Below are 43876 nucleotides of genomic sequence, written 5' to 3'. Positions count from 1 at the left end.
CCCTCATGACCAAAATGCTCGCCGGCAAGCGTCGTGGTGTGGGTCTTGCGCGCCGAGCGCTGCATCACGCCGATGGGCGGTCGGAGAATCCGGGCGAGTCGTGGAGTCGGGCGCAGATGATCGAGGCGGGTCTGCCCGCGCCGCGCCTGCAGCACACGTTCCGCGACGTCGACGGCGAGCACGTGGCGCGTACCGATTTCGATTGGGGCGGGAGGCTCGTCGGAGAGTTCGACGGCAAGGTGAAGTACGCGAAGCTACTCAAACCAGGGGAAGACGCCACTGAGGTCGTGGTGCGCGAGAAGCGTCGGGAAGACGAACTCCGCGCGATGGGCATCATGGTCGTGCGCTGGACCTGGGACGACCTTCGCGCAGGGAGAGTGACAGCGCTGATTCGACGCTGGCTGGTGACGTTGGCGCTGATCGTCGAACCTGCCAGCGCATGAATGTGTGTCGTATCGAAGGATGTGGGCGCTGCAGCACACACATCCTTCAAGACGACACACATTTACGACGCCGCGCACCGGCCCCGGTGGCCCGTGCAGCGTGACGTTCGGCGCCGGCGCCGGACCGCGGCGTCGCCAGGCGCGCTCAGCGCAGGGAGTCGTAGACCGCCTTCTCGAACTGTTGCGACGCGGCGACGGCGGCAGGGTCGAAGAATGGTAGGAGCTGGGTGGCCCAGAGTCCGCCGATGCCTCTTTGGGCATCGACCCAGAAGTAGAGGTTGGCCAGCCCGGCCCAGCCCATCGAGCCCGCGCTGCGTCCGGTCGGTGCCTGGGAATTGTTTGTCATCGCGATGAGATTCCACCCCTTGTCGACGCCGGGAAAGAAGTCGACGTCGTTGGTCTTGCGTGGGTTGACGCCGGGGAGCGGCGTGATCCCGAGCGCCCCGAGGTGGTTGCGTGTCGCGGCGTCGACCGTTTCCCGGCGGAGGAGCTGTTGCCCCGAGTCGGATCGGCCGCCGCGCAACCAGAAGCGGATGAATGTGAGGAAGTCATCGGCTGTGGAGTAGAGGCCCTGGCCGCCCATATCGAGTTCGGGGTCGTCGGGCGAGGTCGGTGGCCGCAATGCCTTGAGGTGACCGTCGCCGATGCGCACGTGCAGGGTCGCGCTCCGCTCGAGCATCTGTGGTCCGCGTCGAAAAGTGGTGTCGCGCATACCTAGTGGTGTGAGTAGCCGTTCGGTCATGACGTCGCCGAGTCGGCGTCCGGTCGCGCCCTCTATGACCCTGCCCGCCCAGTCGAGGTTCGTCCCGTACTCCCATCGGGTTCCGGGATCGAACATCAGTGGTGCTTGCAGCGATGCCTTGGTCGCGGTCGCGACGTCGGGCAGGCCGAGGTCCGCGACCGCTCGCGCGCAGTCGGCGTCGAAGAAGTCGTAGGCGAATCCTGCTGTGTGAGTGAGTAATTGGCGGGTGGTCACAGGAGTCCGTGGCGCGCGTATCACCGGTGTGTCTCCATCGAACCCGGTGAGGACGCCGATCCCGGAGAGGTCGGGGGCGTACTCGGACGCGGGGGCGTCGAGGTCGAGGAGGGCGTCGAGGTCGAGGAGGGCGTCGTCGACGAGTTGCAGTGCCAACGTTGCGGTCAGCGGTTTGGTCATCGAGAACAGTGCGAGAACGGCATCCGCGGCCAGCGCCTCGTCGGTGCCCGCGGTCCGTGGACCTGCAGCTTTGAGGTAGATCGTGTCGTCGGCGGTGGTCACACCTGCGACGACGCCGGGTAGCGCGCCATCCGCGGGCGCGGCGTCGACTATGTGGTCGAGTGCGGCGGTGTCGAGGTCTGCGTCGTCGGGGGCAGTGCCGTCGAGGTTCATGACGCCAGACCTTCGACGAACGATGCGAGACGTCGGAGTCCTTCGGTGAGATCGGCCGTCGATGCCGCGTATGACAGTCGGACGTGATCATCGGCCGTTGCGACGCCGAAATCCTTTCCGGGAGTGAGTGCTACGTGCGCTTCGGTGAGTGCGCGCTCGCAGAATTCCCACGAGCCCAGTCCGGTGTCGGAGACGTCGATGTACACGTAGAACGCGCCGTCGGGGATGACCGGCACACGCAAGCCCATCGCAGTGAGTGCGTCCAGTACGAGTTGTCGGCGCGAGACGAACTCGCGGCGTCGATCTTCGCATACCGCAAGGGATTCCGGAGTGAAGCAGCTCAGCGCAGCGTACTGTGCCGGCGTGGGTGGGCACACGTAGAAGTTCTGCGCGAGACGCTCGACGACGTCGACCATATCGGGTGGCAGGATGCACCAGCCGAGCCGCCAGCCAGTCATGCCGAAGTACTTCGAAAAGCTGTTCACCACAACAACATCGGGGCCGACGGTGGGGTCGGCGAGGACGCTGCGAGGCGGCCGTCCGTCGGGGCCGGGGTCGGAGAGTCCGAGGTAGATCTCGTCGACGATGCTCCACCCGCCGCGCGCGGCAACGCGGTGGCACAGCTCGACGAGGTCGTCGTAGGGGAGCGACGTGCCGGTCGGGTTCGACGGCGATGCGACGATCACACCGCGTGTGCTCTCCGACCACGCGGCGTCGACGGCGTCCGGGGTGAGCTGGAAGCGCTCGGAGACGCCGGTCGGCACCAAGCTGACCCGCGCGCCGAATGCCTGCGCGAACTGTCGATTGCAGGGATACGACGGATCGCCGAGCAGCACACCGTCGTCCGGATCGATCAGCGCGGCGCATGCGAGAAGCAGCGCCGCCGACGCTCCCGAGGTGACTGCGACCTGCTCCGCCGTGACGCCGTCGGCGCGGAAGTGGTGGCGATAGAAGTCGGCGATGGCCTCACGTAGTTCGGGAAGGCCAAGTGCTCCCGTGTACGTCAGCGGGCGGCCGTCGGAGACTTCTCGGGCTGCCGCGAGAAACGCAGGCGGAGCACCGAAATCGGGTTCGCCGATGCTCAGCCGAATCACCGGGCTGCCCTGCGCTTCGACGGCGGCCGCTCTGCTCGCGAAGTCCATCGCGTAGAACGGTGCGACCTCCTGGGCGCGCTGCGAGATCTTCATTCATCTCATTGTGCGCGACGGCGCTCCGGGGATGTTTCGGGGTGGGGGAGTGATCTCGACTCGGGTGCTCGCTGCGCTCGCGCCCGCTCGATCAGCGAGTGGAGCTGGCTCGATCGGCGGAAGGGCGGTGATCTCGACAAGCTCGATCAGCGAGTGGAGCTAGCTCGATCGGCGGGAGGGTGGCTCGATCAGCGGAACAGGGCCGCTCCCGCTCGGCTGGTTGCCGAGCGGGAGCGAAATGGGTGTGCGCGCCGCGGGTCAGGGGACGTAGTTGAAGGTGTCCGGGTCGGGGCCGCGGCGCTTGTTCTTGTTGAGGCCGTCGATGGCTGCGACGTCGTCGCCGGACAGCTCGAAGTCGAAGATGTCGAAGTTCTCCTCGACGCGCGAGCGGGTGACCGACTTGGGGAAGATGATGTCGCCACGCTGGATGTGCCACCGCAGGGTGACCTGGGCAGTCGACTTACCCTTCTCCTCGGCGATCTTCTGCAGAACCGGGTCGTCGAGGACGTCGCCCTGCGCGATCGGCGACCATGCCTCGGTCGCGATGCCGTGGTCGGCGTTGAATGCCCGCAGATCGTCCTGCGTCAGATAGGGGTGCACCTCGATCTGGTTGACCGCGGGCACGATCTCGGTCTCGGCGAACAGCCGCTCGAGGTGGTGCTTCTGGAAATTCGACACTCCGATAGCTCGCGCCTTGCCGTCGGCGTAGATCTTCTCCAGCGCCTTCCACGTCTCGACGAAATCCCCGACCTCCGGCAGCGGCCAGTGGATCAAGAACAGGTCGACGGCGTCGACGCCGAGGTCGGCGAGCGTCTGGTCGGTGGCCTTGAGCGCGTCGTCGTACGCGTGGAATCCGTTGTTGAGCTTGCTGGTGATGAACACCTGGTCGCGCGGGATGTCGGACCCGTTGACGCCCTCACCGACCTGCTTTTCGTTGCCGTACATCTCGGCGGTGTCGATGTGGCGGTAGCCGACGTCGAGCGCGGTCCGCACGGCGTCGACCGTCTTCTCCGGCTCGATCTGGAACACGCCGAAACCGAGCTGCGGGATCTCGACGCCGTTGTTGAGGGTGATGATTGGGACTGTCATGGAACACCTTTCGCGTCTATGGAACTAGCAGATACATCGCGATTGCCGGGGGACTCCGTGCACGCTCGGTCTGCATGCGCGGCGCCGTGGCCGAGGCCTATCTGGCGAGATAATTCGCTCTAAAGGCGTCAGGGCAGCAATACGAACTTGCCGCGCGGATGCGACGACAAGATGTCGTCGAGTGCCTTGGCGGCCTGGTCCAACGGATACGTCCGGGCGACATCTGTCACCAGAGCGCCCGATGCCGCGTCGGTGATGAGGTCGTCGATTGCGTTGCTGCGGTTCTCTTTGCTCTGCGAAGTGGAACCGTTGATCAGCACGATGCCGTCGTCGCCACGTCCGAACGCCGCGATGCTGACGATGCGGTCGCGGTCGTCGACGAGCGCGAGGGACACGTCGATTGCCTCGTCGGTGCCCACCGTGTCGATCGCCGCCGTGACCGGGTTTTCCGCAGCAGCTTGTACACGCTCGAGAAGGCCGTCGCCGTATGCGACAGGGATGGCCCCGAGTTCGCGCAGATGGTCGTGATTGGCGGGCGCGGCGGTGGCGATGACGGTAGCTCCGATCTTGCGTGCCAACTGCACCGCGACCACGCCGACGGCTCCGGCGCCGCCGTGGATGAGCACGGTGTCGTCGGCGTGCACGCCGGCGGTGGCGATCGCGTCGGCCGCGGTGACACCTGCCAGCAGGAGACTCGCCGCATGTTCGTCATCGAGTCCCGCCGGTTTGCGGTGAACCGACTTCTCATCGACGACGACGTGGTCGGCGTAGGCGCCTGAGATCGGGTAGGCGATGACCTCGTCGCCGACCGCGAAGCCAGGTGTCTGGCCGTCGAGTGGATCGCCGACGGCACGGACGACGCCTGCGAGTTCGTTGCCGATAGGAATGGGAAGTTTCGATTCGTCGGTGCCCATCACTCCGCGCACGGTCTTGGCGTCGGCGGGATTGACGCCGATCGCCGTGACATCGATGACGACTTGTCCTGGGTCGGGGAGTGGCAATTCGGCTTTCACGATCTCGACGACCGTCGAAGGTTCGCCGTATTCGTTGGCCACAGCCTGCCGCGCGGTGACGGCGGCCGACTCGATGTCGAGAGTGTTCTCGTTGGTCGGTGTCTTCGCTGAGTCAGTAGTCGAGGAGTCTGAGTTCGTTGAATCGGCCATAACTGTTTCAAGGCGTAGGCACCGTCGCGCTATTCCGATCCGAAGGTCACCGTCCGGTGTCGATCGCTGTACTCGGACAGCAGCGGATGAGAGAAAGTCTTCTTAAATTGGTAACTGATTAGTTACCATTTGCTGTGTGCAGGACATCTTCGACGCATTGGCAGACCCGGTCCGACGACGCATTCTCGACCACATCGCGACGGCGCCGATGCGCGTGATCGACCTCACGCGTGAATTGTCTACCGAGGCGACGATTTCGCGACCCGCCGTGAGTAGGCACCTGCGGGTGCTCGACGACGCGGGACTTGTCTGCGTCGAGGACAGGGGACGCGAGCGGCTGCATCGATTGCGTCCGGCGGCGCTCGACGAGGTGACGAAGTACGTCGCCTCCCTGACATCGCTCGATCGGCCACAGAGCGAGGTGTTGCCACCGATCAGTCAGCATGCCCTCGATGCGCTCGCCACCGAGGTGTACAGAACCCGCAAAGACTGCGCGAAAGGCGAGCGGTCACTGCGGCGATCCCATGGGAAAGAGGAGGCGGGATGATCCCCGAACCGACGGGACGATACCGAAAACTGAGTGAGCGCAACGTTATCGAGTTCGAACGCGAGTTCCGTGCGTCGATAGAGGACGTGTGGGCTGCGGTCACCGAATCCGACAGGTTGGGGCGATGGTTCGGCACCTATACCGGCGACCCTGAATCCGGTCGGGTCGAACTCGTGATGACCGCCGAAGGCGACGACGTGGCGTCGACTCCATGGAACATCGTCGAGTGCACACCGCCCCGGATTCTGCAGGTGGTGTCGGAAGATGAAGGGCTCGTATGGGATCTGCGCGTCGAATTGAGCGAGGTCGACGGACTCACCACGCTGGTTATGCGGCAGATCTTCGACGACACGGGCAGCGTCGAGACCGTTGGTCCCGGCTGGGAGTACTACCTTGATCGGCTGGTCGCGGTCGTGGTCGGAGCCGGCGTCGAGGACATCGATTTCGACGACTACTATCCGGCGCAAGCCGAGCACTACCGGCGTATCGCCGAGCAGATGACCGACGCTGATTGACTCAGCGCTGAAACCACGCCTCCGAGGTGTCGGCCAGTGCCTTCTCGATGCGCAGCTTCGACGTCTCGGAAAGGCTCGAGGGCAACGCATCTGGTGCGAACCACGCGACATCGGTGTTCTCGTCGTCGGCTGCGCGTGGCGTACCTGCGACGTGGCGGACCAGGAAACACACGTCGAGGTATTGCGTCTGATCGCCGTTGGGATAGGTGACCATCGGAGTGACGTCGACGCTGGTCAATCGAACCACCTCCGCGTCGACGGCGGTCTCCTCGGCGATCTCCCGGATGATCGCTCGTGCCGGCTGTTCTCCCGGTTCGAGCACGCCGGAGACGACTGCCCATTCGGCCGTGTCGGCGCGCTGCGTGAGCAGGATGTGTCCGCGGTCGTCACGGACCACTCCGCTCACACCGGAGAGCCATAGCGGCATATGCCCTACGTGGGAGCGCAGTTCGGTGATGAATCCGGGAATCGGCATGAGGCCATCTTGCCGTGGTCGGTTCGTTTTGTGTCGTAGGTCCTCGGGTCGTGCGGTGGAGTGGCAGGATCGGCTACGAGCCATCCGGGTCGAGCGTGCGGCGGGAACATGCAGGCGAAAGGTGTAATCGATGCGCGGTAAAGGTGTCTTCGTGGTGCTGGTCTGCGTCGGACTGGTCGGGGTTGTGTGGGCGATTGTCGACGTTGTCGATCGCGGTTGGTCGAGTGTTCCGGGTAGCACGTGGGTGTGCGCGGTGCTCGGGCTGGTGCTCGTCGTCTTTGCGCTGTATCGGGAGTTCGGCGGGTCTCCGCTGATCACTGTCGACCACGAGAACATCGCCGAGGAGTACGAGGCGCAGAAGCGCGCCGACGGCCTGGAGGCCAACTGGATCACCAAGCCCGGGTATGCGGACGCACAGACCGACGCTGCACTCGGCCGCGATGAACCGGAGAAGAAGTAGCTGCGACACGGACCTTGTCGAGTATGTGTTCGACGAATCTGTCGGTGGTGGGTGCTTCACTGTGGTGTGCGCGTGTAAGAGCGCATCCGATCGCCGAGATGAGGCATGGCAAAATGAACACCCCTACTACGCACAATGTGTCGCGCGGGCCGTCCGCATCGCCCGGTTGGGCGGAGATGCGGACGTGGCTGATCCGGGAGCTGGGCGCGATGCCGAACGCGGCTGTACTCGATCTCGGACCCGCGGGACTCGACACCACAGTTGCCCCTGACGCCGACGTCGAGTGCGCCCAGTTGCACGTCCTGCACGGCGATGTCTACCTGGTGAGATTGTCGACTGCCCTGATGGAGCGTCCTCGACTTTCCGGCTATTCGGTACCGCGATCGGTGCGCAATCGGTGGCGCCTCGACGACCGCTTCGACGACTGCACCCACGGTTATCTCGTGAGCGCCTCTGCAGAACTCATCGCCGACATCTGCATCGGCTGGTTCCGGGACCGGTGTGCGTGGGGCAATCCGGCATCCCTCGGGTGGAGTTACACCGCGCCGCAGCCGGCTCGGGGATGCCCCTGATCTTTCCCCCAGATCGGTTCCGAACAGGTGATTTCCCTGCAGATCTCGCGCATCGTGGAGTCATGACCACTTCATATGACAGCACCAGCACATCGTCGAACAGCAATAACAACAACGGCTCGGGAATGGGCTTCTGGAAGATCCTGGGGATCGTTGTCGTGGCGCTGATTGCGCTCGCGATCATCGGCCCGGTACTCAAGGGACTCTTCTGGGTCGGGCTCATCGCCCTCGCGATCTACGGCGGCTACATGCTCTTCCGGTCGTCGCGGTCCTCGAGGTCGAGTGGTGGTTCATCGGGCTTCTGAGGACGGCAAACGATCACCAGCGAATTCGCTAGCGCGACAGCATGATTCAGTTCAGCGGATTCGGTGAGGTGTGGGACGTCCAACTCCGGCGCGAGATGGTCACCAGGTTTGTTACGTGCGTACCATTGTCCGGTGTCCGTTGACAGCGATGCCGTACCGGTGACCCGGCTCCTCGTGCAGACCGGCCCGGATGCGCCCGACCCAGCCGTGATGAGCGAGTCGACCACGCTCGCCGAACCGATCCACCCACCAGGGGCCGCACAGGACTCCGAAACGACCGGGTCCGCGGACCCCGCCGAGTGCCCAGACGACTCGGCGGGGATCGCCGACTCGACTGGGATTGCTGCCGGCTTTGCCGACCAGTCCGATTTCGGTGCCGTCACAGGCGAAATCGATACGCGAACGGGCGAGTTCTTCACCCGGATGAATCGTCGTGATCGGCCCGGAGCCACGTCGACCCGCCTGGGTGGACACAGCGCGCACAGTCCGCGCAGCGCCGGCGCGGCACGGCGTCGACGATCAAGCGAAGCTGCGCGGGCGGTGGATGCCCCGGTGCCGATTCTCGACCGACTCACCCGCATGGCGGTCTCCGCGCATCGGGTCACCGATCCGATGTCGGTGCCCGGCGAGATCACCATCGACCTCGACGACGCCTGGCAGGCCGCACAGTCGCCGGGATGTCTGCGCCTATTCGTCGCGGGAAACGGTTGTGAAGGCACCATCGCGATCGTGCTCACCCGGTTCATCGTCGACCATCACACCGACCTCGGTGCACTTCTCGACCATGCGCCCGTCGAGGCCCGCGCCCTGCCGGGCTGGGACGAAGACGACGTCGTCACCACTGCTCGGGGATTCCGGACGGAGGGTGCGTCGCTGCAGACGGGGACGTACCTCGATCTCGGCGAGCGCAGGTTCTGCGCACTGCGATACGAGGTCTTTGCGCGCGGGAACGTCGCGTACCTGGTCCACACGACCGGCATTGTGCCGCTGCGCGAAGGGCGCGAGCTGTGTCGTGAGGTCGTGGCCGCGGTCAGCAGCGTGGGGCTCGACGACTGAGCTTGGGGTAGTTGAGGTTTCGAGGTGACGCCCGGGGTGGACCAACGAGGGGGAGAGCAATGGTGAGTCGTGCCGATCGCGTCGTCGACTTGGAGTCGGTACTCGCTGCGGAAGCCGAGTTCGTCGACGATCCGACCGACCAGGGGTGGCTGACCGCGACAGCTGCGGGTGAACGGGTCTACGTGCGGATGGGCGATTTTCCCGACGAGGATCTCTGGTCACTCTGGCTCGGTGACGGTCGGTGGATGGAGTTCACCGTGCCTCCTGCTCGCTGGAACCTGCGTGTCCGCGCCGCCCGCTGGTCGGCCGACGCCCGAGAACGGCTCCCGAAGAACGAGTTCCACGACTGAGGGTGGTCTCGACAAGCTGGACCAGCGGGGGAAGCTCGAGGAGCGGCCCCCACTCCGGCCTAAATGTGTGTCGAACGTAAAGATGTGGGTGCTGCAGCACCCACATCCTCACAAACGACACACATCTACCGAGCCAGGGGCGTGGTCTCGACAAGCTCGACCAGCGGATCGGGCTCGACCAGCGGGCGTGAGCTCGATCCCTCCGGATGTGGCTCGACCAGCGGTGGTCTCGACAAGCTCGACCAGCGGACCAGCGGCGGCGCCGTCAGGAACGGCGCGACGAGTCGGGAGTCACCAGCTCGCCGGGCATCTCGCTCGCGTCGGCGGCGACGGCGGCGAGTTCTTCACCGAGTGATTCGGCAGGCAGATGCGACTCTGCGGCGGCACCGTCGACCGTCTCGACCTTCATCTTCTTGCTGCCGGTGAACAGCGATGCGATCGCGCCGATCACGCAGCAGATCATGGCGAAGGTGAACGCGGCGGTGAGGCCGTCGGAGAACGGATCGCTGATCAGGTGCGGGAAGAAGTTGAGCCCGGTGAGGTGATCGGCGCTGGCCTGCGGCAAGCCCTCCAATGCCTTTCCGCCCACCTCCTTGATCGGGTTGTAGCCGAGGAATGCCGCGAACAGGATGCCGACCGTCGGCAGGTGCGCGATCCCGTTGGCAGCCTCCGAAGGCATGCCGTTGGACGTGAGTCCGCTGTACATGGCCGTCGGCAGGTGCTGGCTCAGACCCGCGATCATCAGCGAGAAGAACAGGCCGATCGACAACACCATCGCGGCATTCTGGAACGTCGTCATCATGCCCGCGCCGGAACCACGAGACGTGATCGGAAGACTGTTCATGACCTCCGCTCGGTTCGGCGAGGCGAACAAGCCCATGCCGACGCCGTTGATCAGCAGAATCAACGCGAACACCCAGTAGTCGAAGTCGACCGGGATCGCGATCAGTGCCGCGAAGGTGCCTGCGGTGATGAGCATTCCGAGCGTGGTGAACCACTTGGTACCCAGCTTGTCGCTGAGCGCGCCCGAAACCGGTGCGCTGAGGAGGAAGCCGATGGTCATCGGAACCATGTAGATACCCGCCCACAGCGGGGTGCGGCTGTAGTCGTAGCCGTGCTGCGGTAGCCAGATTCCCTGCAGCCAGATGATGAGCAGGAACTGCAGACCACCACGACCAATCGACGCCATCAGATTGGCGAGGTTGCCGAACGCGAAGGAGCGGTTCTTGAACAGCGAGTGTTCAAAGAGCGGGCTCGCGACCTTGGTCTCGATCAGCACGAAGATCGCCAGGACGAGCGCGCCGCCGATGAGTCCGGTGAGCACCCAGGGGTTGCCCCATCCCATGTTCGAGCCGTTGTAGGGCTGGATGCCGTAGGTGATGGCGATGAGGATCGCGACCAGACCGACGGCGAAGGTCACGTTGCCCCACCAGTCCATCTTCGAGTGCTTGCGGACACCCGTGTCGCGCAGCTTCAGGTACGCCCAGATGGTTCCGACGACGCCGAAGGGCACTGAGACCAGGAAGATGTAATGCCACTGGATCGGCGCGAGCAGACCACCGACGAGCAGGCCGAGGAACGAGCCGGCGATAGCGGCGACACCGTTGATGCCCATTGCCAGACCACGCTGGTTCGGCGGGAAGGCGTCGGTGAGGATGGCCGACGAGTTGGCCATCAGGAATGCTCCTCCGACGCCCTGGATGATGCGCCAGAAGATCAGCCAGATAGCTGCCTCGCTGCCGTCGAACCAGGTGATCGCCAACAGGATCGACGAGACGGTGAAGATGGCGAAGCCCATGTTGTACATCCGCGCACGGCCGAACATGTCGCCGAGCCGGCCGAAGCTCACCACCAGCACTGCGGTGACGACGAGGAATCCCATCATCATCCACAGCAGGTAGCTGGTGTTCTCGGGGAGAAGCGGATTGAGGTTGATGCCCTTGAAGATGTCAGGGAGTGCGATGAGCACGATCGACGAGTTGATCGTCGCGATGAGCATGCCGAGCGTCGTGTTCGACAGCGCGATCCACTTGTAGTGGGGATCGTGAGCGGGAGCCTGTGCCGGTTGGGTGGACCCGGCGCCGTTAACCGCAGTGGTCATGTGAATCCTTTTGCAAAGTCAGTGAATAAAGAAAGTCGTCAGTGGAGGTGTCTGGTGGTGGAGATGGTGGGGGCACTCCGCGGAGCAGGTGATCCCGTCAGGTCGAGATCTCCTCTGCCAGCGCGTCGGCGAGGTCTTCGATGGCCGCATGGACGCGCTCTCGCTGCTGTGAATCGAGCCGCTCCATCGCGGCTCCGAGTAACTGGGCTTTTTTGGTACGTGCGTGCGTGATCACATCCGCCCCTTCGGGGGTTGCCACCAGGAGGCGCGCGCGACCGTCCTCGGGATCGGGTGTCCTGGTCACGTACCCGAGTTGCTCGAGGCTCGCGACGAGGCGTGAGATCGTCGGCAACGCCACCGACTCGCGCTCGGCAAGTGCCGACATGCGCAGCGGGCCGTGCGCGTTGATCGTCCACAGCGCCGATGCTGTTCCGACGCTGAGGTTGCCGGTTCCACTGGTGCGAAGTGCGCGGGTGACGCGAACCAGATGATGGTGCAGCACCGCGACGTCGTTGGTGCCTGTCCCGTCGAGCGACGTGGAGACGAGCGAAGTGGAGTCGGACAGGGTGATCACCTTCTCTATTGGTCGTGCTCGATTGGTCGAACTTGTCGATAACTGTGTTGTTTTCCGGGCTACGAATGCCCTGATGACGAGAAGTCGGTCAAGGGACCCAGACACCATCAATATAGTTGCTTGTTGCTAAGTAATCGAATCGTAAACTCGGCGAAGGGTGTTCGCCCGAGGGCGTCTGTTCTTCGGGAGGGATGAGCCGTCAGCGTCGGTACGTTGGATGTGGCGACCCATTCACCGACGAATCGAGGACTCTCATGACCCAGGTGATCATCATCGGCGGACACGGCAAGATCGCACTGCGACTGGCCAAGATCTTGAGCGACAGGGGAGACAAGGTCACCTCCGTCATTCGTAACGACGCCCAGTCCGACGACGTCTCGGCGACCGGCGCGGAGCCGCTGCTCGCAGATGTGGAGAAGCTCGACACAGCCGGCCTCGCCTCGGTCCTGGCGGGACAGGACGTCGTGGTGTGGTCGGCAGGTGCTGGTGGTGGAAGTCCAGAACGCACCTACGCCGTCGACCGCGATGCGGCCATCCGGTCGATGGATGCGGCGAAAGCGGCAGGCGTCGACCGATACATCATGGTTTCGTACTTCGGCGCCGGACCCGATCACGGTGTGCCGGAAGGTGATTCGTTCTACGCGTACGCGGAATCGAAGGCCGAGGCCGACGAGTATCTGAAGAAGACCGACCTGGAGTGGACGATTCTCGGACCGAGTGGACTCACGGACGACCCGGGCACCGGCCGCATCGACGTCACGCACAAGGGAGACTGGACGAAGGGGCACACCAGCCGCGACAACGTCGCGCAGGTCGCGGCGGCCGTGATCGTCGAGCCGTCGACCATCGGCACGTTCATCGAGTTCAACGACGGCTCCACGCCGATCGCGGAGGCCATCAAGCCCGCATAATCGAGTGGTGACCCCCGGCCTCGGTGACCCAGTGAGTGGCAGACTCAACGCCCTCGGCAGACTCGGCGACATCGTCGGGTCGTCGCACGTCCTCACCGACGCCGATGCGATGGCCGGTTACCTCACCGACTGGACCGGTCGCTGGACCGGCAGCGCCGTCGCGGTTGTCAGACCCCGCACCACCGAGGAGGTGGCCGCGGTCGTCGGGCTGTGCGCCGACGAAGGTATCGCGATCTGTCCACAGGGCGGCAATACCGGGCTTGTCGGCGGGTCGATCCCTCCCGCCGACACGTCGACTCCGGCGATAGTGCTGTCGACCGCACGTATGACCGACATCGACGAGATCGACACGGTCGGTCGCAGCGTCGGCGTGCAGGCAGGGGTGACGCTTGCGGCACTCGATGCGCGGGCGTCGAGTGTGGGTCTCCGGTTCGGCGTCGACCTCGCGTCGCGCGAGTCGGCAACGCTCGGCGGAATGGTGGCGACCAATGCGGGCGGCACCCGAATGATCCGGCATGGCAACACCCGCAGTCAGCTACTCGGGATCGAGGCCGTGCGCGCAGATGGACAGATCCTGCGCCGCTGGCGCAGTCTCGTGAAAGACAATGTGGGATACGACATTCCGGGCCTGCTCGCGGGGAGCGAGGGAACCCTGGCCGTCATCACGCGCGTGCTCGTCCGCCTGGTTCCGACGACCGGAGCGACCGTCGTATTCGTCGCCGCCATCGACGACGTATCGGTTGCACTCGCGCTGATCGACGCCGTCTCCGATGCCGGCCTGACCACAGAGGCCGCGGAAATCATGACCCAGGCGGGTGTCGACCTGGTGCACGAGCACGGAGTCCGACGGCCCGTGTCGAACCCTGCGCAGTTCTATGTCCTCCTGGAGGTCTCGGGTCCGCACGACGCGGAAGACGTTGTGCTGCAGGTGCTCGACGATCCGGCGGGCGTCGTCGACGCGGTCGTGGAACCGGGGCCTGCGCGCGATCTGTGGCTCGTGCGTGAGAGTCATACCGAATCCATTGCGCGGTCGACGACGACGCCGGTGGTCAAGCTCGACGTCTCGGTTCCGCTGCGGGAATTGCCGGTGGCCTTCGATGAGCTCGCCGCCATCGCTGATGACGATTGTTGGCCAATACTTTTCGGGCACGTGGGCGACGGGAACATCCACGTGAACCTGCTCGACGTCGCTGAGGAATCGGTGGAGTCGTTGAGTGACAAGGTGTTTCGAATTGTCTCCGCCCACGGCGGCAGCATCAGCGCGGAACACGGAATCGGCCGCGCGAAAGTCGCCTGGACCGGACTCGGCCGATCGGCAGTCGACCTCGACACGATGAGGGCGATCAAGGCTGCGCTCGATCCGTCGGGGCTTCTCAACCCGGGAGTTCTCTTCGGGTAGCGACCGCAACGCGCGGAACGCCCGCATTAGCGCCGACCACCTCGAACCCGCGATGCGAGCGTCGACACACTCGGTTATCCAACTTCTGACCGACCACATGACCGGTCCTGCGCCCACCCTTGACCCTTATGCTCAATCTCGAATTTCAGATCAAATTGAGTCAATTCACGGGAGAAGCAGTGCGCAACAGACTTCGTAGTCGTCTGATTCGTTCACGTCGCATCGGGTCGACGGTCGTCACGGCAGTGTCTGCGGCGCTCCTGGCCGCAGCGCTTCTCGCGCCGACGGCGGATGCGGCGACAAGCGTCGGTGCAGACCCCGTGGATAGCGGTCCCGTACAGTCCAACTTCCGTGCGGCGGCACGATTCTCGAATCCCGAAGCGAATCCACCGGGCGCGAACAACTGGGCCTGTCGACCATCTGCTGCCCATCCGCGTCCCGTCGTTCTGGTGCATGGGACCTGGGAATCGGCGTATCAGACCTGGGCAGGTTTTGCGCCGGTGCTTGCGAGGCACGGATTCTGCGTCTTCGCACCGAACCTCGGAATCCTGTCGGCAAGCGATGGTGGCGGAATACCCGCACGGCAGCACGGCGGCGAGTACGGCGCGGGCCACGTCGACGAGTCGTCGGCACAGCTTGGTGCGTTCGTTGATCGGGTGCTGCGGGCGACCGGTGCGCGCCAGGTCGATCTCGTCGGACACTCTCAGGGCGGTGTCATCGCGCGCGGCTACCTGAAGTTCCACGGTGGTGCGGATGTGTCGAATCCTCAGCGCAACAAGGTGTCTCACGTGGTGACGATGGTCGCGACGAATCATGGTACGACGATGAACGGATTGGTCGGTCTCGAGAACGATCTACAGGCAGTGGGCATCGACGTAAGCTCCGAGGTCGGCGCAGCGTCGGGCCCCGCCGGTGCGGATCAGCAGGTGGGGTCGGCGTTCATCACTCGACTCAACCGCGGCGGTGACACTCTGCCGGGAATCGGCTACACGGTGCTCACCACGATCTACGACGAGGTCTCCACGCCGTACACGGCGACATTTCTGACGGCTGGTCCCGGTGCCCGCGTCGAGAACACCGTGATCCAGAACGGCTGCGCAGGCGACCATACCGAGCACACCGACTTCACCTACTCGCCGCGAGCACAGTCGCTGACGCTGCGCGGCCTCGGCGCCGATGTCCCCGTGGTGTGCGTCGCACGGTGACGGCCGGGGGGATCATGCCCAGTTGAGATCATCGTGATTCTTGGTCTGGGCTCATCGGCGTGGTGGTGCGTAGCGTCGAACAACCGTGACTGCGACTCCCACGACCTCATCTGATCCGCTCGCCGGATCGGCGAACGCCGCGAGCACGCCGAACGCTGCGAGCGCAGAGCCGCGGACAGACGAGACCGATGGCGAGCGGCGTCGGCGGCTGCGCACTGTCGCGGTGGCGAGTCTGCTCGGGACGACCGTCGAGTGGTACGACTTCTTTCTGTACGCGACCGCGGCGAGTCTGGTCTTCAACACGGTGTTCTTCCCGCACCAGAGCGGATTCGTCGGCACTCTGCTCACGTTCGCGACCTTCGCCGTGGGGTTCGTGGTGCGTCCGATCGGCGGCGTCGTGTTCGGTCACATCGGTGACCGGATCGGCCGGAAGAAGACGCTGGCGTTGACGATGGTGATGATGGGCCTCGCGACCGCACTGATGGGCGTGCTGCCCACGGCCGCGCAGGTCGGGATCGTCGCGCCGATCCTGCTCCTGGTGCTCCGCGTCGTACAGGGGTTCGCGCTCGGCGGGGAGTGGGCGGGTGCGGTGCTGCTCGCCGTCGAGCACAGTCCGCGGGGGCGTCGAGGCTTCTTCGGTTCGATTCCGCAGATCGGTCTGGCGCTCGGCCTCGCACTGGGCACGGCGATGTTCGCGCTGTTGCAGGTGGTTTTCGACGACGACGCGTTCCTCGCCTATGGATGGCGCATCGCCTTCCTCGGCAGCATCGTGTTGGTGGTCATCGGGTTCGTGGTGCGCCTGAAGGTCGACGAGACGCCCGCCTTCCGGGAGGTCGACGAACTCTCCCAGAAGTCGTCCGCGCCACTCAAGGAGGTGGTGCGCCGACCGTATACGCGCAACACCGTGCTCGGGCTGCTCGCTCGCTGGGGTGAGGGGTCGGCATTCAACACCTGGGGTGTGTTCGCGATCGCCTATGCGACAACACAACTCGATCTGCCCAAGGTCTCGGTGCTGATCTCGGTGACAATCGCCTCTCTGGTGATGGCCGTGCTGCTACCGGTATCGGGTGTACTGACCGACCGGTTCGGTCCCAAGCGCGTGTACCTGGCGGGCATGATCGCCTACTCGCTCGCGGTGTACCCGGTGTTCGCGCTCTTCGGCACCGCCGACCTCATCTGGTTCACCGTGGGACTCGTGGCGGTGTTCGGCGTCGTGCACGCCCTGTTCTATGGCGCGCAGGGCACGCTGTTCGCGAGCCTGTATCCGACGCCGGTCCGCTACACCGGGCTGTCGGTGGTGTATCAGTTCTCCGGCATCTACGCGTCGGGTCTCACGCCGCTCATCCTGACCGCGCTGCTCGGCGCGGCGGGTGGCACGCCGTGGCTGGCCGCGGGCTACCTGGTGCTGACCGGACTGATCAGCGTCGTCGCCACCTCGCTGATCCGCCGCAGCGATCAGTTCTTCTGATCGCCTTCTTCTGATAGCTGCGGCGGTGCCGCGACTGATCACCGCGGCGGTGCCGCGACTGATCACAGCGGCGGTGCCGCGACTGATCACAGCGCCGCGAGAACCTCCGAGGATTCGACGGGCAGCGAGAACATCGGATAGTCGAACGAGATGGCGTTCTCGTGTTCGGCCGGCGACGTCGCGGCGGTGCAGTCGGTCAGCGTGATGACGCGGTAGCCGTTCTCGTAGCCCGATCGCATCGTCGACTCGACGCAGCAGTTGGTGAGGAATCCGGCGAGGATGATCGTCTCGATTCCCTTGCTGCGCAGGATGAAATCGATGTTGGTGCTCGCGAAGGTGTCGAGGCCGCGCTTGCCCTCGATGAGGATGTCACCTTCTGTCGGGGTGAGATCGTCGACGATCGCGGCACCCCACGTGCCCTTCACGAAGGCGTTGCCGTCGACGACGCCCTTGAGGATTCCGTACGGGTGCCGTGTCAGTTCGCCGTAGCCCGGCGCGAAGGTGATGGGTGCGTGCATGATCGTCACGCCTGCGGCACGGGCCTTGTCGACGAGTGTGACGGTGTTGGACAGCATCCCCGTCGAGTCCATGACCTCGGCGACGGCGTCGTGCAGAACGCCTCCGTCGCTGGTGAACTCGTTCTGGTACTCGATGAGCACCAGTGCGGTGGTTGCGGGGTCGAGGGTGAGCGTGTCGTCGGCCATGAGTACTCCCAGTGTGCAGTGATCGGGGTCACAAGAATTCAACTGCGTGCTGGGTCATCGCGCAAGGTTGTCGGTGAGCGCGCGTCCTCGCCGAATCGGTGAGACGATGCAGACGTGACGACCGATCAGGTGAGTGACCGGCTGGCCGAGCTCGCACAGCGCTGCGGAGTGAGCATCGGCTACACCGGTTGGGATCAGGAGTATCACGAGGTATCGCGGGACACGCTGGTTGCGGTGCTCGCATCGCTCGACGTCGCGGCAGGCACCGACACCGAAATCGAGCAGTCCCTGGCAGAACTCGACGTCGCTCCATGGCGGTCGTTCCTGCCCCCGGTCACCGTTGTCACCGAGGGGGATGACACGACATTCGCTGTGCACGTTCCGCACGGCGATCCGGTGGCGGTCTGCATCCGAACGGAATCGGGGGACACGCTCACCCCGACACAGCTCGACGTGTGGATTCAACCGCGGGACGTCGACGGTGTGCTCACCGGGCGGGCGACGTTCGCGTTGCCGTCGGATCTGCCGCAGGGCTATCACGAGATCGTCGCGGCCAATCCGGCACGCGACGTCGAAACGACCGCACCCTTGATCGTCACGCCACGTCGGCTCTCGACCGCAGACGACCTGCTCGGCGCGCAGCGGTGGGGGTTGGCACTGCAGCTGTACTCGGTGCGTTCGGCGTCGTCGTGGGGGGTCGGCGACTTTGCCGATCTCGCCCAGGTGTGCGAGGTCGCAGGCAGTGTCTACGGCGCCGACTTCGTGCAGGTCAATCCGATGCATGCTGCCGCACCGCGCCCACCCGTCGAGGCATCGCCCTACCTGCCTGCGACGCGTCGTTTCGTCAATCCGCTCTACATCAGGATCGAGGAGATCCCCGAGACCGACGATCTGCCGAAGGCGCAACGCAAGTGGATCAAGGGACTGCAGAAAGCGTTCTTCACCGACGACCTCGATCCGTCGAGAATCAAGCGCAACAAGTCATACCGGGCAAAGCTCGACGTGCTCGAACTCGTCCACGACGTTCCGCGAAGTAAGCGTCGCGATCACGCTTTTCTGCGGTTCCGAAAGCGAGAGGGCAAGGGGCTCAAGGGTTTCGCTACGTGGTGTGTTCTCGTGGAACGGTTCGGGAGTGATGAGACCACCTGGCCGGACAAGGCGTCTGATCCGCGATACCTCAAGCGAATTCGCCGTCGGTACAGCGATCGCATCGACTTCTACATGTGGTTGCAATGGATCTGCGACGAGCAGTTGGCTGCGGCCCAGCACGCGGCGACGTCGTCGGGTATGAGTATCGGGATCATCACCGACCTGGCCGTCGGAGTCGATCGACACGGGGCCGATGCCTGGATGCTCGGTGATGTGCTGGCGTCCGGCGCGACCGTCGGCGCTCCGCCCGACGGGTTCAATCAGCAGGGACAGGGCTGGAATCAGCCGCCCTGGCATCCCGGCCGACTCGCGGCGGCAGGCTATGAGCCGTATCGCGACATGTTGCGGACAGTTCTGCGGCACGCCGGTGGCCTCCGCGTCGACCACATTCTCGGGCTCTTCCGACTGTGGTGGATTCCCGACGGTATGGGGCCCGCCGGCGGCACGTATGTCCGCTACGACCACGACGCACTGCTCGGCATCCTCGCACTCGAGGCGCAGCGGGCCGGTGCGGTGGTGATCGGTGAGGATCTCGGAGTCTTCGAGCCGACGGTGCAGACCGCGCTGGCGCAACGCGGAATCCTCGGGACGTCGATCCTGTGGTTCGAGCACGGCCCATACGCACCCATCCCACCGGAGGAGTACCGCGAACTCTGCCTCACCTCGGTGACCACGCATGACCTGCCGCCGACGCTGGGCTACCTCGCAGGCGAGCACATCGATCTACGCGCGGAGCTCGGATTGCTCGAGACGTCGGAGTCGGAGGAACGCGCCCGTGACGCGCGCGACCGCGACGCCATCCTCGACCTCGCTCGTGCACGCGGGCTGCTCGATCCGGACACCGCGCTGACGAGCGCGGAGACCGTGGAAGCGCTGTATCGGCTCATCGCGGCAAGCCCGTCCGTGCTGCTCGGAGTGGCGCTCGTCGACGCAGTCGGGGAGCGTCGGATTCAGAACCAACCGGGCACCGACAGCGAGCAATACCCCAACTGGTGCATCCCCCTCGCCGACGAGGACGGGACCGTCGTGCTGGTCGAGGATCTCGCCAGCAGTCGTCGGTTCGCCGACCTCGTCGCGGCCCTGGTGGGAGAGGGCGTCGGCACGCATCGAGGCTCGCTGCCCGAGGACTGACCGGCCGACGTCTGACGGCATCGGTCGGGCAGAGGCGCAATCATGCGAAAGCGCGGGTGTTCTCGCGTCGCACGGCGACGGCGGTCAACACCAGCGCGATGAGCGCGAGCACACCGACGGCCACATTGAACACGACCCCAGACGTCTTGAGGCCCCAGTGCGATGCCGCGATACCCTCGCCGACGATGGGGATCGAGATGGCGACGTAGGCGACGACGAAGAACGTCGACATCACCTCGGCACGACGATCAGCGGGACTTGCGGCGACGACCGACGCGAGTCCCTTGCTGAACGAAAGGCCTTGTCCCGCACCGGCAATCAATGCTCCGATGACGAGCAGTGTGAACGAGGCGGCGAGTAGTCCGCCCACCAGAACGGCCATGCCGACGACCAGGAGCGCACAGCCTGCGATCAGTGCGCGTTCGGTGGGGATGGTGCGACCTGCGATCTGCGCTGCGGCGGACGCGCCGAACAGGAGGAACACCAGACCGCCTGCGAGTGCGGGCGAGTGGATGCCGAGCACGTGCGAGACGAACGACGGGGTGACGCCGGTGAATGTGCCCATCACCGCGAATCCCGCGAAGGCTGCGATCGCGGCACGCGTGAAGACCGCGCGTGTCTCCGGCGGCACCGACAGCTTCTGAACCGACAGTCGGGTCCCTGCCTTGCGCGTCACGGGCTCGGTCATGAACCAGATGCCGACGAACACGATCGCCAGCAGCACGAGGTCGACGATGAACGCGGTGCGCAGCGGCGCCGGGGCGAACTGCGCGAGCAGTCCGGCGATCAGCGGACCGAGGCCGAGTCCGCCGATGTTGGCCGCGGTCGCGAGTGCGGGCGCACGGTGACGCCAGCTCGGAGGCGCGAGTTCGATGACCGCTGCGGTCGCCGCACCTGCGTAGATACCCGCCGACAGGCCGGAGAGCACACGTCCGATCATCAGCTGCCACACCGGGCCCGCGGTCAGGAAGACGACGGCGCTGATCGCCGAGAGGATCGCGCCGGCGATCAGCAGGGGACGCCTGCCGAGGATGTCCGACCAGCGTCCGAAGCAGATCAGGGCAACGATCACCCCAGCCGCGTACACGGCGAAGATGATCGTCGTCGTGGTGACGCCGAATCCGAGGTCCTTCGCGTAGATCGAGTACAGCGGAGTCGGCAACGTGGTGCCGAGCATCACGACCGCGAACGCTGCGATGGCCGCGACGAACGACCGTGCCCCACCGGAGTGTGTTTCGAGGGAATCAGACCGTGCGGGAGCTGATCCTTCAGAGTGTGTGGGGCCGGGCGTCTTCGTCATAGGAGGCCTAGCGTCGAAGTGCCCCAGGGTATTCCGCAGCGGCATGTGGGTGCGCGACGGACCTGGTGCGCGCGACGAGGCCCCGGACCGGTGAGCTGGGGAAATGGTGAATGCGTGTCTGGTGAATGTGTGACGTACGTAAGGATGTGGGTGCTGCAGCACCCACATCCTTCGATTCGACACACATCTGGCGATCGATCGGAGCAGGCCGCTGCCGCAGCGTCGAATTCATGCCGTGAATGTCTCTATCGCCGCACACGGTGCACCGGCCCGTTACGGTGGATTCGTGCCAGCCATCGATCCCACGATTCTTGCCACCACGTCGCGCATGCCGTTCGCAGTCGACGAGATTCACAAGCTCGGCGTCACCGGACGTCGGGTGATCGCTGCCGATACGTTCAGTTCTGCGCCGGGAAGCCATTCGCGGGGAGCTGCCAAGCATTACACGGTGCCTGCACCGACCCAGGAGACCGAGGCGTTCATCGCCGCGGTCGTCGACATCATCGACACCGAGAACGTCACCTGGTTGTTGCCGATGTTCGAGGAGGTGTTCTACCTCGCCTACCATCGCGACCGGCTGCTGGCGGGGCACCCTGACCTGGAGCTCTTCTTTCCGGACTTCCCGACGCTGCATCGCGTACACGACAAGGTGAGCTTCGCCGAACTGTGTCGCTCACTGAATCTTCCTGTGGCCGAATCGATCACGGCGACAAACGACGATGAGCTCCGCGCGGCGACGACTCACTGGGAGCACTGGTTCGCGCGCGCCGCCTACGGCCGCGGTGGGCTCGACGTCGTCACGAATACCGGTCCGCTCGCCGCGGAGACGAGTCTCGACGGCGTACATCCCACCGCGGAGGATCCGTGGTTGGTGCAGGAGTACCTGAAGGGTGTCGACCGGTGTAGCTGGAGCGTGGTGCACCACGGCGAGGTGGTGCTGCACTCCTGTTACGAGCACCCGTTGGCCATCGACAATCGCGGCGGAATCGTGTTCGAGTCCGTCGATTCTCCCGAGTCGCTTCACGCGGCACAGACCATCGCGCGCGAATTGAACTGGCACGGCCAGATTAGTTTCGACTTCTTGGTGACCGACGACGGCGTGCACCACATGGTGGAGTGCAACCCGCGCCCCACCGCCGGATGCACTATCGCCACACCGGAGGAATTCGACGCCGCGCTGTTCGATCCGGGTGAGCTGGTCGTGGTGCCCCCAGGACGCAAGAAGATGATCAAGGCGGCCGTGATCCGCGACGTCCTGATGCACCCGTCGCATTGGAAGGCCAATCGCGCAGCGGCCAAGGGCGCGGCGGGTGTCTACGACCAACGCAAGGATCACCTGCCACTGCTGTACTCGGCGCTGTCGTTGCAGCACGTCGCCAAGTACCGCAGGCAGCTCGGTGTCAATCGCCAGAAAGGCGAGCAACTCGTCGCCACGCAATTCTTCGACGTCCTCTACGACGGCTCATCCATCGGCTGAGGTCCCGCCGACCGGAAGCCGCCACTCTTTGCCTCCGAAGTGACCTGGGTTACTGTGTTCGTAGGTCACAGATACTTCGGGGAGTGAGGTCGGATCGTGGTGCAGCCAGATCATGAGGTCGTCATCGTCGGCGCAGGTTTCGGTGGAATGGGCGGAGCCATCGAACTCAAGCGGCAGGGCGTCGAATCGATAGCGATTCTCGAACGCGAAGACGACCTCGGTGGCACGTGGCACGTCAATCACTATCCCGGTCTCGCCGTCGACATCGCGTCGGTGACGTACTCGTACTCGTTCGAGCCGAATCCGTTCTGGTCGCGGCTGTTTGCTCCCGGCGCAGAACTCAAGCGCTATGCCGAGCACATCGCCGACAAGTACGACCTCAAGCGTCACATGGAGTTCGGCACGAGCGTCGAGAAGGCCGAGTGGGATGAGCAGGCGCGGTTGTGGACCGTGTACACCGCCGACGGTTCGAGTCGTACCTGTCGGTACTACGTCACCGCCACGGGGTTCCTGTCGCAACCGCACGTCCCCGACTTTCCCGGTCTCGACTCGTTCGAAGGGAAGGTGCTGCACACCGCCGACTGGGAGGACGGATTCGACTTCACCGGGCGTCGGGTCGCAATCATCGGCACCGGGGCGACGGCGGTGCAGTTGATTCCCGAAGCCGCCCGCGACGCAGCGCATCTGACGGTCTTCCAACGCACACCGATCTGGGTGGTGCCCAAGGTCGATTTCGCCATTCCCGCTGCGCTGCAGAATCTGTTCGCCACTGTGCCGCTCACGCAACGCGCCGCTCGTCTGGTGAACACCTCGCTACTGGAGATGCTGATGGTGTTCGGCGTCCTGCACTTCAAGCAATTCAAACCGGGAAACAAGGCCGCGGCACTGCTGGCCCGGGCGCATCTGCGCGCTCAGGTTCCCGACGGCGCGACCAGGAGGGCGCTGACACCCGACTACGACTTCGGGTGTAAGCGACCGACATTCTCCAACAAGTACTTTCGGGCCTACGCCCGCCCGAACGTGACGTTGGAGACCGGCGGCATCGGGCACTTCGAACCCGACGCCATCGTGAGCGCCGACGGGACGCGGCACGAGATCGACACGCTCGTACTCGCCACCGGATTCGACCTGTGGGACACCAACTTTCCCGCGATGACCGTGATCGGATGGGAGGGCCGGGACCTCGGAAAGTGGTGGCGCGACAACCGTTTCCAGGCCTTCGAGGGTATTACCATTCCGCGTTTCCCGAACTTCTTGTCGCTCAACAGTCCGTACTCCTACAGTGGCCTCTCGTACTTCACGACGATCGAGGCGCAGATGAAACACATCGCCCGGTTGTTCGGCGAGATGCGTCGACGCAAGACGGAGGTCTTCGAGGTGACCGACGCCGCCAACGACGCGTTCCTCGACGAGGTCACCGAGCATCTGCAGTCGTCGGTGTTCTATCGCGGAAACTGTGCGACGTCGCGCAGCTATTACTTCGACCCGCACGGCGAGGCGACGCTCCTGCGTCCGAATTCGACGCTGACCACGCTGCGTGAGATGGACAGCTACCCGCTGGACTCCTACTCCTATCGCTGAGTGTTGCTGGGGGAGAGGAGGATTCGGTGCTGCGTCACGATCCGACGTTCGCGGTGAGGTTGATCAGCAGCGCGACGATCACGGTGCCGAAGAAGTAGCTCAGCAGGGCGTGGAAGACCAGTGTCCGACGAAGCCGTGACGAGCCGACGTCGGTGTCGGAGATCGCGTAGCTCATCCCGACCGTGATCGCGACGTACACGAAATCGCTGTAGCGCGGTGACTCCGACTGATGGAAATCGATGAGCGGCGCGTCGCCCTTGTCTTCACTGACGCCGTCGCCGCCGAAGTACATGCGTGCGTAGTGGGTTGCGTACATCGTGTGGATGGCGGCCCACGATGCCACCACCGACAGCAGTGCGATGAACAGGAGTACCGGGTCTTTTCGGGTCAGCACCTCGACGATCCCGATGAGGCTCACGAATGCTGCCAGCAGCACGATGACAAACGCGCCCAGGCGCGTCGGCTCCTCGCGACTGGCGTGCGTCTCGGTTGCCTCGTTGTCCATCGGCCACAACGCCAACCACGTCCACAGCACGAACAGGCCTGCGCCGATTGCCCAGCCGGCCAGCGGCGCAGCGGTGGGACGTTCCGACCAGATCCCTACCGCGACGGCCCAGCCCACCACGATGCTCACGAGGAGCCGAACCAGCACCGGTGCGTCGCCGCGGTGGATGCGCCACTTCGGATGTTGAGAGTTCATGGAGCAAGTACACACCGCGCGGCCCGCAATAGAGTGGGGACATGCGCGCGTGGTCAGTCACCCAGCCTGCACCGATCGACGAACACCCACTCGATCTGGTCGACAAACCGGTCCCGACGCCCGGTTCTGGCGAACTCTTGGTCAAGGTGCGCGCGTGCGGTGTCTGCCGTACCGATCTCCACGTCACCGAGGGCGACCTGCCGGTACGTCGGCCAGGCGTCACGCCAGGACACGAGGTGGTGGGTGAAGTCGTCGAGGTGGGGGAGGGTGCGCGAGGCTTCGAACGGGGCACGCGGGTCGGGGTCGCATGGCTCCACCAAACGGACGGCACGTGCACCTACTGTCGGCGCGGGAGCGAAAACCTCTGTCCCGCTTCGACATACACCGGGTGGGACGTCGACGGTGGATATGCCGAATACGCAACGGTGCCCGCCGATTTCGCTTATCGCCTTCCGGAGAACGTCGACGACGTCACCCTTGCGCCCCTGCTGTGTGCGGGGATCATCGGGTACCGCGCACTCAAGCGCGCCTCGCTACCGGAGGGTGGTCGCCTTGGCCTGTACGGCTTCGGCGGCAGCGCGCACCTCTGCGCGCAGCTCGCGATCGCGCAGGGCGCCGAGGTTCACGTCATGACCCGCGGCGCACAGGCGCAGGCTCTTGCCCGATCGTTGGGGGCGGCCTCGGTCAACGGTGCCTACGACGCCCCGCCGGTCCCTCTCGACGCAGCGATCACCTTCGCGCCTGTCGGCGACCTGGTCCCGGTGGCGATGCGCGCACTCGACCGGGGAGGGGTGCTGTCGATCGCCGGGATACACCTGTCCGACATTCCCGCACTGAACTATGAGCGAGAACTGTTCTACGAGAAGGAGATCCGCTCGGTTACCGCCAACACCCGCGACGACGGACGCGAATTCCTCGAGCTCGCCGCCCGCTACGGTGTCGCGGCGACGACACACACCTACCCGCTGTCGAAGGCCGACCAAGCGCTGTCCGACCTCAAAGCGGGCCGATTCGACGGCGCCGCCGTACTCGTTCCCGACTGACGAGTGCCACCAGTTTCAGACCGGTGCCAGCAGCTCCGGTCCGTTGTTGGCCACGCGGTTCACCAGTGGCGAGACCTCGCGGATCGCGATCGCGTCGGCGATGGCCTCACTCGGCGGCGCGAAGAGCTCCGACGGTGCGGGGTGGTCGGGATCGAGCCAGGCATCCCAACTGTCGTAGGGCATGATCCGCGGCATGCGGTCGTGTACCTCGCGCAGGTCGCCGACGGCGTCGGTGGTCAGGATGGTGCAGCTCAGCAGGGGTGGCGCGTCGGGATCTGTGCGGTCGTGCCAGGCCGACCACAAACCCGCCATGAACAGCCGTGTCCCGTCCTTGGGTGACATGAAGAACGGGATCTTGGTCGGCTTTCCCTTACTGTTTTCCGGGCCGGGCTTCCACTCGTACCAACCGTCCATGGGCACGAGGCAGCGCTTGGACTTCACCGAACTGCGAAACGAACTCTTCTCCGCAGCGGTCTCGGCACGGGCGTTGAACAGCAACGGTCCCTTGCCGACCTCTTTGGCCCACGTCGGTACCAGCCCCCATCGCATCGCTCGCACGCGCAGCCGCGGATCGTCGTGCGGGTCGCCGTGAGAATGACGTTCGACGACGGTCAGGATCGTCGACGTCGGTGCCACGTTGTAGTTGGTGCCCAGGGTCCGCGGTGCCTGATCGGTGTTCGGCTGATCGGGGCTCGGCTGGTTGGCGCTGGTCTGGTCGTCGGGTGTGGGTGGCGCAGCGGGCACCTCGTTGACCGCGTCGATCTCGGCCGCGAGCTTGGCAGGGTCGGTCGTCACCGCGAAACGTCCACACATGCAGTCCATGCTGTCACGAGGGGCTGACACGAGGGGCTGACAGGGACAGGGAAACGCTCAGGCGGCGATGTCGGCGGTGATGGCCGAGGTCGCGGCGACCAGGTCGGTGGGCGACAGCTCCACTTCCAGGCCGCGTTTACCTGCACTGCACAGGACGCGATCCCACTCGAGAGCAGAAGAGTCGACGACCGTCGGCAGCGCGGTTCGCTGGCCGAGTGGTGACACACCGCCGAGGACGTAACCGGTGGATCGGGTGACTGCTTTCGCCTCGGCCATCACCGCCTTCGACGCTCCGAGTGCTGCTGCCGCGGCCTTGAGCGACAGCTTGTGCGGCACCGGTACCACGGCGACGGCAAGGCCGCCGGGGCCGCCGGTCAATGCCACGACGAGCGTCTTGAAGATCTGCTCGGGTGCAACCCCGAGTGTCGACGAGAGCGCATCCACCGCTTCCGCTCCATACGCCTCGGACTTCCGATCGTGGGTGTAGCTGTGTACCTCGTGCGGCACATCAGCCCTGCTGAGCGCCGCGAGCGCGGGGGTGGCTGCCATCGGAACCTCCAGATGTGTCAGCGGGGCCGCAGACGCGGGCACCGGAAGAAATCGGACATGCGCGGAACAATTGTCGGCGCAGCCCTGTTGACCAACAATGTCAGGACGCTCGCAACCCCTGTTCAGCGGGCGATCACCACAGATCAATACCGCGACATCACATGCCGCGACATCAACAGCACGAGCGTATTCAACAGATCGAGGAGGTGGATTGCCGTGGGAGCGACGTTGCTCGAACGACCGAGGCAACCACGACCTGGTGAGCTGCGAGAAGGAGCCGGGTCGGTAAGCTTGATCGACATCACCGGTGCACCTGCGCAGACCCTCACCGGGTTGGGCGGCATCGGAGTCATCAGCGAAGGGAATTACGTGGCTTCTCCCGAGTCCCCCGACTCTGACGGCGGTGCTGACAGGACAAGCGACACCGCCTCACAAGCGTCGAAAACCGAAGCACCGGAAACCGAAGCGTCGGCAATCGACGATTTGACCGCAGCAGCGGGTTCGGCGGCACCTCGTCGCGCTGATCCGTCGGAGACCGACGCCGATCTGACAGAACGGTTCGAGCGCGACGCGCTCCCGTTGCTCGATCAGATGTACGGCGCGGCGCTGCGTATGACGCGCAATCCCGCCGACGCAGAGGATCTGGTTCAGGAAACGTACGTCAAGGCTTTCTCGGCATTCGCGTCGTTCCGTGAGGGGACCAACCTCAAGGCCTGGCTGTATCGCATCCTGACCAACACCTACATCAACGGGTACCGCAAGAAGCAGCGTCAGCCTGCCCAGTACCCGACCGACGAGATCACCGACTGGCAGCTCGCAGCCAATGCCGAGCACACGTCGACCGGTCTGCGTTCTGCTGAGATCGAGGCGCTCGATGCCCTGCCCGACGACGAGATCAAGGCTGCGCTGCAGGCACTTCCGGAGGATTTCCGGATGGCCGTCTACTACGCCGACGTCGAGGGTCTTCCGTACAAGGAGATCGCCGAGATCATGGACACTCCCATCGGAACGGTCATGTCACGACTGCATCGTGGTCGACGTCAACTGCGTGAACTGCTGACAGACGTCGCACGCGATCGTGGCTTCCTCCGTCAGCCTGCCTCCGAGAGCGGAGTGGCACGATGAGCGACTCGACTCCCGATGTGGCGCCGATACCGCCTGCCGACGATCCCGAATTCACCTCACTCGATTGCTCCGCGGTCATCGCCGATGTGTGGCTTGTGCTCGACAACGAGTGCGACGCCGCCGCTCGCGCCCGACTTCAACAGCATCTCGACGAGTGCCCGTCGTGCCTGGCGCACTACGGCATCGAGAGCCAGCTCAAGGCGCTGATCAACCGCAAGTGCGGGGGAGATCGTGCGCCCGACAGCCTGCGTGACCGGCTGCGCGTCGAGATTCGCAAGACTGTCGTCGTTCGCGAAACGCGGTATTCCGCGGGCGAGTGACCCGGCTTTCGACGAAGCGACGCAGGTCCAACCGGTACCGATTCCAGGATTCCGGGTGCGACGTGGGATAATCACTGAGCACATCGGAGACGAAGGAGGCCCGTCATGGGTAAGCGCGGACGCAAGAAGCGCGCACGCAAGAAGAGCGCAGCCAACCACGGCAAGCGCCCCAACGCCTGAGCTGCGTGCCAGACGAAAGCCCGGAGCGTGATCGACGGTCATACCGACCGCGTCCGCCCGGGCTTTTTCGTGTCGTGATCGCTTGCCGGCAGCCCGCCGCCGCGGTGCGCGCTCTGCCTGTCACAGCGGTGGACTAGGTTGTTCACATGGCAGAAGACGTTGTCGCCGAGATCGTGGCGAGTGTTCTGGAAGTCCGCGCAACCCCTGGTCAGCGCATCGAGATCGGCGACACGCTGGTGCTGCTCGAATCGATGAAGATGGAGATCCCGGTCCTCGCCGAGGAGTCGGGAACGCTCGCAGATGTCAGGGTCAAGGTGGGCGACGTGATTCAGGCAGGCGACATCATCGCCACCTACGAGTAGCCGCGCACCGTCACCGATGTCGACGCTGGCCGATCTCCTCGCCGAATACACAACACTCTCCGACCGTGCAGCGGCATATCTGCAGCGCGTCGTCGCCGAATGGCAACTGCTCGCCGACCTTTCCTTCGCTGATTTCCTGCTAGCAGTACGCGCCGAGAACGGCGAGGTGGTGACGGTCGCGCAGTGCCGACCCAACACGGCGTCGACGGTGTTCCCGAGCGATCAGGTCGGCATGGTCGTCGGTGCGGACGCCAACCCGCAGGCGCTGCGCGCATTCGACGAAGGGCACATTCTCCGCGAGGAGGACCCCACCTGGATCGGTCCGATCGCCATTCGGCGCGAGGCGGTTCCCGTCGGATTCTCCGGTGAGGTCATCGGTGTTCTCACCCGAGCTGTCGACCTCACCCATCCGCGATTGCCGTCGCCGCTCGAACTGGCCTATCAGGACTCGGCGAACGACCTGTGCCAGATGGTCGCCGACGGCACGTTCGCGCGGCTCGAGGTCAACCCGCGAGGCCTGTCGACCCCACGCGCGGGCGACGGTTTCGTGCGGATCGACGAGCGCGGCGTCGTCCTTTATGCGAGTCCCAACGCGCTGTCGGCGTTCCATCGCATGGGGTGGACGTCGGAGCTCTCGGGAAGACGACTGTCAGAGGTCACGACGTCGCTGCTGACCGACCCGTTCGAGTCTCACGACGCCGCCACGATGATCGACGTCGCCGCGGGCGTCGTCGCGCCGCCGGAGGGGCCGTACCCCGACATCGGGATGCGTATGGAAGCCGACGCGCGCCGGGCGACCGTGCTGCTGCGGGCGGTGCCGTTGCGTCCGCGCGGTGTGAGTTCCGGTGCCGTGGTGCTGATCCGCGACGTCACCGAGGTCAAGCGTCGAGACCTCGCACTGATCAGCAAGGACGCCACGATCCGGGAAATTCATCACCGGGTCAAGAACAACCTGCAGTCGGTGTCTGCACTGTTGCGTCTGCAGGCACGTCGCACGTCCAACGAGGAAGCGAGATCGGCACTCGTCGAGGCTGTCCGACGAGTGGCAGCCATCGCGACCGTGCACGAGTTGCTCTCGGGCAGCGTCGACGAAGAGGTCGACATGGACGAGGCCGTCTCCCGGTTGCTTCCCACGATGGTCGACGTCGCCGCCGGGGAGACGCCGGTGTCGGTGAGCCACCGTGACCGGCTCGGGGTGCTCCCGGCAGAGCTGGCGATGCCGCTCGTGATGGTGCTGACAGAGCTGATCCAGAACGCCGTCGAGCATGGGTTCGCCCGCCCGCGCGGGGATGACCGTGTGGATGACAGTAGAGACGGCACACCTCAAGTACATGACGACGCCAGGATCGAGATCTCTGCCGACCGCGACGTGCGGCGCATGGTCGTGACCGTGCGCGACAACGGTTCGGGGCTGCCGGCCGATTTCTCCATCAACGACTCGGAGCGCTTGGGGCTTCAGATCGTGCAGACACTTGTCGCGATCGAGCTCGGAGGTGAGTTGGAACTCGGGCCGAACCCGGAAGGTCGGGGAGCGCAGGCGCGCATCGCTGTTCCACTGCACGCCCGCACGCCGACGTGAGGGCAATACAAAAAGACCCGGCGCGATGGCCGGGTCTTTTTGTTGGTCCCCCACGGGATCGTGGTCGATCAGACTGTTTGTGAGTCGATCAGACGCTGCTGCGGGTCCGCGTGCGTGCCGTACGACGCTTCAGTGCTCGGCGCTCGTCCTCGCTCATGCCGCCCCACACACCGGCGTCCTGACCGGACTCGAGAGCCCAGGACAGACATTCGGCGGTGACGGGACACCGCGCGCAGACGAGCTTCGCATCGGCGATCTGTGCGATAGCCGGACCGCTGGTTCCCACCGGGAAGAACAGCTCGGGGTCCTCGTCGCGACAGATTGCCTTGTGACGCCAGTCCATTCCTTCTCCTTCAGGTGCGTGTGTTGCGCGCACCACTCGTCATCGAAATCTTGCTTCTTGTGGCTGTAACCATCAGTTCACGTAGACACACCAAATGTTTCCGTGCTGTTGCTTGTGAATACTTTCACGAATCCAGCTGAAGTCAATGGTGTTCCGCTGACACGTGTGCAATATCACTCTCCGTGGCCCTTGGCGGGAGGGGGGTGGTGCACTCGCGTCCGTGCCAATGTTCTATGCTACGCCGGTTGTTCGATTATTGCCGATATGTTTCCGCAGCTAGTGGCGTAGATCGCATTCTGACACCCAGGGGCGTGATCGTGGTCACCCGACGATTGCCGTCTGCCCGGGCGTAACCCGAAATTCATCTGACCCGAGAGTCAGGTGAGGCCGGTTGAGACGGTCGAGTTTGCGCTGCTAGGGGGCGATGTGCATGGCAGTGAAGCGCTCAGGGAGCGACGACGCCGAGTACGGACTCGCGGTGCGAGAAGTGGATCGACGTGAACGCCCCGACGTAGTCGCCGTCCATCTGGACGTCGATCGGCTCCTCGGCGTCGAATTGGACCCACTCGACGTCGTCGTCGCGAATGAGGTGTGGCGCTTTGGGGTCGCGCTGGGTGAGCAGTCGCGTGGCGAGTCCGACGTTGCGCAGTACGCCTGTCGACGTCGCCGCGAACAGGCCCAGGCGTGCGGTGAGGTCGGTGCCGGGGTTCGTGCGGATCTCGTGGTTGCCCAAGAACGTCCAGGGCGTGGTGTTGGAGACGAACGCGAATCGCACACCGTCGATCGGCTCGTTGCCGTCGAACTGCACGCGAAAAGGGGGCTGGCTCGACGATCCGCGTATGAAGCAACTGACCGTCGTCCACAGGTATCGGCCGGGTGTTGCCGCTTTGCCCGCGTGGCGTTTGTCCTCCATCGCGTGCACCACCACGGCGTCCATACCCATTCCCGCGTTGAACAGGAACCATCGAGTATCCGTGTGCCCCAAGCCGATTCGATGAATCGACGAGGCGTCGACGAGGTCGATCAGCTGGCGCGTCGCGCGCAGCGGGTCGGAATCGATGCCGAGGGTCCGTGCGAAGACATTGGCGCTGCCTCCGGGGATGATCGCGAGCGCCGGGCGGGCGAGTGTCGGATCGAACTCGGCCGGCGATCCGAGAATGCCGTTGGCCACCTCGTTGACCGAGCCATCGCCGCCGTGCACGACGACGATGTCGTATCCCTGTTCTCGGGCACGCGCGCCGAGTTCGCCCGCATGACCACGGTGCGTGGTGTGCTCGACGTCGACCGGGACATGGGCGCTGAGGGTATTGACGAGCGCATCACGACCCGCGGCGGTGGTCGCGGTCGCGAAGGGGTTGACGATGAGCATGACGCGCACGACTCCCGAGGATATGGGGTCGCAGCGAACGCCGACCCTGCGCCCCCGTACTCCGAGCACCCAATACTCTGGACGGGTGAGCAAAGAGCAGGACCCCGCCGGTCGTGGTGCCCGTAGGTCGGCACCGCGAGACGGGCGTGAGAAGGCCGAGACGACCTCGGACACGGACGAGCTATGTCCGGTTCAGCTACGCGTGGCGGGGGCCATCACGGCGCTCGAGGGCGCGATTGCGGTCATCTTCGCCGTCGTCCTGGTGATCCGTGCGGCTGCGGGCCACCATGAGGCCGCGATCAGCGGATATGGCACCGCGGCCTGGTTCGGAATCATCTTCGGTGGCGTTCTCGTCGGCGGGATCGCGCTGATGCGCGGTCGTCGGTGGGGTCGGGCCATCTCGTTGGTCGCTCAGATCCTGCTCCTCCCGGTTGCCTACTACCTGTTCACCAGCCACCAGGTGGGATTCGCGATCCCCTTGGCAATCGCGGCGGTGGTGACACTTGTCCTGCTGTTCCATCCGGCGTCGGTGCGCTGGATCTCCGGCGACCTCGACGCTTCCGAGTGAGTGACATGCCTCGGAGTAGGCGCTGGACGGGGCGTCGAAGCGAACTGGGGTATTGATTTCGATCACACGATGGAAATTGTGTGTGACAACCCGGTGCGCTCGAGACGTTGTGATCTGACGGGTCGTAGAGTGAGCGCATGACGCGGATGCTGGCGGTAGCGAATCAGAAGGGTGGCGTCGCCAAGACGACCACTGTCGAATCCCTGGGCGCCGCGCTCGCCGATCTCGACGCGTCGGTGCTCGTCGTCGACCTCGATCCACAAGGGTGCCTTACGTTTTCATTGGGGCACGATCCCGATCAACTCCAGGCGTCGGTCCACGACGTGCTGCTGGGTGATGAGGAAATCGCCGACGTTCTCCTCGACACGGCCGACAACGTCACGCTGCTCCCCGCGACGATCGACCTCGCGGGCGCCGAAGCGCTCCTGTTGATGCGGCCGGGGCGCGAGTACGCGCTCAAGCGGGCGCTCGCGGAGGTGGCCGAGGATTTCGACGTCATCCTGATCGACTGCCCGCCCTCGCTGGGAGTCCTCACGCTCAACGGGCTCACCGCGGCCGATGAGGTGATCGTGCCGCTGCAGTGCGAGACGCTGGCGCATCGCGGCGTCGGACAACTTCTGCGCACGGTCAACGAGGTTCAGCAGATCACCAACCCCAACCTGACGATGCTGGGTGCCGTCGCCACATTGTTCGACGCACGGACGACCCACAGTCGTGACGTCCTCTCCGACGTCTCGGATCGGTACGACCTCCCCGTGATCGAGCCGCCGATCCCGCGGACGGTGCGGTTCGCGGAGGCGTCGGCATCTGGCGCGTCGGTGATGCGTGGTCGAAAGAACAAGGGCGCCACGGCATATCGCGATCTCGCCGAGAACCTCTGGAAGCACTGGGAGGCAGGCGAGGACGTGCGGACCTTCGATCCGAGCTGAGCTTTCGATCCGAGCGTCAGCCCGCGTCGGTGGGAACCAACGCGCGGACCGTCGAGCCGGTTTGTTCGACGACGTTGCTGCCGATGACCCGAAGGCTCGTCGTGGCGGTGACTGAATCGCGAGGGAATGCGATGGAGCCGGTTTCGCGGCCGTTCGCAGGGTCGCGCACGCTGATGCCCGCCCTCGTGGGGAGCAGGAGTGAACCGGCCATGGTCTCGCCGGGCCCCAGCGTCTGCGGGACCTGATAGGTGGGTCGCATGGTCTGGCCGTCGAGCACGACGGTCGCGGCTCCGGTGAAGTAGGTGACGAGTCCCTCGCTGGTCAACGCGACGCTGTCGGCGGGCGGTGACTCCGGCCCCTGCACGGTGCTCACCGGTCCTTCGACCCCGTCGGAGTCGAAGACGCGAATCCTGGCCTCGCCGGGCGGCGTGGCGACCTGACCCGAGGCCCCCGTTCGGTCGGCTCTGCCGTCGTACACGGCGATCCCCGAACTGCTCATGGCGATCAGCACCGGCGGTGGCCCCGAGGTGGTGTCGGTGATCAACGTCGACCCGTATTGCTTGACCTTCTCGTCGCTGTCGAGCACAGCGCCGAGCACCGTGAGCCGATAGCCGGGGTCGTTCTTGCAGCGTTCGATGACTGCGACGCGATCGCCGCTGATGGTGCCGGAGTAGAACCTGCAGTCGACGCGGCCGGGTTGCGTGCCCGGCTTGACCGGGGCGGTGACCCGACCGTACTCGATTCCGCGCACCAGATTCGATCCCCACGTCTCCAGCCGATGGCTGCCGAGCGCGAGTACGTACCCCGAATCGGTGACGAGTCTCAGTTCGTCGTCGGCATCGGAGGTGCGCGCGCCCTTACGCTGCCCAGTCGAGGAGGCCAGGGCCGTCACCTCCGAGCATCCACGCGAGTTTCGGTACACCCCCAGCACCTCGTCGGCGCTCGTCGGCCAGGCGGCCGCGGCGGAACACAGCGGGATATCTCGTGTGTATCGCCACAGTTCGCGGCCCGTTGTCGGGTCATGTCCGACGACGGTGCCGTGGGAGTCGGTGCCGTTGTCCGCGGTGACCACGACAGAGCGGGACATCGCGGGCACGCTTGTCGCGTCCGACGATGCGGTCCACGCGACCCGCAATCCCTGCGGGACCGCCGTCGCGGGCGCGACTTCGGGTGCGGGCGCTGACGCCTGCGCACTGTCGGTGTGGCGGACGGGACTCACCGACCACACGACGATGCCGACCACGACGACGATCACCACGATGACAGCAGAAACCGCCAGGTCGACGCGTGTGCGTCGTTCGGGGGCGATGCGTGTCACGGGCGCCCCGGGCGCGGTTGGATCACCTCGGTGCAGTCCTAGTCGGCCGTGGCGGTCGCCGGTGCCGAGTCTGCGGCGTGAGTGGTGTTCGCGTCGGAGCCGCGGCCCGCGCCTCCGCGTCGACGACGACGCCTGCGCGGCTTGCTCTCGCCGCCTTCGGTCGACGCCGCGTTGTCAGTGGTGGACGCCGTCGCCTTGTCTGCACCGGACGCGTTGTCCGCGTCGGTCGAGGAGTTCTTGTCGCCGTTCGATGCGGCGGCGTTGGAGCCGGACTTGCCGCCTCGTGTGCGACGACGCGTCCGCGAACTCGCGGTGCGCTCGGCGCGGGGCGTGCGCTCGACGCGTTCGCCTTCGGGGCGCTCGCGCTTGGGTGCGGCGACGCGGCCGGTTGCCGACTCGGGGATACCGAGCTCTTCGCGGAGGTGTTCCGACGTCGAGTAGGTCTCGGCGGGCTCGGGCACGCCGAGCTTGAGTGCCGAATCGATGAGCTCCCAGCGATGCAGCTCGTCCCAGTCGACGAGTGTGATGGCGATGCCGGTGCGACCGGCGCGACCCGTGCGACCGATGCGGTGCACGTAGGTCTTGTCGTCGTCGGGGCACTGGTAGTTGATGACGTGCGTGACGTCGTCGATGTCGATGCCGCGTGCTGCGACGTCGGTGGCGACGAGCACGTCGATCTCTCCGGTGCGGAACTTCTTGAGTGCCTTCTCGCGTGCCACCTGACCGAGGTCGCCGTGGACGGCGCCGACGGAGAAACCGCGCTCGGCGAGGTCGTCTGCGACCTTCTGGGCGGTGCGCTTGGTGCGCGTGAAGATCATCGTCGCGCCGCGGCCGTCGGCCTGCAGGATGCGTGCGACGAGTTCGGCCTTGTCCATCGCGTGTGCGCGGTACACGTACTGCGTGGTGCGCTCGTGCACCGCGGAGTCGTTGGCGTGCTCTGCGCGGATGTGTGTCGGACGCTGCAGGAACGTGCGGGCGAGGGTGACAATGGGGCCGGGCATGGTCGCGGAGAAGAGCATCGTCTGCTTCTGCTCGGGCAGTGCCGCCATGATGCGTTCGATGTCGGGGAGGAAGCCGAGGTCGAGCATTTCGTCGGCCTCGTCGAGAACGAGAACGGCTACCTTGCCGAGGATCAGGTGGCCCTGCTGCGCGAGGTCGAGGAGACGGCCGGGGGTGCCGACGACGACGTCGACGCCCTTGTTGAGCTCGGCGATCTGCGACTCGTACGGGCGACCACCGTAGATGGAGGCGATGGTGAGGGGGCGCTGCTCGCCGGAGGGGAGCGTGACGGTGAGGTCCTTCGCCGCGACCTCGAGGTCGCCGGTGACCTGCACGCAGAGTTCGCGCGTCGGCACGATCACGAGCGCGCGGGGAGTGTTGTCGAGCGGGCGCAGGCCGCTCTCCTCTGCGTGCATCAGGCGGTGCAGCAGCGGAACGCCGAATCCGAAGGTCTTGCCCATACCCGTGCGCGCCTGGCCGATCAGGTCGCTGCCTGCCAGGGCGAGGGGGAGAGTGAGCTCCTGGATCGCGAACGTGTGGGTCTTGCCGTCAGCGATCAACGCATCGACGATGTGCTGGTCGACGCCGAGCTCGGCGAAGGTGGGAGGAGTGTGGGTGTCGTCGACGATGGTCGTCTGCACGCCGGGTTCTGTCATGTTTTCTTGTGTGCCTTTCGCATCTGTTCCAGCACGCACGAAAAGGCTCCACTGAGAAGGTCACCGCGATCTGTCGGCGATGACGTGCAGGTCTCCGCTTCCGGAGCAATCCGAACTGCGAAGGCGTGGGCTCGATGAGTGCGCGCGCAATGTCTGGTGCCCCGCGGTCGGTGTGGATCGTTGCCTACAGGTCGCGCGGTGTCGCGGCGACGATCTCGATCCCGCCCGGATGATCCCATTCAGTGTGTCCATGGGAGTCCTCGGCGTACCAAGATGTCACGGTCGCGTCAGTGCACCGTTGTCAAGTGTACTTGGTGAAGCGATCGCAGCCGACCTACCATCGCCTCATGTCGTCTGCCGCGCCTTCTGCTGAGTCATCTTCTGGGTCGTCCTCGTCTTCCGAGCCGGCCTCCGCCACGTCGGTCGATCAGGAGGATCCGGCGATCGGCAAGCTCTACTCGGTTCTCCTCGCGGGCGAGTTCGCCGCATTCCACCGGCTGATCGACGAGTCGGCGATGGCGCCCGACGTGCAGGGGCGTATCAACATCGCGCGCATGGTTGCTTCGGAGATCGCGCACTTCGAGAACCTGTCCGAACAGGTGAGCCGATACGGCATCGACCCGGCCGAGGCCGTGGTGCGCTACAGCGGGGTGTTCGACGAGTACCACCGCGTCACCAATCCCAAGACCTGGTACGAGGCGCTGGTGAAGGCATACATCGCCGACGGCCTGGCAGCCGACTTCTACGCGGAGGTCTCCGGTGCTCTGCCCGCGGGACCTCGCGCGGTGGTCGCCGAGGTGATGTCGGCGACGGGCAGTTCGGCATTCGCCCGCGACGAGGTGCGCAAAGCCATCGACGCGAACCCGGCTCTGCGGTCGCCGCTGACGCTGTGGGGACGCCGCCTGCTCGGCGAGGCCATCACACACGCGCAGTGGGTGCTCGCGGCTGAGGAGGAGGTCACCGACCTGCTCTTCGCGGGCGCGGCGTCGTTGCAGGGCATGGCGGGATTCTTCGACGTCGTCGCCGACCGACACAGCGCACGCATGGCCGACCTCGGGCTCGGCTGAAACACTCCGATCCGCCGGTTGTTCGGGTTCGTTCGCTGTCAGCGGAGCGGGTGTCCGTGTGGCGTGACCCTGCACTAGCCTTGTGCCGAAGGCATTTAATTACTACTGTGCCGAAGGCATTGCATCAGCGCTGTGCCGAAGGCATTGCATCGGTCGCGCGAGTTCCGCGCGACATCGCCAACGGAAGGGTGGCCATGTCCGTCGAAGTGAAGATCGGCATCACAGACAGCCCGCGAGAACTGTCCATCCAGTCGACGCTCAGCGGCGACAAGGCATTGGCCGCTGTGGAGTCCGCCCTCTCGGGCAAGGAGTCGTTGCTGTCGCTGACCGACGACAAGGGTTCACGGTTCCTGATCCCGGTCACCAAGATCGCCTACGTCGAGGTCGGCAGCTCGGAGACGCGGCGCGTCGGATTCGGGAGCTGATCGCTCGAGAAAGCCAGTCCCGGCCCCCGACGGTCCTATCGACCGGAGGGGGGCCGGTCGGCATTTCGCGCTACTCGGTCCCGCCGGATTCGCCATGTTTCGGCACGTGCGACAACCCGCCCCAGAGCAGCGCGACCGTGGTGTCGACCGCTTCGCTCTTGGCAATGGGGCGCTTGGCCTCGAGCCAGTATCTGGCGTTGACCTGACTCGCGCCGACCAGTCCGGCCGCGAGCATCCGTGAACGGTACGGGTCGAGTCCTGAATCGTGCATGACAAGCCCGTAGACGGCGTCGACACAGGCCTCGGTCGCGCCCTCGACCCGACGGATCACCGCGGGATCCAGGGCGTCGGACGAGAAGATCAGCCGATAGCCGGAATTGTCCTCATCGATGAAATTGAAGAATGCAGCCACCGCAGCCCGGACGCGCTGGCGGTTGTCGGTGGTGGTGAGCAACGCGTTGTTCACGTCGGTCACGAGCTTCTCGGCGTGCGAGTCGACGACCGCGATGTAGAGGTCGAGTTTCGACGGAAAGTGTTGGTACAGAACGGGTTTGCTGACCCCTGCGTGGACTGCGATCTCGTCCATGCCCGCCGAGTGGTAGCCGCGTTCGACGAAGATCTCGCTGGCGGCGTCGAGGAGTTGTCGCCGCCGTGCGCTGCGGGGCATCCGGGTCCCGTTTCTGGTACCCGATGACGATGCGTTGGCGCTAGGTGGCATGGATATAGGGTACTCGGGCCTCCCCACAACGTGACCGGGGTCGCACCCTTTGTCGACTGTCCGGTGTCGCGCAGGTGGCTCACGGGTGGATGGGTGCCGTTGGCCTCCCCGGATTGAGTGGGTACCTGTGAGAAAGTTGTCCGTGTGAGCCACACAGACAGTGGGCCCGAACAGTCGGGGGACGACGTCGACCCATCCCGTCGGGGCGGCGCATCGACACGTCGGGTCAGGGCAGGGGACGCGGTGCCGCGTGCTGCGCGTGAGTCGCGTTCGCAGCAGCGGGCGGCGCGATCATCGGTCGAGGACACCACCCGGATCGAGACGATCCGGACCGGCGCGGCGTCGAACTCGGGCGCACGTCCGCGGTCGCGTCCGCTGCCGGATCAGCCGCTGCGTGCGCGCTGGGATCCGACCGACGACAACGGCAGGGCCAGGGTCGACCGCGACGCTCAACCGGAGCGGAAGAAGCAGAGCGCACTCGGTCGCTTCGTGTCCACCTATGGGTGGCGCGCCTATGCCATTCCGGTCCTGATCATCCTCACCATCGTGCTGATCGTGGTGACCGTGCGAGACGACGATTCGAGCTCGGATGCGTCGAGTTCCGACGTCACGCCCGCGGCTCAGCGGAACACCAACGTCACCAAGGAGACCAAGCCGGTCGGCGCCCCGACGTCGTCGATCAAAGACGTCTCGCTGCCTGCCGGAACGTTGCCCGACGGGGGTCCGTACACGCAGCAGGGTAAGAAGACCTTCCACGTCGTCCCCGGTTCCGGAAAGCAGATCGGTACCGGACCGCAGGTGTACACCTACACAGTCGAGGTGGAGGACGGCGTCGCGCCGTCGGATTACGGCAGCGATCGCACGTTCGGCAAGATGGTCGACGCCACGCTCGCCAACAGTCGGAGTTGGATCGGCGACGGCAAGGTCGCGTTTCGACGCATCGCCGACGGCGAGCCGGATCTGCGGATCTCGCTCAGTTCACCGGGTACCGCGCGGGAACTGTGTGGATACCAGATCAAACTCGAGACGTCGTGCTTCTATCCGCCCGACAAGCGGGTGACCATCAACGAGGCCCGCTGGGTGCGTGGTGCGCTCTCCTACGAGGGCGACGACGTCGCGTATCGGCAGTACCTCATCAATCACGAGGTCGGCCACGGCATCGGCTACGAACACCACGAACCCTGTAAACACAACGGTGCGCTGGCGCCGGTGATGATGCAGCAGTCCTTCGGGGTCGCGAACTCCCAGATCATGGCGCTCGACCCCGACATGGAGGCCGACAAGACCTTCGTGTGCAAGCCGAACCCCTGGCCGTTCCCCGACAGGTGAGCCACTCCTCGTCGTGCTGTCCCGTCGAGCCGTCGGGAATGCCCGTGTGAGGCGAGTCGTTGTCTGGGTGAGTTGGTTTTCCTTTTCAGACGGTTTTTCTTAGACGGAGGCGTCCACGTGTCCCTGCCACCGCTTCTCGCACCAGCGGCAGAACTCTCCAATGACGAAGTAGCCCGCTACAGCAGGCACCTGATCATTCCCGACGTCGGGATGGACGGTCAGAAACGGTTGAAGAACGCCAGGGTGCTCGTGATCGGCGCCGGGGGTCTCGGTTCGCCGACGTTGCTCTACCTGGCGGCAGCGGGTGTGGGAACCATCGGCATCGTCGAATTCGACGTCGTCGACGAGTCGAACCTGCAGCGACAGGTCATCCATGGGCAGTCCGACATCGGTCGGCCGAAAGCCGAGAGCGCCCGTGACTCGATCCAGGAGATCAACCCCTACGTCACCGTCAACATCCACGACGAACGCCTCGAGCCCGAGGGTGCGATCGAGCTGTTCTCGCAGTACGACCTCATCATCGACGGCACCGACAACTTCGCGACCCGCTACCTGGTCAACGACGCCGCGGTGCTCGCGCACAAGCCGTACGTGTGGGGATCGATCTATCGGTTCGAGGGCCAGGCGTCGGTGTTCTGGGAGGACGCACCCGACGGACGCGGCATCAACTATCGCGACCTCTATCCGCAGGCGCCGCCGCCCGGGATGGTTCCCTCCTGCGCGGAGGGCGGCGTTCTCGGCATTCTGTGCGCGTCGATCGGCTCGATCATGGGTACCGAGGCCATCAAACTCATCTGCGGTATCGGCGAGCCTTTGCTCGGCCGTCTGATGGTCTACGACGCATTGGACATGACCTATCGCACCATCAAGATCCGCAAAGACCCTGAGGGCGAACGCATCTCGGGACTCATCGACTACGAGGAGTTCTGCGGTGTGGTGTCCGACGAGGCCGCGCAGGCGGCCGACGGGTCGACGCTCACTCCGCGTGAGCTCAAGGAGCGTCTCGATTCCGGCGAGAAGCTGGCGCTGATCGACGTCCGCGAGCCCGTCGAATGGGACATCGTGCACATCGACGGTGCCACGCTGGTCCCGAAGGGCGACATCCTCTCCGGTACGGCGCTCGCACAGATCCCGCAGGACCGTCCGACGGTGCTGTACTGCAAGACCGGTATCCGGTCGGCCGAGGCGCTCGCCGCGTTGAAGCGGGCGGGTTTCTCCGACGCCACCCATCTGCAGGGTGGGGTCACCGCGTGGGCCAACCAGGTCGACAAGGAGCTGCCGGTCTACTGAGCGTCGTTCGTCGCAAGTCCCGGCGCGCCACGCGTCGCTGCAGCACATACGACGTTGCGCTCGGTAATCTCTGCAGACGTGCAGAATCCGCAACCGCCCGATCACGTGCTCAACACGTTCGGGCTCACCTCTCACCCGCCCATCGCCATGGGCGACACCTGGGTGGGCGGCTGGCGGGTCGGCGAGGTGGTGCTGTCCCTCGTGCCCGACCACGCGCGGGCAGCCTGGTCGGCGTCTGTGCGCGAGAACCTCTACGTCGAGGGTCTGCGGATTGCGCGGCCGTTCCGCGCGACCGACGGGCGGTACGTCGTGTCGGGGTGGCGTGCGGACACCTACATCGCCGGATCTCCTGAACCCCGACACGACGAGGTGCTCGCCGTAGGTGACCGTCTGCACGAGGTACTCGCCGACCTCGAACGTCCACGCTTTCTGTTGCAGCAGCCCGCGCCGCCGCACACCGACGTCGACGTGTTCGCCGCGGCCGACCGCGCCGCCTGGGAGGACGTGCCGTTGCGTTCGGCGCGCGCCGCCGGAATGAGCGAACCGAGGTCCGACGACGGCATGCGCAGCGTCGACATGCTCAAGACTCTCGGGACGCTACGCAAGCCTGTCGACGTGCCGTCGCAGGTGGTGCACGGCGACCTGTTCGGCACAGTCCTTTTCGCAGGTGCGGCCGCGCCCGGGATCACCGACATCGTGCCCTACTGGCGTCCTGCTCCGTGGGCATCGGCGGTCGTCGTCGTCGATTCGCTCGCGTGGGGTGGAGCCGACGACGATCTGGTGCAGCGGTGGTCCGACCAACCCGAATGGGCGCAGATGATGTTGCGCGCCACCATGTTCCGGCTCGCGGTCCACGCCCTGCACCCGCGCTCGACTGCCGGCGCGCTGCCGGGACTCGCGCGGGTCGTCGACATCGTGCGGATGATGCTCTAGCGGCGTTCTCGGCCGCAGCGCCACGTCACGGCGTCGGGATCTCCCAGCGGCAGTCGCGCAGCGCGACGCGGTCGTCGCGGATGGGTACGCCCTCGGTGCGCAGTCGTTCCAGTTGACGCGTCGCCAGGTGTGCGGCGGGGCGCCCCGACGCCGGAACAACCCGATGCCACGGCAGGTCGGCGGTGTCGGTGCGCATGATCCAGCCGACGATGCGCGGCGACGAGAGTCCCGCTGCGGCCGCGAGGTCGCCGTAGGTGCTCACCTGGCCTACCGGGATTGCCGCGACGAGCTCGCGCACCGCTTCGACGTCGGCCTCGCTGATCTTGGCCAACGGCTCCTCACTTGCCTTCGGGGAGCAGGCCTGCGCCTTCACGAATGAGTGTCGCGCACAGGTCGGGTTCGAGGAACGGCACCATGTGTGCGCAGTCGGCGTGGTGGACGGTGACGTCCGGGCGTTCCGCCGCGCAGGCGTCGAGGAATGCTCGACCGACGAACGGAGGATCGACGCGGTCGGCGACGACGACGTCGGTCCCGACGCCTCGCGGTGGCAGGACGAACGGTCGGGCCATCTCGCTCCACGCTGTCGCCGCGGCGGGCTCGCTGATCCGCCACCCGACCCGGCCGTGTGGAAGGTCGACGAGATGCTCGTCTAGTTCGCGATCGAGGTCGTCGGTCGGAACGTCTGCCCATCCCTCGGACAGCTTTGCGGCACGTGCGGCGTCGGCGTTGG

The 43876-nt window shown here is 65.3% G+C and carries 46 protein-coding genes and 1 pseudogene (1 of these 47 running past the window's edge); 28 read left to right on the top strand and 19 right to left on the bottom strand.

The window, feature by feature from the left end:
* Positions 1-443 (top strand): annotated as a pseudogene (locus GOSPT_RS05255) (hypothetical protein); the annotation flags it as partial.
* Positions 444-588: 145 nt separating this feature from the next.
* On the opposite strand, the gene GOSPT_RS05250 reads toward GOSPT_RS05255, so the two are convergent.
* The 4 genes from GOSPT_RS05250 to GOSPT_RS05235 form a co-directional block, all read right to left on the bottom strand.
* Entirely contained in the window at positions 589-1812 is a 1224-nt protein-coding gene (locus GOSPT_RS05250; RefSeq protein WP_005203755.1) for a serine hydrolase domain-containing protein, read from the bottom strand.
* Complete coding sequence (locus GOSPT_RS05245) at positions 1809-2999, bottom strand: aminotransferase class I/II-fold pyridoxal phosphate-dependent enzyme (protein ID WP_005203753.1); 1191 nt, start codon at positions 2997-2999, stop codon at positions 1809-1811. Before GOSPT_RS05245 ends, GOSPT_RS05250 begins: the two co-directional genes overlap by 4 nt.
* Positions 3000-3257: 258 nt before the next feature.
* The gene (locus tag GOSPT_RS05240; protein ID WP_005203752.1) at positions 3258-4088 is read right to left on the bottom strand and encodes an aldo/keto reductase; all 831 of its coding nucleotides are present in this window, start codon (positions 4086-4088) and stop codon (positions 3258-3260) included.
* A gap of 128 nt (positions 4089-4216) precedes the next feature.
* The gene (locus GOSPT_RS05235; protein ID WP_005203750.1) at positions 4217-5251 is read right to left on the bottom strand and encodes an NADP-dependent oxidoreductase; all 1035 of its coding nucleotides are present in this window, start codon (positions 5249-5251) and stop codon (positions 4217-4219) included.
* Between the two features lie 136 nt (positions 5252-5387).
* Here GOSPT_RS05235 and GOSPT_RS05230 point away from each other — a divergent pair, with 136 nt between their 5' ends.
* Together GOSPT_RS05230 and GOSPT_RS05225 are read left to right on the top strand one after the other, a co-directional pair.
* Positions 5388-5798 (top strand): ArsR/SmtB family transcription factor, encoded by a 411-nt coding sequence (locus tag GOSPT_RS05230; RefSeq protein ID WP_005203748.1) that lies wholly within the window; start codon positions 5388-5390, stop codon positions 5796-5798.
* Entirely contained in the window at positions 5795-6313 is a 519-nt protein-coding gene (locus GOSPT_RS05225) for an SRPBCC family protein (protein WP_005203746.1), read from the top strand. The genes GOSPT_RS05230 and GOSPT_RS05225 overlap by 4 nt, the downstream gene beginning before the upstream one ends.
* Before the next feature lies 1 nt (position 6314).
* Here the strand turns inward: GOSPT_RS05225 and GOSPT_RS05220 are convergent, their stop codons facing one another.
* Complete coding sequence (locus GOSPT_RS05220; protein ID WP_005203743.1) at positions 6315-6788, bottom strand: NUDIX hydrolase; 474 nt, start codon at positions 6786-6788, stop codon at positions 6315-6317.
* Positions 6789-6918: 130 nt separating this feature from the next.
* On the opposite strand from GOSPT_RS05220, the gene GOSPT_RS05215 reads away from it, so the two are divergent.
* The 5 genes from GOSPT_RS05215 (at position 6919) to GOSPT_RS05195 (ending at position 9531) form a co-directional block, all read left to right on the top strand.
* The gene (locus tag GOSPT_RS05215) at positions 6919-7248 is read left to right on the top strand and encodes a hypothetical protein (RefSeq protein ID WP_005203742.1); all 330 of its coding nucleotides are present in this window, start codon (positions 6919-6921) and stop codon (positions 7246-7248) included.
* Between the two features lie 113 nt (positions 7249-7361).
* Entirely contained in the window at positions 7362-7820 is a 459-nt protein-coding gene (locus tag GOSPT_RS05210) for a hypothetical protein (protein ID WP_005203740.1), read from the top strand.
* 62 nt (positions 7821-7882) lie between these two features.
* The gene (locus tag GOSPT_RS05205; RefSeq protein WP_039854792.1) at positions 7883-8125 is read left to right on the top strand and encodes a hypothetical protein; all 243 of its coding nucleotides are present in this window, start codon (positions 7883-7885) and stop codon (positions 8123-8125) included.
* Positions 8126-8257: 132 nt separating this feature from the next.
* Positions 8258-9181, top strand: coding sequence for an LpqN/LpqT family lipoprotein (locus tag GOSPT_RS05200; protein ID WP_039854790.1), 924 nt, complete (start codon positions 8258-8260; stop codon positions 9179-9181).
* Positions 9182-9240: 59 nt separating this feature from the next.
* Positions 9241-9531: a hypothetical protein gene (locus tag GOSPT_RS05195; RefSeq protein WP_005203734.1), complete on the top strand. Its 291-nt coding sequence runs from the start codon at positions 9241-9243 to the stop codon at positions 9529-9531.
* 265 nt (positions 9532-9796) lie between these two features.
* Here the strand turns inward: GOSPT_RS05195 and GOSPT_RS05190 are convergent, their stop codons facing one another.
* Together GOSPT_RS05190 and GOSPT_RS05185 are read right to left on the bottom strand one after the other, a co-directional pair.
* The gene (locus GOSPT_RS05190) at positions 9797-11632 is read right to left on the bottom strand and encodes an MFS transporter (RefSeq protein ID WP_005203731.1); all 1836 of its coding nucleotides are present in this window, start codon (positions 11630-11632) and stop codon (positions 9797-9799) included.
* A 97-nt stretch (positions 11633-11729) separates the two neighbouring features.
* Positions 11730-12206 carry a MarR family winged helix-turn-helix transcriptional regulator gene (locus tag GOSPT_RS05185; protein ID WP_005203729.1) on the bottom strand — a complete coding sequence of 159 codons (477 nt, stop codon included), beginning with the start codon at positions 12204-12206 and terminating at the stop codon, positions 11730-11732.
* A 254-nt stretch (positions 12207-12460) separates the two neighbouring features.
* On the opposite strand from GOSPT_RS05185, the gene GOSPT_RS05180 reads away from it, so the two are divergent.
* The 4 genes from GOSPT_RS05180 to GOSPT_RS05165 all read left to right on the top strand — a co-directional run bounded on the left by GOSPT_RS05180 (position 12461) and on the right by GOSPT_RS05165 (position 17189).
* Positions 12461-13117 (top strand): SDR family oxidoreductase, encoded by a 657-nt coding sequence (locus GOSPT_RS05180; protein ID WP_005203727.1) that lies wholly within the window; start codon positions 12461-12463, stop codon positions 13115-13117.
* 31 nt (positions 13118-13148) lie between these two features.
* Positions 13149-14516: an FAD-binding oxidoreductase gene (locus tag GOSPT_RS05175; protein WP_039854787.1), complete on the top strand. Its 1368-nt coding sequence runs from the start codon at positions 13149-13151 to the stop codon at positions 14514-14516.
* A 179-nt stretch (positions 14517-14695) separates the two neighbouring features.
* Positions 14696-15721, top strand: a complete 1026-nt coding sequence (locus tag GOSPT_RS05170) for an esterase/lipase family protein (protein ID WP_245548693.1) — start codon at positions 14696-14698, stop codon at positions 15719-15721.
* 85 nt (positions 15722-15806) lie between these two features.
* Positions 15807-17189: an MFS transporter gene (locus GOSPT_RS05165; RefSeq protein ID WP_005203721.1), complete on the top strand. Its 1383-nt coding sequence runs from the start codon at positions 15807-15809 to the stop codon at positions 17187-17189.
* 86 nt (positions 17190-17275) lie between these two features.
* Here the strand turns inward: GOSPT_RS05165 and GOSPT_RS05160 are convergent, their stop codons facing one another.
* Complete coding sequence (locus GOSPT_RS05160) at positions 17276-17893, bottom strand: cysteine hydrolase family protein (protein WP_005203718.1); 618 nt, start codon at positions 17891-17893, stop codon at positions 17276-17278.
* Between the two features lie 114 nt (positions 17894-18007).
* Between GOSPT_RS05160 and malQ the strand changes: the two genes are divergently transcribed.
* Complete coding sequence (malQ, locus tag GOSPT_RS05155) at positions 18008-20173, top strand: 4-alpha-glucanotransferase (protein ID WP_005203715.1); 2166 nt, start codon at positions 18008-18010, stop codon at positions 20171-20173.
* A gap of 40 nt (positions 20174-20213) precedes the next feature.
* Here the strand turns inward: malQ and GOSPT_RS05150 are convergent, their stop codons facing one another.
* Positions 20214-21473: an MFS transporter gene (locus tag GOSPT_RS05150; protein WP_083837455.1), complete on the bottom strand. Its 1260-nt coding sequence runs from the start codon at positions 21471-21473 to the stop codon at positions 20214-20216.
* A 328-nt stretch (positions 21474-21801) separates the two neighbouring features.
* Here GOSPT_RS05150 and GOSPT_RS05145 point away from each other — a divergent pair, with 328 nt between their 5' ends.
* Positions 21802-22950: an ATP-grasp domain-containing protein gene (locus GOSPT_RS05145; RefSeq protein WP_210734946.1), complete on the top strand. Its 1149-nt coding sequence runs from the start codon at positions 21802-21804 to the stop codon at positions 22948-22950.
* Between the two features lie 99 nt (positions 22951-23049).
* Positions 23050-24531, top strand: a complete 1482-nt coding sequence (locus GOSPT_RS05140; protein ID WP_039854825.1) for a flavin-containing monooxygenase — start codon at positions 23050-23052, stop codon at positions 24529-24531.
* A gap of 34 nt (positions 24532-24565) precedes the next feature.
* Here the strand turns inward: GOSPT_RS05140 and GOSPT_RS05135 are convergent, their stop codons facing one another.
* A complete protein-coding gene (locus GOSPT_RS05135; protein ID WP_005203704.1) occupies positions 24566-25231 on the bottom strand; it encodes a DUF1345 domain-containing protein in 666 nt (221 codons plus the stop codon).
* A gap of 41 nt (positions 25232-25272) precedes the next feature.
* Here GOSPT_RS05135 and GOSPT_RS05130 point away from each other — a divergent pair, with 41 nt between their 5' ends.
* A complete protein-coding gene (locus GOSPT_RS05130; RefSeq protein WP_039854786.1) occupies positions 25273-26274 on the top strand; it encodes a zinc-binding alcohol dehydrogenase family protein in 1002 nt (333 codons plus the stop codon).
* Between the two features lie 15 nt (positions 26275-26289).
* Here GOSPT_RS05130 and GOSPT_RS05125 read toward each other — a convergent pair whose 3' ends face one another.
* Both GOSPT_RS05125 and ybaK read right to left on the bottom strand, forming a co-directional pair.
* Positions 26290-27087, bottom strand: a complete 798-nt coding sequence (locus GOSPT_RS05125) for an SOS response-associated peptidase (RefSeq protein ID WP_039854824.1) — start codon at positions 27085-27087, stop codon at positions 26290-26292.
* Positions 27088-27144: 57 nt separating this feature from the next.
* Positions 27145-27636: a Cys-tRNA(Pro) deacylase gene (gene ybaK / locus GOSPT_RS05120; RefSeq protein WP_005203697.1), complete on the bottom strand. Its 492-nt coding sequence runs from the start codon at positions 27634-27636 to the stop codon at positions 27145-27147.
* 483 nt (positions 27637-28119) lie between these two features.
* On the opposite strand from ybaK, the gene GOSPT_RS05115 reads away from it, so the two are divergent.
* From GOSPT_RS05115 to GOSPT_RS05100, 5 genes are all read left to right on the top strand, one after another.
* Complete coding sequence (locus GOSPT_RS05115) at positions 28120-28761, top strand: sigma-70 family RNA polymerase sigma factor (protein WP_197500860.1); 642 nt, start codon at positions 28120-28122, stop codon at positions 28759-28761.
* Complete coding sequence (gene rsrA / locus GOSPT_RS05110; RefSeq protein WP_005203692.1) at positions 28758-29081, top strand: mycothiol system anti-sigma-R factor; 324 nt, start codon at positions 28758-28760, stop codon at positions 29079-29081. Before GOSPT_RS05115 ends, rsrA begins: the two co-directional genes overlap by 4 nt.
* Positions 29082-29186: 105 nt before the next feature.
* Entirely contained in the window at positions 29187-29261 is a 75-nt protein-coding gene (locus GOSPT_RS24650) for a 50S ribosomal protein bL37 (protein WP_109239415.1), read from the top strand.
* A 146-nt stretch (positions 29262-29407) separates the two neighbouring features.
* A complete protein-coding gene (locus tag GOSPT_RS05105) occupies positions 29408-29623 on the top strand; it encodes a biotin/lipoyl-binding carrier protein (protein WP_005203691.1) in 216 nt (71 codons plus the stop codon).
* Between the two features lie 16 nt (positions 29624-29639).
* A complete protein-coding gene (locus tag GOSPT_RS05100) occupies positions 29640-31202 on the top strand; it encodes a sensor histidine kinase (RefSeq protein WP_005203688.1) in 1563 nt (520 codons plus the stop codon).
* Between the two features lie 88 nt (positions 31203-31290).
* On the opposite strand, the gene GOSPT_RS05095 is transcribed toward GOSPT_RS05100, so the two are convergent.
* Complete coding sequence (locus GOSPT_RS05095; RefSeq protein ID WP_005170735.1) at positions 31291-31545, bottom strand: WhiB family transcriptional regulator; 255 nt, start codon at positions 31543-31545, stop codon at positions 31291-31293.
* A 445-nt stretch (positions 31546-31990) separates the two neighbouring features.
* On the bottom strand, positions 31991-32914 hold the full coding sequence (locus tag GOSPT_RS05090; protein ID WP_005203686.1) for a diacylglycerol/lipid kinase family protein: 924 nt from the start codon (positions 32912-32914) through the stop codon (positions 31991-31993).
* A gap of 202 nt (positions 32915-33116) precedes the next feature.
* Between GOSPT_RS05090 and GOSPT_RS05085 the strand changes: the two genes are divergently transcribed.
* Positions 33117-33482 carry a hypothetical protein gene (locus tag GOSPT_RS05085; RefSeq protein ID WP_051993743.1) on the top strand — a complete coding sequence of 122 codons (366 nt, stop codon included), beginning with the start codon at positions 33117-33119 and terminating at the stop codon, positions 33480-33482.
* A 137-nt stretch (positions 33483-33619) separates the two neighbouring features.
* Positions 33620-34411 (top strand): ParA family protein, encoded by a 792-nt coding sequence (locus GOSPT_RS05080; protein ID WP_005203682.1) that lies wholly within the window; start codon positions 33620-33622, stop codon positions 34409-34411.
* Between the two features lie 16 nt (positions 34412-34427).
* On the opposite strand, the gene GOSPT_RS05075 is transcribed toward GOSPT_RS05080, so the two are convergent.
* The gene (locus tag GOSPT_RS05075) at positions 34428-35729 is read right to left on the bottom strand and encodes an Rv3212 family protein (protein WP_005203680.1); all 1302 of its coding nucleotides are present in this window, start codon (positions 35727-35729) and stop codon (positions 34428-34430) included.
* 38 nt (positions 35730-35767) lie between these two features.
* Positions 35768-37384: a DEAD/DEAH box helicase gene (locus GOSPT_RS05070; RefSeq protein ID WP_005203679.1), complete on the bottom strand. Its 1617-nt coding sequence runs from the start codon at positions 37382-37384 to the stop codon at positions 35768-35770.
* Positions 37385-37731: 347 nt separating this feature from the next.
* Here GOSPT_RS05070 and GOSPT_RS05065 point away from each other — a divergent pair, with 347 nt between their 5' ends.
* On the top strand, positions 37732-38451 hold the full coding sequence (locus tag GOSPT_RS05065; protein ID WP_039854814.1) for a ferritin-like fold-containing protein: 720 nt from the start codon (positions 37732-37734) through the stop codon (positions 38449-38451).
* 194 nt (positions 38452-38645) lie between these two features.
* Positions 38646-38876, top strand: coding sequence for a DUF3107 domain-containing protein (locus tag GOSPT_RS05060; RefSeq protein WP_005203675.1), 231 nt, complete (start codon positions 38646-38648; stop codon positions 38874-38876).
* 70 nt (positions 38877-38946) lie between these two features.
* Here GOSPT_RS05060 and fasR read toward each other — a convergent pair whose 3' ends face one another.
* Positions 38947-39594: an HTH-type transcriptional activator FasR gene (gene fasR / locus GOSPT_RS05055; RefSeq protein WP_039854783.1), complete on the bottom strand. Its 648-nt coding sequence runs from the start codon at positions 39592-39594 to the stop codon at positions 38947-38949.
* A gap of 144 nt (positions 39595-39738) precedes the next feature.
* On the opposite strand from fasR, the gene GOSPT_RS05050 reads away from it, so the two are divergent.
* From GOSPT_RS05050 to GOSPT_RS05040, 3 genes are all read left to right on the top strand, one after another.
* Entirely contained in the window at positions 39739-40923 is a 1185-nt protein-coding gene (locus tag GOSPT_RS05050) for a DUF3152 domain-containing protein (RefSeq protein WP_373278527.1), read from the top strand.
* 117 nt (positions 40924-41040) lie between these two features.
* Positions 41041-42213 carry an adenylyltransferase/sulfurtransferase MoeZ gene (gene moeZ, locus GOSPT_RS05045; protein ID WP_005203671.1) on the top strand — a complete coding sequence of 391 codons (1173 nt, stop codon included), beginning with the start codon at positions 41041-41043 and terminating at the stop codon, positions 42211-42213.
* Positions 42214-42291: 78 nt separating this feature from the next.
* Complete coding sequence (locus GOSPT_RS05040) at positions 42292-43146, top strand: TIGR02569 family protein (protein WP_005203669.1); 855 nt, start codon at positions 42292-42294, stop codon at positions 43144-43146.
* 25 nt (positions 43147-43171) lie between these two features.
* Here GOSPT_RS05040 and GOSPT_RS05035 read toward each other — a convergent pair whose 3' ends face one another.
* Both GOSPT_RS05035 and GOSPT_RS05030 read right to left on the bottom strand, forming a co-directional pair.
* Positions 43172-43477: an MGMT family protein gene (locus tag GOSPT_RS05035; RefSeq protein ID WP_005203667.1), complete on the bottom strand. Its 306-nt coding sequence runs from the start codon at positions 43475-43477 to the stop codon at positions 43172-43174.
* A gap of 7 nt (positions 43478-43484) precedes the next feature.
* A protein-coding gene (locus GOSPT_RS05030) for an alpha/beta fold hydrolase (protein ID WP_005203665.1) crosses the window boundary here: on the bottom strand, positions 43485-43876 show its end. The gene runs 409 nt beyond the window's last position; 392 of the gene's 801 nt are visible here — the last part of the coding sequence; its start codon lies off the right edge, out of view; the stop codon is at positions 43485-43487.

Source organism: Gordonia sputi NBRC 100414, from assembly GCF_000248055.1.
Lineage (GTDB): Bacteria > Actinomycetota > Actinomycetes > Mycobacteriales > Mycobacteriaceae > Gordonia > Gordonia sputi.
The sequence above is the reverse complement of the archived record's forward strand: the minus strand, read 5'-3'. Positions and strand labels throughout refer to the sequence as shown.

Coding starts and splice junctions, on each gene's coding strand:
- GOSPT_RS05250 (WP_005203755.1), bottom strand. CDS start 1,812: ATGAACCTCGACGGCACTGCCCCCGACGACGCAGACCTCGACACCGCC.
- GOSPT_RS05245 (WP_005203753.1), bottom strand. CDS start 2,999: ATGAAGATCTCGCAGCGCGCCCAGGAGGTCGCACCGTTCTACGCGATG.
- GOSPT_RS05240 (WP_005203752.1), bottom strand. CDS start 4,088: ATGACAGTCCCAATCATCACCCTCAACAACGGCGTCGAGATCCCGCAG.
- GOSPT_RS05235 (WP_005203750.1), bottom strand. CDS start 5,251: ATGGCCGATTCAACGAACTCAGACTCCTCGACTACTGACTCAGCGAAG.
- GOSPT_RS05225 (WP_005203746.1), top strand. CDS start 5,795: ATGATCCCCGAACCGACGGGACGATACCGAAAACTGAGTGAGCGCAAC.
- GOSPT_RS05220 (WP_005203743.1), bottom strand. CDS start 6,788: ATGCCGATTCCCGGATTCATCACCGAACTGCGCTCCCACGTAGGGCAT.
- GOSPT_RS05215 (WP_005203742.1), top strand. CDS start 6,919: ATGCGCGGTAAAGGTGTCTTCGTGGTGCTGGTCTGCGTCGGACTGGTC.
- GOSPT_RS05210 (WP_005203740.1), top strand. CDS start 7,362: ATGAACACCCCTACTACGCACAATGTGTCGCGCGGGCCGTCCGCATCG.
- GOSPT_RS05205 (WP_039854792.1), top strand. CDS start 7,883: ATGACCACTTCATATGACAGCACCAGCACATCGTCGAACAGCAATAAC.
- GOSPT_RS05195 (WP_005203734.1), top strand. CDS start 9,241: ATGGTGAGTCGTGCCGATCGCGTCGTCGACTTGGAGTCGGTACTCGCT.
- GOSPT_RS05190 (WP_005203731.1), bottom strand. CDS start 11,632: ATGACCACTGCGGTTAACGGCGCCGGGTCCACCCAACCGGCACAGGCT.
- GOSPT_RS05180 (WP_005203727.1), top strand. CDS start 12,461: ATGACCCAGGTGATCATCATCGGCGGACACGGCAAGATCGCACTGCGA.
- GOSPT_RS05160 (WP_005203718.1), bottom strand. CDS start 17,893: ATGGCCGACGACACGCTCACCCTCGACCCCGCAACCACCGCACTGGTG.
- GOSPT_RS05150 (WP_083837455.1), bottom strand. CDS start 21,473: ATGACGAAGACGCCCGGCCCCACACACTCTGAAGGATCAGCTCCCGCA.
- GOSPT_RS05145 (WP_210734946.1), top strand. CDS start 21,802: ATGCCGTTCGCAGTCGACGAGATTCACAAGCTCGGCGTCACCGGACGT.
- GOSPT_RS05135 (WP_005203704.1), bottom strand. CDS start 25,231: ATGAACTCTCAACATCCGAAGTGGCGCATCCACCGCGGCGACGCACCG.
- GOSPT_RS05130 (WP_039854786.1), top strand. CDS start 25,273: ATGCGCGCGTGGTCAGTCACCCAGCCTGCACCGATCGACGAACACCCA.
- GOSPT_RS05125 (WP_039854824.1), bottom strand. CDS start 27,087: ATGTGTGGACGTTTCGCGGTGACGACCGACCCTGCCAAGCTCGCGGCC.
- ybaK (WP_005203697.1), bottom strand. CDS start 27,636: ATGGCAGCCACCCCCGCGCTCGCGGCGCTCAGCAGGGCTGATGTGCCG.
- rsrA (WP_005203692.1), top strand. CDS start 28,758: ATGAGCGACTCGACTCCCGATGTGGCGCCGATACCGCCTGCCGACGAT.
- GOSPT_RS05105 (WP_005203691.1), top strand. CDS start 29,408: ATGGCAGAAGACGTTGTCGCCGAGATCGTGGCGAGTGTTCTGGAAGTC.
- GOSPT_RS05100 (WP_005203688.1), top strand. CDS start 29,640: ATGTCGACGCTGGCCGATCTCCTCGCCGAATACACAACACTCTCCGAC.
- GOSPT_RS05095 (WP_005170735.1), bottom strand. CDS start 31,545: ATGGACTGGCGTCACAAGGCAATCTGTCGCGACGAGGACCCCGAGCTG.
- GOSPT_RS05090 (WP_005203686.1), bottom strand. CDS start 32,914: ATGCTCATCGTCAACCCCTTCGCGACCGCGACCACCGCCGCGGGTCGT.
- GOSPT_RS05080 (WP_005203682.1), top strand. CDS start 33,620: ATGACGCGGATGCTGGCGGTAGCGAATCAGAAGGGTGGCGTCGCCAAG.
- GOSPT_RS05070 (WP_005203679.1), bottom strand. CDS start 37,384: ATGACAGAACCCGGCGTGCAGACGACCATCGTCGACGACACCCACACT.
- GOSPT_RS05065 (WP_039854814.1), top strand. CDS start 37,732: ATGTCGTCTGCCGCGCCTTCTGCTGAGTCATCTTCTGGGTCGTCCTCG.
- GOSPT_RS05060 (WP_005203675.1), top strand. CDS start 38,646: ATGTCCGTCGAAGTGAAGATCGGCATCACAGACAGCCCGCGAGAACTG.
- fasR (WP_039854783.1), bottom strand. CDS start 39,594: ATGCCACCTAGCGCCAACGCATCGTCATCGGGTACCAGAAACGGGACC.